This window comes from Sulfuricurvum sp., assembly GCF_028713855.1.
Taxonomy (GTDB): domain Bacteria; phylum Campylobacterota; class Campylobacteria; order Campylobacterales; family Sulfurimonadaceae; genus Sulfuricurvum.
Genome location: NZ_JAQTNN010000019.1, coordinates 1 through 51,267, shown reverse-complemented (window position 1 = coordinate 51,267; position 51,267 = coordinate 1). Strand labels below are relative to the sequence as shown.

General features: G+C 38.3%; 50 protein-coding genes and 2 pseudogenes. 31 read left to right on the top strand and 21 right to left on the bottom strand.

Annotated elements, in window-relative coordinates:
* The 9 genes from PHI47_RS13760 to PHI47_RS13720 form a co-directional block, all read left to right on the top strand.
* Window positions 1-302, top strand: a 302-nt coding sequence (locus PHI47_RS13760; protein ID WP_299938596.1) for an OST-HTH/LOTUS domain-containing protein, incomplete at its 5' end; no start/stop codon positions are given.
* Between the two features lie 274 nt (window positions 303-576).
* Entirely contained in the window at window positions 577-2,646 is a 2,070-nt protein-coding gene (locus tag PHI47_RS13755) for a DEAD/DEAH box helicase family protein (RefSeq protein ID WP_299938594.1), read from the top strand.
* A gap of 10 nt (window positions 2,647-2,656) precedes the next feature.
* On the top strand, window positions 2,657-2,788 hold the full coding sequence (locus tag PHI47_RS13750; protein ID WP_299938592.1) for a hypothetical protein: 132 nt from the start codon (window positions 2,657-2,659) through the stop codon (window positions 2,786-2,788).
* Window positions 2,785-4,857 carry an AAA family ATPase gene (locus PHI47_RS13745; protein WP_299938590.1) on the top strand — a complete coding sequence of 691 codons (2,073 nt, stop codon included), beginning with the start codon at window positions 2,785-2,787 and terminating at the stop codon, window positions 4,855-4,857. The genes PHI47_RS13750 and PHI47_RS13745 overlap by 4 nt, the downstream gene beginning before the upstream one ends.
* Window positions 4,854-5,327, top strand: a complete 474-nt coding sequence (locus PHI47_RS13740) for a hypothetical protein (protein ID WP_299938588.1) — start codon at window positions 4,854-4,856, stop codon at window positions 5,325-5,327. Before PHI47_RS13745 ends, PHI47_RS13740 begins: the two co-directional genes overlap by 4 nt.
* Window positions 5,318-5,932: a hypothetical protein gene (locus PHI47_RS13735; protein WP_299938586.1), complete on the top strand. Its 615-nt coding sequence runs from the start codon at window positions 5,318-5,320 to the stop codon at window positions 5,930-5,932. Before PHI47_RS13740 ends, PHI47_RS13735 begins: the two co-directional genes overlap by 10 nt.
* On the top strand, window positions 5,932-8,520 hold the full coding sequence (locus PHI47_RS13730; RefSeq protein ID WP_299938584.1) for a sigma factor-like helix-turn-helix DNA-binding protein: 2,589 nt from the start codon (window positions 5,932-5,934) through the stop codon (window positions 8,518-8,520). The genes PHI47_RS13735 and PHI47_RS13730 overlap by 1 nt, the downstream gene beginning before the upstream one ends.
* Before the next feature lie 124 nt (window positions 8,521-8,644).
* Window positions 8,645-9,187 (top strand): hypothetical protein, encoded by a 543-nt coding sequence (locus tag PHI47_RS13725; protein ID WP_299938582.1) that lies wholly within the window; start codon window positions 8,645-8,647, stop codon window positions 9,185-9,187.
* Complete coding sequence (locus tag PHI47_RS13720) at window positions 9,184-10,428, top strand: DGQHR domain-containing protein (protein ID WP_299938579.1); 1,245 nt, start codon at window positions 9,184-9,186, stop codon at window positions 10,426-10,428. Before PHI47_RS13725 ends, PHI47_RS13720 begins: the two co-directional genes overlap by 4 nt.
* Window positions 10,429-10,433: 5 nt before the next feature.
* Here the strand turns inward: PHI47_RS13720 and PHI47_RS13715 are convergent, their stop codons facing one another.
* The 3 genes from PHI47_RS13715 to dndC are packed head-to-tail and all read right to left on the bottom strand — an operon-like array spanning window position 10,434 to window position 14,207.
* Window positions 10,434-10,847: a DndE family protein gene (locus PHI47_RS13715; protein WP_299938577.1), complete on the bottom strand. Its 414-nt coding sequence runs from the start codon at window positions 10,845-10,847 to the stop codon at window positions 10,434-10,436.
* Entirely contained in the window at window positions 10,844-12,823 is a 1,980-nt protein-coding gene (locus PHI47_RS13710) for an AAA family ATPase (RefSeq protein WP_299938575.1), read from the bottom strand. Before PHI47_RS13710 ends, PHI47_RS13715 begins: the two co-directional genes overlap by 4 nt.
* Complete coding sequence (dndC, locus tag PHI47_RS13705; protein ID WP_299938573.1) at window positions 12,813-14,207, bottom strand: DNA phosphorothioation system sulfurtransferase DndC; 1,395 nt, start codon at window positions 14,205-14,207, stop codon at window positions 12,813-12,815. The genes PHI47_RS13710 and dndC overlap by 11 nt, the downstream gene beginning before the upstream one ends.
* 113 nt (window positions 14,208-14,320) lie before the next feature.
* Between dndC and PHI47_RS13700 the strand changes: the two genes are divergently transcribed.
* Window positions 14,321-14,563, top strand: a complete 243-nt coding sequence (locus PHI47_RS13700) for a helix-turn-helix transcriptional regulator (protein WP_299938571.1) — start codon at window positions 14,321-14,323, stop codon at window positions 14,561-14,563.
* Here the strand turns inward: PHI47_RS13700 and PHI47_RS13695 are convergent.
* From PHI47_RS13695 to PHI47_RS13680, 4 genes are all read right to left on the bottom strand, one after another.
* Window positions 14,558-15,121 (bottom strand): recombinase family protein, encoded by a 564-nt coding sequence (locus PHI47_RS13695; protein WP_299938569.1) that lies wholly within the window; start codon window positions 15,119-15,121, stop codon window positions 14,558-14,560. The genes PHI47_RS13700 and PHI47_RS13695 overlap by 6 nt on opposite strands.
* Before the next feature lie 219 nt (window positions 15,122-15,340).
* On the bottom strand, window positions 15,341-18,394 hold the full coding sequence (locus PHI47_RS13690; RefSeq protein WP_299938567.1) for an efflux RND transporter permease subunit: 3,054 nt from the start codon (window positions 18,392-18,394) through the stop codon (window positions 15,341-15,343).
* Window positions 18,391-19,503 carry an efflux RND transporter periplasmic adaptor subunit gene (locus tag PHI47_RS13685; protein ID WP_299938565.1) on the bottom strand — a complete coding sequence of 371 codons (1,113 nt, stop codon included), beginning with the start codon at window positions 19,501-19,503 and terminating at the stop codon, window positions 18,391-18,393. The genes PHI47_RS13690 and PHI47_RS13685 overlap by 4 nt, the downstream gene beginning before the upstream one ends.
* Window positions 19,500-20,957 carry an efflux transporter outer membrane subunit gene (locus PHI47_RS13680; RefSeq protein ID WP_299938563.1) on the bottom strand — a complete coding sequence of 486 codons (1,458 nt, stop codon included), beginning with the start codon at window positions 20,955-20,957 and terminating at the stop codon, window positions 19,500-19,502. The genes PHI47_RS13685 and PHI47_RS13680 overlap by 4 nt, the downstream gene beginning before the upstream one ends.
* A gap of 183 nt (window positions 20,958-21,140) precedes the next feature.
* Here PHI47_RS13680 and PHI47_RS13675 point away from each other — a divergent pair, with 183 nt between their 5' ends.
* From PHI47_RS13675 to PHI47_RS13660, 4 genes are all read left to right on the top strand, one after another.
* The gene (locus tag PHI47_RS13675) at window positions 21,141-21,662 is read left to right on the top strand and encodes a hypothetical protein (protein ID WP_299938561.1); all 522 of its coding nucleotides are present in this window, start codon (window positions 21,141-21,143) and stop codon (window positions 21,660-21,662) included.
* A gap of 10 nt (window positions 21,663-21,672) precedes the next feature.
* Window positions 21,673-22,116, top strand: coding sequence for an alpha/beta fold hydrolase (locus PHI47_RS13670; RefSeq protein ID WP_299938559.1), 444 nt, complete (start codon window positions 21,673-21,675; stop codon window positions 22,114-22,116).
* A 212-nt stretch (window positions 22,117-22,328) separates the two neighbouring features.
* On the top strand, window positions 22,329-22,520 hold the full coding sequence (locus PHI47_RS13665) for a hypothetical protein (protein WP_299938557.1): 192 nt from the start codon (window positions 22,329-22,331) through the stop codon (window positions 22,518-22,520).
* The gene (locus PHI47_RS13660) at window positions 22,520-23,089 is read left to right on the top strand and encodes a recombinase family protein (protein ID WP_299938555.1); all 570 of its coding nucleotides are present in this window, start codon (window positions 22,520-22,522) and stop codon (window positions 23,087-23,089) included. Before PHI47_RS13665 ends, PHI47_RS13660 begins: the two co-directional genes overlap by 1 nt.
* A gap of 58 nt (window positions 23,090-23,147) precedes the next feature.
* Here the strand turns inward: PHI47_RS13660 and PHI47_RS13655 are convergent, their stop codons facing one another.
* Genes PHI47_RS13655 through PHI47_RS13635 form a run of 5 tightly spaced genes read right to left on the bottom strand, consistent with a single transcriptional unit; the run spans window position 23,148 to window position 27,540 of the window.
* Window positions 23,148-24,389, bottom strand: a complete 1,242-nt coding sequence (locus tag PHI47_RS13655) for an OprD family outer membrane porin (RefSeq protein WP_299938552.1) — start codon at window positions 24,387-24,389, stop codon at window positions 23,148-23,150.
* 3 nt (window positions 24,390-24,392) lie between these two features.
* Window positions 24,393-24,785 (bottom strand): thioredoxin family protein, encoded by a 393-nt coding sequence (locus tag PHI47_RS13650; RefSeq protein WP_299938550.1) that lies wholly within the window; start codon window positions 24,783-24,785, stop codon window positions 24,393-24,395.
* Window positions 24,782-26,584: a protein-disulfide reductase DsbD gene (gene dsbD, locus PHI47_RS13645; protein WP_299938547.1), complete on the bottom strand. Its 1,803-nt coding sequence runs from the start codon at window positions 26,582-26,584 to the stop codon at window positions 24,782-24,784. Before dsbD ends, PHI47_RS13650 begins: the two co-directional genes overlap by 4 nt.
* An 18-nt stretch (window positions 26,585-26,602) precedes the next feature.
* The gene (locus PHI47_RS13640) at window positions 26,603-27,187 is read right to left on the bottom strand and encodes a class I SAM-dependent methyltransferase (protein WP_299938545.1); all 585 of its coding nucleotides are present in this window, start codon (window positions 27,185-27,187) and stop codon (window positions 26,603-26,605) included.
* Window positions 27,187-27,540, bottom strand: a complete 354-nt coding sequence (locus PHI47_RS13635) for a DsrE/DsrF/TusD sulfur relay family protein (protein ID WP_299938543.1) — start codon at window positions 27,538-27,540, stop codon at window positions 27,187-27,189. The genes PHI47_RS13640 and PHI47_RS13635 overlap by 1 nt, the downstream gene beginning before the upstream one ends.
* A 95-nt stretch (window positions 27,541-27,635) precedes the next feature.
* Between PHI47_RS13635 and PHI47_RS13630 the strand changes: the two genes are divergently transcribed.
* The 3 genes and pseudogenes from PHI47_RS13630 to PHI47_RS13620 all read left to right on the top strand — a co-directional run.
* Window positions 27,636-28,013 (top strand): helix-turn-helix transcriptional regulator, encoded by a 378-nt coding sequence (locus tag PHI47_RS13630; RefSeq protein WP_299938541.1) that lies wholly within the window; start codon window positions 27,636-27,638, stop codon window positions 28,011-28,013.
* 164 nt (window positions 28,014-28,177) lie between these two features.
* A complete protein-coding gene (locus tag PHI47_RS13625; RefSeq protein WP_299938539.1) occupies window positions 28,178-31,237 on the top strand; it encodes a Tn3 family transposase in 3,060 nt (1,019 codons plus the stop codon).
* Window positions 31,238-31,319: 82 nt separating this feature from the next.
* Window positions 31,320-31,874 (top strand): annotated as a pseudogene (locus PHI47_RS13620) (alpha/beta hydrolase); the annotation flags it as partial.
* Between the two features lie 60 nt (window positions 31,875-31,934).
* Here PHI47_RS13620 and PHI47_RS13615 read toward each other — a convergent pair.
* Window positions 31,935-32,531, bottom strand: coding sequence for a Crp/Fnr family transcriptional regulator (locus tag PHI47_RS13615; RefSeq protein ID WP_299938537.1), 597 nt, complete (start codon window positions 32,529-32,531; stop codon window positions 31,935-31,937).
* Complete coding sequence (locus tag PHI47_RS13610) at window positions 32,524-32,976, bottom strand: helix-turn-helix domain-containing protein (protein WP_299938535.1); 453 nt, start codon at window positions 32,974-32,976, stop codon at window positions 32,524-32,526. Before PHI47_RS13610 ends, PHI47_RS13615 begins: the two co-directional genes overlap by 8 nt.
* A 94-nt stretch (window positions 32,977-33,070) precedes the next feature.
* Here PHI47_RS13610 and PHI47_RS13605 point away from each other — a divergent pair, with 94 nt between their 5' ends.
* From PHI47_RS13605 to PHI47_RS13580, 6 genes are all read left to right on the top strand, one after another.
* Window positions 33,071-33,820: an SDR family NAD(P)-dependent oxidoreductase gene (locus tag PHI47_RS13605; protein WP_299938533.1), complete on the top strand. Its 750-nt coding sequence runs from the start codon at window positions 33,071-33,073 to the stop codon at window positions 33,818-33,820.
* 34 nt (window positions 33,821-33,854) lie between these two features.
* Window positions 33,855-35,069 (top strand): beta-ketoacyl-ACP synthase II, encoded by a 1,215-nt coding sequence (gene fabF / locus PHI47_RS13600; RefSeq protein ID WP_299938598.1) that lies wholly within the window; start codon window positions 33,855-33,857, stop codon window positions 35,067-35,069.
* Window positions 35,070-35,121: 52 nt separating this feature from the next.
* Window positions 35,122-35,631 (top strand): TetR/AcrR family transcriptional regulator, encoded by a 510-nt coding sequence (locus tag PHI47_RS13595; RefSeq protein ID WP_299938531.1) that lies wholly within the window; start codon window positions 35,122-35,124, stop codon window positions 35,629-35,631.
* Between the two features lie 14 nt (window positions 35,632-35,645).
* On the top strand, window positions 35,646-36,881 hold the full coding sequence (locus tag PHI47_RS13590) for a glutamate-5-semialdehyde dehydrogenase (RefSeq protein WP_299938529.1): 1,236 nt from the start codon (window positions 35,646-35,648) through the stop codon (window positions 36,879-36,881).
* 66 nt (window positions 36,882-36,947) lie between these two features.
* Window positions 36,948-37,322 carry a YbgC/FadM family acyl-CoA thioesterase gene (locus PHI47_RS13585; RefSeq protein WP_299938526.1) on the top strand — a complete coding sequence of 125 codons (375 nt, stop codon included), beginning with the start codon at window positions 36,948-36,950 and terminating at the stop codon, window positions 37,320-37,322.
* On the top strand, window positions 37,319-37,939 hold the full coding sequence (locus PHI47_RS13580; protein ID WP_299938523.1) for a TetR/AcrR family transcriptional regulator: 621 nt from the start codon (window positions 37,319-37,321) through the stop codon (window positions 37,937-37,939). Before PHI47_RS13585 ends, PHI47_RS13580 begins: the two co-directional genes overlap by 4 nt.
* A gap of 9 nt (window positions 37,940-37,948) precedes the next feature.
* On the opposite strand, the gene PHI47_RS13575 is transcribed toward PHI47_RS13580, so the two are convergent.
* A complete protein-coding gene (locus tag PHI47_RS13575) occupies window positions 37,949-38,860 on the bottom strand; it encodes an AraC family transcriptional regulator (RefSeq protein ID WP_299938521.1) in 912 nt (303 codons plus the stop codon).
* Window positions 38,861-38,991: 131 nt separating this feature from the next.
* Here PHI47_RS13575 and PHI47_RS13570 point away from each other — a divergent pair, with 131 nt between their 5' ends.
* From PHI47_RS13570 to PHI47_RS13550, 5 genes are all read left to right on the top strand, one after another.
* Window positions 38,992-40,143, top strand: a complete 1,152-nt coding sequence (locus tag PHI47_RS13570) for an MFS transporter (RefSeq protein WP_299938518.1) — start codon at window positions 38,992-38,994, stop codon at window positions 40,141-40,143.
* 128 nt (window positions 40,144-40,271) lie between these two features.
* A complete protein-coding gene (locus PHI47_RS13565; protein WP_299938516.1) occupies window positions 40,272-41,108 on the top strand; it encodes an SDR family oxidoreductase in 837 nt (278 codons plus the stop codon).
* Between the two features lie 48 nt (window positions 41,109-41,156).
* Entirely contained in the window at window positions 41,157-41,564 is a 408-nt protein-coding gene (locus PHI47_RS13560; protein WP_299938514.1) for a cupin domain-containing protein, read from the top strand.
* A gap of 144 nt (window positions 41,565-41,708) precedes the next feature.
* Window positions 41,709-42,770, top strand: a complete 1,062-nt coding sequence (locus tag PHI47_RS13555; protein ID WP_299938511.1) for an NAD(P)-dependent alcohol dehydrogenase — start codon at window positions 41,709-41,711, stop codon at window positions 42,768-42,770.
* Window positions 42,771-42,772: 2 nt separating this feature from the next.
* Complete coding sequence (locus PHI47_RS13550; protein WP_299938508.1) at window positions 42,773-43,237, top strand: nuclear transport factor 2 family protein; 465 nt, start codon at window positions 42,773-42,775, stop codon at window positions 43,235-43,237.
* Here the strand turns inward: PHI47_RS13550 and PHI47_RS13545 are convergent.
* Together PHI47_RS13545 and PHI47_RS13540 are read right to left on the bottom strand one after the other, a co-directional pair.
* A complete protein-coding gene (locus PHI47_RS13545) occupies window positions 43,234-44,130 on the bottom strand; it encodes an AraC family transcriptional regulator (RefSeq protein WP_299938505.1) in 897 nt (298 codons plus the stop codon). The genes PHI47_RS13550 and PHI47_RS13545 overlap by 4 nt on opposite strands.
* A gap of 65 nt (window positions 44,131-44,195) precedes the next feature.
* On the bottom strand, window positions 44,196-44,951 hold the full coding sequence (locus PHI47_RS13540) for an SDR family oxidoreductase (RefSeq protein WP_299938502.1): 756 nt from the start codon (window positions 44,949-44,951) through the stop codon (window positions 44,196-44,198).
* A 254-nt stretch (window positions 44,952-45,205) separates the two neighbouring features.
* Here PHI47_RS13540 and PHI47_RS13535 point away from each other — a divergent pair, with 254 nt between their 5' ends.
* Together PHI47_RS13535 and PHI47_RS13530 are read left to right on the top strand one after the other, a co-directional pair.
* Window positions 45,206-46,201, top strand: coding sequence for a hypothetical protein (locus tag PHI47_RS13535; RefSeq protein ID WP_299938498.1), 996 nt, complete (start codon window positions 45,206-45,208; stop codon window positions 46,199-46,201).
* On the top strand, window positions 46,188-46,949 hold the full coding sequence (locus tag PHI47_RS13530; protein WP_299938496.1) for a hypothetical protein: 762 nt from the start codon (window positions 46,188-46,190) through the stop codon (window positions 46,947-46,949). Before PHI47_RS13535 ends, PHI47_RS13530 begins: the two co-directional genes overlap by 14 nt.
* Before the next feature lie 66 nt (window positions 46,950-47,015).
* Here the strand turns inward: PHI47_RS13530 and PHI47_RS13525 are convergent, their stop codons facing one another.
* Window positions 47,016-48,170, bottom strand: coding sequence for a site-specific integrase (locus PHI47_RS13525; RefSeq protein WP_299938494.1), 1,155 nt, complete (start codon window positions 48,168-48,170; stop codon window positions 47,016-47,018).
* A 622-nt stretch (window positions 48,171-48,792) separates the two neighbouring features.
* On the opposite strand from PHI47_RS13525, the gene PHI47_RS13520 reads away from it, so the two are divergent.
* Complete coding sequence (locus PHI47_RS13520) at window positions 48,793-49,113, top strand: hypothetical protein (RefSeq protein ID WP_299938492.1); 321 nt, start codon at window positions 48,793-48,795, stop codon at window positions 49,111-49,113.
* Here the strand turns inward: PHI47_RS13520 and PHI47_RS13515 are convergent.
* From PHI47_RS13515 to PHI47_RS13505, 3 genes and pseudogenes are all read right to left on the bottom strand, one after another.
* A complete protein-coding gene (locus PHI47_RS13515) occupies window positions 49,110-49,490 on the bottom strand; it encodes a hypothetical protein (RefSeq protein WP_299938490.1) in 381 nt (126 codons plus the stop codon). The genes PHI47_RS13520 and PHI47_RS13515 overlap by 4 nt on opposite strands.
* Before the next feature lie 145 nt (window positions 49,491-49,635).
* Entirely contained in the window at window positions 49,636-50,697 is a 1,062-nt protein-coding gene (locus tag PHI47_RS13510) for a hypothetical protein (RefSeq protein WP_299938488.1), read from the bottom strand.
* Window positions 50,681-51,267, bottom strand: a pseudogene (locus tag PHI47_RS13505) (hypothetical protein); the annotation flags it as partial. The gene PHI47_RS13510 and the pseudogene PHI47_RS13505, both read right to left, overlap by 17 nt.

Here is a 51,267-nt window from a genome sequence, read left to right as displayed (position 1 = left end):
TCTGTACAGATTTCATTTGTATTGATGCACAATTTGGTAAAAAAACTCGAAAAGAATTACGGCAGGACACAAGGCTGGTCAATATGCTTCGTAACGCAGTGGATGAAGAAAAAAATGAAAATGCTCAAGCCAGTTTTTTTTCTGTTGAAGCTAATTTGAAAAGAAACGGGTTTTCCGCAACAACTTTTGGATATGAAAAATTGAGCGATTTGCTCAAAGAGATTGATATATTTGAAATTGATGTGAAGCAGGGGCTACACAAGGCTGTTCTTTGGGACAAAAGAGTACGGAATCATGGTTGAGTATGAGTAATAAATTTAATCAATAAACGGACACGACGGTGTCCAACCTCTCCTTTACACTGCCATCATCAAAACGTAAAGGATGACACGATGAAACCTATAACAGCTACATGCACTTCATGGATGAAGAGAACTCAAGAGACGATTAGTCAGTGGGTATTTTTTGCTTTCTAAAAGATACAATCGGGGTAATCTTATGTGTCAGAAATGACTATTAAGGTTCAAAAATATTTAAATTTGATACAATCTACTTGACTATGGATGAAGGTTACAAGTGCTCAGAAATTTATCATTAAATCTCAGTTACAACACTTCAGAGCATAATATTTCGAAAGATTTTTATGAGCCTGTTTTTGCAAATTCAATTGAATATAAACGCGGCGTTGGATATTTTACATCAGGTTGGCTCAGACACAATGCAAAAGGGTTAGCTCATTTAATTGAAAATGGTGGAAAAATCAAGTTTATCACAAGTCCAATTCTTGACAAAAATGATATTCAAGCATTAGAAGGAAAATATGATCGAACTAAAATTGATGATGCCATCATTAAAAATATTAATGAGATAGCAGAAAATCTTGAATATGAAACACGAAACCTTCTAGGTTGGTTAGTTGAAGATGGAATCATAGAATTTAAATTTGCAATTTTAAAAAATCATTTAGAAGGCGGTGAGTTTCATGATAAGTTTGGAGTTCTCATTGATGGGAATAATCATTTTATCTCATTTAATGGTTCCATGAATGATAGCATCAAGTCTAATTATAATTACGAATCTATTTCAGTTTTTAAATCTTGGGGAGATGAAACAAGTCGTTTTCAAGCAAATGATCATTTACAACGGTTCAACCGTTTATGGGCAGAAGAAGATACAAATATTTCAGTATTTAGCATCAATGAACTTATCAAAGAAAAGCTTTTAAAACTTAAAACTACTAATGAAAGACCATACTTAATTGCGAAAGCGCATAAAAATAACAATATGAATACTAAACCTACGATACCCAATCAAGTAGTATTAAGAGATTATCAGGAACAAGCCTACAAAAAATGGGAAGAAAATAATTTTCGCGGCATTTTATCTATGGCGACAGGAAGTGGAAAAACGATTACAGCTTTTAGTTCAATTGCAAAGCTATCTACAACAACACCGCATTTGGCAGCTGTTGTTATAGTCCCTTATCAACATCTACTTGAACAATGGGCAGACGAAGCAAAACAGTTTAATATTTCATTTCTCAAATGTTTTGAAAGCAGTCAAAAATGGTATATGTCTTTGTCTAATGAGATTACTAAGTTTAATTTTTTTCAAAAAGATTATCTTTTTATTATAGCTACGAATAGCACATATACAACAAAAAAATTTCAAACTCTTCTGAAAGAACTATCATCATTTCTTCTAATTGTTGATGAAGCACATAACTTTGGTGCAACAAATATTCGTCAATTGTATTTAGAAAATGCAAAGTTTCGGCTTGGTTTGTCTGCAACACCAGAACGTCATTTGGATGAAGAGGGGAGTGAAGCACTTAAAAAATATCTTGGAAAAATTATTTTTGAATATACTCTTGAAGATGCTATTAAATCCGGGAAGTTGACGCCATACAAATATTTTCCAGTTTTAGTACATTTAACGGAAAATGAAGAGATAGAGTATATAGAGTTATCGAAAAAAATTTCTGCAATTGCACAGTACCAAAATGAAGAAAATAACGCTTATTTAAACTCTTTACTTATAAAAAGAGCAAGAATAATCGCAAGTGCAGAAAATAAAGTAGAAGTGTTGAAGAGACTAATTAAAGAAGAAAATTTAGCTTATTCAGCATTTAATTTATTTTATTGTGCAGCAAAAATAGATGCAGAAGAAGATGGCGCACTTAGAATGGTTGACAAGGTAAAACAGGTATTAACAGATCTTGGAATGCAGGTGAAAAACTTCACATCTTTTGATGCAGCGTCTAAAGAAGAGCGTCATACGTTGATTGATGATTTGAAAGAACAAATTATTGATGGTTTGGTTGCTATAAGATGTCTTGATGAAGGTGTTGACATTCCTGCGGTAAGAAGAGCTTTTATTATGTCAAGCAGTTCTAATCCAAAGGAATTTATCCAACGTAGAGGTCGTGTTTTACGTAAATCAGAAGGTAAAAAATTTGCAGAAATTTATGATTTTATTGTCATTCCAAAAGATACAGGAAGTGATGAGTATAACCAATACAATAAAAAGTATTTTAAAAATGAGCTTATTCGATATCGAGAATTTGCTCGATTGGCAATGAATTATCCAGAATGTGAAATACCATTAGTACCGTTAATTAAAACATATAGTTTACAAGATATCTAAAGGAATAAAAATGGCAACAGTTGAAGAAATACAAAAATTTATTAAAGAAGTGTATTTGATAATCGAACAAAACAAGAATGAATCTGAAGCTACAAAGATCAAAGAAATTAAAAGATATGTGGAACGGAGTGTTCAATCATGATTTTAAAACGTTTAATTTTAAATGATTTTAGACAATTTGAAGGAAAGAACAATAAGCTTGACTTCTCGATCAGAGATAACAAGCATGTTACATTAATTTTTGCATCAAATGGGGTTGGAAAGACAACGATTCTCTCTGCGATAGTTTGGTGCTTATATGGTGGGAAATCAATAGAATATGGAGACCAAAAAGATGTTTTTTTAAATAAAAACACTTTTAAGAATTTGCCTGAAAATGGGGAAATTACTGTAGAAGTTATTTTGACATTTGAAGATAGAAATGAAGAATATACTGTCAAAAGGTCTGTGGTTGTCAAAAAAGTTAATGACCAGCAAGAGAATATTAAATTTAACGTACCTATGGTAACTATTGGAAATGTTCCACAAAATAATGGACAAGATAGAATTGATAATGTTTTGAGTGATGCAATGCATGGTTATTTTTTCTTTAAAGGTGAAGGTGTAGGAAAATATGCTGATAGCAAGAAACCTAAGCTTGTTCAAGAGGGTATCAAAAACATCATGAAAATTGATACCCGTGAAAAAGCTTTGGATCTTATTAAAACTACGCGCAAGCAATTTGAAAAAGAAGCTTCAGATTTACAAGAAACACTAGGGGATAGTAATGTTCCTGAAAGTCAAAAAAGAGATATCGAAGAGCGTATTGATAGTATTGAACTGCAAATAAATGAGTTAGATAAAAAAATAGAGGCTTACGAGATATTAATTAAAGAAAACCAAGAGAGTTTATCTAAGGTACATAGTACAAAAGCCTTAACACAGCAGGCTGATAATTGCAAGATTGACATAAAAAAAACAAAAGATGAAATCACTTTGTTGCATGATGAACAAAAAAGCATGATAACAAAATCTGCATATCTTGCATTGTCAGATGAAGTTTTAAGTGTGTCAAATAAATTATTGGATTCTAAACGTAAAGATGGGGAGTTGCCCATCATTGGTATTGGAAAAGAATATATAGAAAATTTATTAAAAAGTCATATGTGTATTTGTGGCACGAATTTTAATGATGGTGATGAACATCATCAAGCGCTATTAAAAATTATGAATAGTGCAACAGCGAAGTCAAATATAGAAGCTAGCGTTAGTGCTTTAGGGATTTTTATAGAGGCGCATAAAAATAGCAAATCTACTTTTACGTTGGAATTCAATAAAATATTATCAAAAATTACAGAAAAAGAGGCATTTCAAAATGCTAGAGAAGAACAACTTACTTCACTTGAAAAGAAAATTGAAGACGGCTTACCAGAAGAAGACAACCTCATGAAAAGAAGTAAAGAACTTCATTTTGAACGTGATGAGGCTAAAGCTAAACAGACACGACTTGAAGTTGAATTAGAATCTTTACGTAAAAATCTCAGTGATATTCAAAAATTAATTCAAACTGCAACAGTGCATAATCAAGAGTTGATTAAATTACGCAACAGAGTAATGTTTTGTGAACAAGCAATGGATATGCTATCTTCAGAAAACGCTATAGAAATAGAAAAAATACGGCAGGAGCTAACTGTACGCTTACAAAAGCGATTTGGCCTAATTCTTCATTCCAATAAGACTGCTGAATTAGATGAAAATTTTATTTTGAATATTCTTGAGAATGGCAAACCTACTCCAAAATCAGATGGTGAAGATAAATTAATAAGTCTGATTTTTATATCTACTTTGATAGAAATGGCTAAAGATCGTGAGATGTCAAAAGATTCCAGTGCTATTGATCCTGGAGCAGGAATTTATCCTATTGTTATCGATTCACCTTATGGTGAGTTTGATAGCGTCTATAAGAAGAATATTTCTGAAGCGGTTAAAACTCTTGCTCCACAGGTCATCATACTCTTGAATCAAGAACATTGGAATGAAGGTCAAACTCTTGGCCCAATATTTGAAGATTCATTGGCTCACCAGTATGCATTAATAGCACATAGACCAAAACTTGACATTTTAGATAGTGAAAGAAATGTTCTAAAAATCGGTAATGGACCAAAAATTGATCTTGAGGTTCAAGATGTTCGCGAATATACGTCTATTCAAAGAATTGAGGTAATTGAATGATAGATTTATTTGAATCAAAACGTTTGGCGCGCGCACAGGATAAAGATGAAGTCTTTAAGAGATTAGATGTAAAAAAAGATAGCCGATATGGGTTTTTTCAACAAATGACTGATATCTATATTTTTGCACTAGCATTGGGGCTAAAAAATAGAAAGCGTTCTAAAATCATCGGTCCAACTAGTGAATCGATTCATGTTAGTTATTTTACGGATGAACAAAAAAAGTTTTTTGATATGGCAGTTTTGTATAGTGAAGCAGGAAAGCTTGAATCATTGGATAAAGCTTCCGAAGATTGTGTCTCAGAAATGAGGAAAATTATTGAAGAATATACCAATGGTGGTTTACAAATTATTTTAGATCACATTCAAGTGCATCCTGAAGATGCTTTTAATATTGTGGTTCGTTTGATTGATAGAGAACTCAAAGATGGATTGCCAGAAGATATTGATGAGGATATCTCATGGGCATAGATACAGATGGTATTAAGGACTTGAAAAATAGATATAGCACTAAAGCTATCAACAATATAGAAACTCTTATTTTAGAAGCTGGGAAAATACTAAACTTCAATGTATATGAGGTCTTTACACAGTTAAATGATGTTTCAGGGATAGTTTTGAAAAATGTGGAAAATATTATAGATGGTTATTTGTTACTATCAAAAGGTAATAAACTAACTGAAGATGTCAAAAGCTTGATCAATGAAGAAAGTTTCATTGATCAAAATCCATCTGTTATATCTCATTTATCAAAAATTTATTTTCATGCAGACCATATTAAATTGGTAGACAATAATATTGTGGCTCAAACAGAAATATCTTTGCCTAAAGAAGAAAAAAACATCCCTGATATTAAAGCTGAAAAGGTTATTCCACAAGTTCTAAAAAAATTAAAATATAATAGATTTTTACCTAAAGATTTAGAAAGTATTCAACAAATTGGAAAGTTTTCTCAGTATCGAGATCTCTATGACCTGATCATACAAGCGATAGATAAACAGAATCTCATCCTGAAGTTAAGTGATGATGATTTGTTCATGAATTTTTCGCAATTAAAAGAATACTTGGACCAATAGTGGAACAAATCAAAACTTATATTGATTCTTTTACGGCAAAAATTTCTAAGTTTAAATCTTATAATTTTTATGATGTTGCAGTGGAGAACCATGCCTTATTTGATTCATATGATATTGATGAAAATAGGATTTTGTTTTTAACAAACATTGAATGTATATTACCATCTAAAACGACTAAAATTCAGTCAGATGAAATAGTTAATGCTGTAAAAAACCAAGATGATCAAATTGGTTTTTGGGATGAAAAATTTAAACAGGTGTTAGAAAAAATATCTTCGAATGCAAAGATTACGCTTACCTTACATTACTCTGGTCAATATTCTGATGAATACATAGCTAATTTGTTAAACATTCCTATAAGTGACTTTGAAAAATCACTTCGAAATGCTATAAGAGAATTTATCAAACATATACCAGCTGATATCATTGAATACTTGAATAGTTGCGTATCAAGAGACAAAATATACTTTTTAGAAGACTTATTAATACAAAACGACATGTTAAGAAATATTTTCAAAACTGCTTTGAGTGATAGGAAATCACCTTTAAAATTTAGTGTCGATGATCGGTTAAATGCATTGATACTAAGTAATAATTTTGCATATAAAAACTTTATTGCTTTAACCGACAAAATATATCATACGTCTACAAGCAAAAAACAAATAATTGAAAAATTAAGTCAACTTTTTTCAGCATTGATTGTGGATAAGATTATTGAAAAAACAATTGGTGATTTATCATCATTTGATAATGTCATTATGAATGTATTTAATGAATTTGAGCCAAGAGAAATTGCTATTATAAAGGATAGATTTGTTGTAGAAAAAACTCTACAAGAAATAGCAAATGAATATGGACTCACCAGAGAAAGAGTAAGACAAATTGAATCAGGCATAATAAGGAAAATGATTCGTTTTATCCCTCTTTACATCATACATGCTATTAATGATGATGTAAAAAGACTTCATATTCTTTCAGTCGAAAAGATTGGTATTACAGATCCTTTTTTGCGGGTATCATTTCTAAAAATTATTACGAATAAAGACTTTAGTGGTCATTTAATCTATGATATAGAATTAAATGCTTTGATAAGTGATAAAAAATATACATTCAATAATATGCGCACAGAAATTTTTAGTTTTTTAGAATCGATCGAAACTACTGTGTGTCAAAAAGATGAGATATTTAGTTATGTAAAATATTTGTATCCAATGTCTGATGTGAAAAAAATAGTAGACAAACTTTTGACTTCAGATGGTGTAGTTGAACTTGAAGATCAAAAGGTGTTTGTTCAAGGTTTGTATAAATCTAAGCGAGATAAAGTTGAATTTATCTATTCATTATATCCTAATGGGTTCGAGACAAATAAAAAAATTGATTTACTCAAACAAGAATTGTCTTATTATTTTGGTGATGTTTTTGAAGAAGATAGTGATAGGGCTTTGACTGGTTTTGCTTCATTATCTGAGAAAATTTTGTTATGGGAATGGGGTAAGCATCTTCATATAAAATACGCGGAAGATATATTAACTAATTTTGATTTTACTGATTTATTACGCTATATAGATCATGAATTACAAAATGTTTTAGCTGTAGATTTGGATGGCTACTATAATAAAAATAGTATGGCGCTACAATTATTTGGTATTCCTAGTAAGTACGCCCTCCATACACTCGTTAAGCTGAAATATCCTGATGAATATTCTTATCAAGATTCACCTAGAATCGCTTCACTTGGCACAGATAGACTTGAATTACGTCAGATTTTACATGATGTTATGTCAGAGCATAGGACTTATGATATTGATGAATTGACACAAAAGCTTAATACACCAAAAAATAGAATACAGCAATTGATAGAACATCTTGATGATGTAATTGCTGTAGATTTATTTACATATATTAAAATTGAACATATTGATATTGATGAAGTCCTTTTCAAGAAAATTGTGCAGTTCATTAATGAAAAAGTTCAAGAATTCAAATTCATCTATATCGGCTTGGTTATAGATAATTTCAGAGAGCATCTACATTCTATAGGAATGTTCAATAAAGAAACTATGATGCTGCAATTGCTAAATAAATATCGTGGCGATAAGCTTTTTAATGTTTCAAATACTCGTATCGTGAGCAAAGAATACCCTATTACAAGACATAGCTTGAACTTTCATTTTCTAATTGAACAACTTATGTTAGACAGAGAAAAAATTTCAAAAAATGAAGTATTCAATTATTTTGTAGATAGAGGACTGGATCCAAAGCTTGTAATGAATTATTACAATTATTCTAAATTTAGGTTAATTGTTCGAATAGATGATGAATTATTTGTTAAAATGAAAACGATTAATATAAATGATGAAATAATTCAGACTGCAACACATTTTGTAGAAAAACATATTCAGGGTGAATATCATCTATCTGATTTGGTAGAGTCTATGAATGCTGCTATTCCATTAGATACGATGATGTGGAATCGTTTTATCGTTTGTGATATTTTGGATAAAAATCTATTTCGCTTTTTTCCAAGTAGTGATAACCCAATTTATATTGAATTTAAACGAGATGTAGAAAATGATTCAGAAATTTAATTTAAGAAGGACTCATGGAACAGATACGAAAGCTTGAAAAACATTACAGTATTTATATGGGAATAAAAATATGACAAAGACGCGAGATTTAGCATTTTGGGAATTGCATAAGGAAAATATTTAAATGGAAGAGAGTGAATGGAAAACTGCTTTTGATGAATCTAGAAAAAGATTTAACAAAGCGTTTGGAAGTATAAAATTTACCGCTTATATTTTTGTTGGTGTCATGTTCCTTGGAGGGATGGGTATATGGATTCCCGCTGTAATCTCTAAGGATGTTACCTGGCTTGATGCAGGTAATCATTTTACATACAGTACAGCCTTGCTATTTATGTTAGCTGTTGAAGCATTAATCGCAATGCCACCGGACCGGAAGGATAGGCGAGAAGAAATGATATCGCTTGGTCTTATTGGTGGTACTATAATATTTATTATAATAATTATAGGTTATATATCTCATTTTGAGTATACAAACTTTTTTAGTGTATATGGAACACTTTTTTCAATAGTGTTATTTGTGATTGCTCATGCAAAAGATGATCAGTTTTTTAATAAAGGTCCTAAAGTCACGACAGTGACTGGACCTACAGGACCAAATGATGTTCAAACCAATGTAAACGATTTACCTGATGGTGAGACACCTACAAGCAATGAGGAAGAAAAATGAAATTTCCAATAAAAGTACCTGCAATAAGAGTAAAGCAACCATTAGGAGAGTTTTATATTACTTCTCTACCAGCTTCTTTAATTCTAAAAGTAAGCTATGTAGTTGAAGCACGAATTTTAAATGATGATGAAGATAATAAAAAAGCAAAGCATGAAGATACTTTTTTAGGAACAATTCTTGACAAACTATCTGGGACACAACGAGTAAAAAAAACCTCACGTCTTGAAGAAATTAGAAAATATTCAGAAACGGTTGATGCTGGATTCCCAAACTCTATTATATTGGGAGCAAATTATAATGTTGATGGCACATTAAATGAAGATACAAATAAGCAGTGGTTTATTGAAAAAGGTGAGAGTGAATGTTATACTTTAATCATACCAAGTGAAGATCGGTTGGCATCTATTATTGATGGTCAACATAGAGTGTTTGGATTAGAAAATTCAAAACTAAATGATATGCCTTTGGTCTGCTCTATTTTCCTAGATCTTCCAATTCCATATCATGCTCAAATATTTACAACTATCAATATGAATCAGCAAAAAGTTGATAAGAATTTAGCTTACAATTTATTTCAATTTGATATGGATGTTGGAAAATCATATGCTTGGTCTCCAGAAACATTAGCTGTGTATTTTGCAAGAATACTTACTCAAAATGAAGATTCTCCATTACACAATAAGCTACGGCTTGGTATTGCAGAGATGGAGAATGAAACCTCAATTTCAATGGCATCTGTTATTGATGGAATATTATCATTAATTACAACAAACCCGAAAAAAGATAGAATTGAATTACATACTAAAACATTAAAAGAAGGACGCAACCGTTTATTGCTAGCAGATTCAGCTGCTCCACTTAGACGGATGTATCTTGAAAATAAGGATAAAACGCTTTATAATCTAATATTGAATTATCTAAAAGCCGTAGATAAAATATTATGGGTACGAAATTATTCAATATTTAATAAAACATTAGGTATCCAAGCTTTATTTGATGTATTAAAAGAAGTCATTATTTTTAAAGGTATCAATTATCCATATACAGAAGAATTTTTTCTAGATTTACTCCAATATTCTGAAAGAATAAACTTTAATGATGATTTTTTTGGTATTCAAAGTAAGGTTAGAGCACGAGTTAAAAAATCTATGTTATTTGCTTGTCATTTGAAAAAAATTCATGAGCTAGATATTAAAGAAAATGAAATCGAAGCATATAAAAAGGTCTTAGCAATAGAATAATAAGGTTACTTATTATTCATAATAAACTCTTGACTCAGCCATTCAAACACATCACTATTATCACGAAGTGAAGAGGCTAAAATACTAAAGCCTCTTTCGCTGTGATATTCTAATGCTTTTTCAAATTCTTTATCGCTTTTTAACTGCTGATCGTTGGCATTTGCAACAATGACGCCTATGAGATCATGATAGTCTGCTTGATCTCCATGAAACTCATTTTTCCCTTTGCCGGTAATAACATCCCAGCTATAGATTTTCCCACTGGTGAAATCTATTTTTTCATCTAAGTTAATAGGCTCTTCTAAGGCTAAAGAAATTGAAATAGCAAAACGAATTGTCAGCCATTTAGGTTCGTTTTCAAAGCCCAATAATCTTGCAATACGTGGTAAGTTTTCTTCAGTATATATAGTCGTTCTCATTTGACTAACTCCTGATTTTTATGCTGTTTGGATAGGATGATATTTTCTATAGAAGCTTCTGTAATTGTTGTAGCAGAACCAGCGTTACTTAATATATAAACTTGCTCTATATGCTCTTTTAAGTGTTGAAAGCCTTCATGTCTGAGTTCACTTGGAGTCGGCAAGATTATGACCTGATTTGAAGCATTAGGGTAAAATTCATTGAGAATACGGGTTTGATTGTTTTCATCCAAACGACCTAATGGTGTATCGATTACCATAGGGATCTCTTCAGGGATGTATTCTGATATACCCCAGATGAGTGCTGTAGCAATGATTTGTTTTTGTCCTGAGGAACTTGATAAAATATCCATCGCTTTATTATCTTTATCGTAAATGTTGATGTTGAAGTCTTCGTCTAAACGGATGTGATCAGCTTCATAACCATCTTTTCTTAATTTAGAAAATTTTTCATTGATCGTTTTTTCTAAAGATAGACGCTTGTCTTTTTTAATTTTACTTTTCATTTGACGAGCAACATTGATAACTGCATTTAGGGTATTAATCTTTTTCTGAGTAAGCTCATGCTGATGTTCAACAATAGTTAGTCTATCATATTCACTTTTGAGTGTTTTATGTGTTTCAGTTAGCTCGTTGATTTGTATTTCTAACGCTTCACAGATGGCCTCTTGATGCCCGATATTTTTTAATAAATCTTTTTCTTTTATTCGATCCGATTCAGCATCTTTTAGTTCGTTTATTTGCTGTTCTTCTAATCCATGTAACTCTTTAGTTATTGCAATGATTGCAAGTCTGTTGTCTGACAAGGATTTTAAGAGCTTCGATAATTCTATTTTAGATAATGAGTCATATTGTTTTTCTATACGGTATGGATCGGCGAATAATACACTTTGATTCTCGCTGGTTGCAGAAAATACCTTATCAAAGGCTGCTGACACTTTAGTATCTTCAGAGTCAAGCAAGGCAAGTAAAGCAGATTTCTTTTGAGCTAAAAGGTCGGTATCAATTTGAATTTTGCCTCGATAGTTTTCATCAATATCATGTAAGACTTTTTGAGCAAGAGTTTTATTGAGTAGCAAAGGAAGTTGGACGAGTGTGGCTTGCTTCAAAAAATCAGTCAAAACTTTTTTATCTTCAAGTAATTTAGTATGTTTTTCTTTGGCATTGGCAATTGCATGAGTGAATTTACTTTTTAGTTTTCCTAATTTACTTTCTACTTGTTTTAGTGTGGTATTAAGCTCTCGCAAAACTGTTTTTTGCTCATATTTAAGTTTTTCTTTCTTATCTTCAATTTCTTGTGATAGTTCGGTCAGTTTTGTAAATTTGGCTTCCACTTCTTCTTGAAGATTACTATCTAATTCGTTCTTGGTAATCTTACGAATGATTGATTCTGAGTCCTTGATCATTTGATCATAGATATCAAGTTCAAGTACATCTTCGAGCATTTTGGTAAACTCTTCATGAGAAAAATCAGCAATGGTTTGCACCTTTTCTCCATCAAAAAAGAAGAACTGTGCCATTGTGGGTGAAAGCTTTGAATTAATGATATCTTGGGCCTCACTGTCTTGAGCAAAAATCGAACCTTCTTCATCACGTAGAAAAAGTGTTTCGGTATAGCTTTTTTCATCAAACTTGAAAACTCTTTCAACTGTAAACAAGTCACCTTCATCTATCTCGACTACCACTTTAGCCGTAGTATGACCGGCTGCTTTTGCATTTCGATTCAACATTCCACTAAAGTTTTTATGTTTGCTGCCTAGTACGAACTCTGATTTGGTTAAACTCTGTGCACCTATTTGCAAAAGATCTTTAGAAATGCCGTGCAAGGCAAGCTTGATTGAGTTTATAAAAGATGTTTTACCAAACCCATTTTCACCAATAATAAGGGTAATTGGCTGCTTGTCATTATTGAAATCAAAACTAATTTTTCCATGGTATGAAAATAAGTTTTCTATAGCAATGGACTTAAATCTCATTTAATTGTCCTTTTGCGAAACGTTCGATGATAGTCTCAAATTCTCCAAAGGCCTTAGCTCTGATACTATGGTGTCTGTATGAATGTTCACATTGCATGATATGATCGATTAATTCTTTATTGATATTGTGTTCATGACACAGACTGTCAATATACTCTTGTTCGTCTTGATTGAATGCTTTAACAGATTGATAAGGAACATTGCGACCATATGATTTTGCTAGTTTAATAGCGCTTTCAAAAAAATCACCATCATTCAGCCACTCTTCTTGAATCTGAATGATCTCTTCATCTTTGATTAGTGTTTTACCGGCAAGTTCAAGTTTGAGTTTTTGTTCTGTTTCTAAGAGTTTCTCTAGTAATTCTTTACGTGTTTGGAGTTTGAATGGGCCAATAGATTTTTGACCATTTCTGCGTCGTGGCTGACGTTTTCCGCTTTCAGGATCTCTATAGTCCTCAAGAAGATTACGAAAGTTATGTAATGGTTTCATCCACTGATCTTCAGGGTTCTTGAGCATATTGTCCATAGACTTGTCTTTAGTGACAACAGTACATACCCAACAACCAAAACGTGTTTTTCCACAAGTGGCCGCTTCAGGATTTAAAGCAACGTTACAATCACCTTCCCCTGAACCTTTGTCATAAAGAACCATCATGTCATCATGTTTGCCCCATGGGGCAGGGTACTTACTCAAAAAAGTCCATACTTCAGCATTTGTCCAATCTTTGATAGGTGAGTAGACAAAAGCATTAGGTATATCTGGATGCATAGAATAACCTCTAAAGTTATCATCTCGTCTTTCAATAGATGCTGCACGCGAAGCAGATTCATCGCTTCGCACACCAAGTAACATCAAAATTGATATATTTTGATCAGACAAACCTTTTAAAAAAGTAGTTGCTGGACGAATTTTCATTCTATCTGTACACCATCTAAAGGTTTGATTTGGGGAGGGGTAGCCTTTACCTAAAAGAAGTGTCCAAAAACTTTCGGTCACTTTAGGTGAAAGTTTTTCTACGTGAATATCTAAATTTTCTTTTTCGGCAAATTTTCGAATTTGATCGAGCTTATTACCTGCGTAATCTTCAATCAAAGGCATCTCAACACCAGTATCAGAAGAAACTACATACACCTTTTTGGTCTGTACGATACCTTCTTTTTTCATTTCAAGAAGCATGTCAACAACGAGATGTAAAACAGTTGTAGAATCTTTCCCTCCCGAAAATGTTACTACCCAAGGCCGGGTATCTGTAAGAAATTCTTCTTTTAGATGACGTTTGATAGTAGTAATTTTTTCAGTTAATTGATCCATAAAATTCACACCTTTATTATTGTTGTGATTATATCGATTTAACCAAAAATTCGCGAATTTATTCTCAATCATTTGAACTTTTCTTCATCCAATTATAATTCATTGTAGCTTCCTATCGGAAGTTGATTGTAAATCATAACTGTTATAAACTTAGAACAAAATAATTCCTATTGGAAGTTAAATACATGTCAGAAAGAAATCAATTATCAATTGAAGAATTACACATCAAAATTGGTGAGAATGTAAAAAAATATCGAGAATTGAAGCGAATGTCACAAATAGAATTATCACAAGCTATTGGACATAGTGCAACGACCATTATTTCACTTGGTGAAATTGGGAAAAGAAAACATTTTAATATTGAACAATTACATAAAATCTCAATCGCACTAGATATTGATGTGTGTAAATTTTTTGAGATTTCATAATTTTCTATTTAATGCATCAATCAAGGTTGACCGCTTCACTTCAAATGTTCGACACACTGCCGCTTTAGACATCCCATTATTCAATGCCTCCAAAATAGCAGCCATCTTCTCTTTCGAAATCGCTCGCGGTCGTCCACCAATTCGTCCTCTTTTTCGCGCCGCTGCTAATCCGGCATTAACACGTTCTTGGATGAGCGAACGTTCAAACTGAGCGAGTGCACCGAAAACATGAAAGAGTAATTCACCTGAGGGACTTGAGGTATCCATTCCTTCAGTTAGAGATTTGAATCCGACACCTTTGGATTTGAGTTGTGAAACGATTTCGATTAAGTGTGGTAGGGAACGTCCTAATCGATCCAGTTTCCAAACAACGAGAGTGTCACCCTCTTTAACATAATCTAAAGCTTTGGCCAAACCTACACGGTCATCTTTGGAACCAGAGGCTTTATCTTCAAATATATTTCTTGCATCTACGCCAGCACTCATCAATGCATCACGTTGTAAATCTGTACTTTGGCGATCACCATCAGTTGATACTCGCATATATCCTATTAGCATGTCGGAAAACCTCAATTTTTAGTATCCGGCTATTATATCATTCCGACAGTGTTTTTCGTAGGGAATATCACAACTTTTTGGGCTTTAAAAGTAGGGTAGGGGATAGTGTACGGAAAACACTTGTTTTCCATATTATTTTAAAATAATGATCTTTAGTATTAAGGGGTCATCCCATCATTATGGTCAGCATAAAGTGGAGTGACCCTAAGTTCAGATGCATTATACTGATGGATGCACCTTAAACCATGCCGCGTACAAAGCCGGAACAAATACAAGGGTGAGTGCTGTCGCAACAATGAGACCACCCATGATTGCTATCGCCATAGGTCCCCAAAATACGCTGTGGGTAAGTGGAATCATTGCGAGGATAGCAGCAGCGGCCGTTAGTACAACAGGACGGGCACGTCGTACGGTGGCTTCGATGATTGCGCTCCATGCAGGGACACCTCGTTCAATATCTTGCTCTATCTGATCGACCAAAATTAGGGAGTTACGCATAATCATCCCCCCTAGTGCAATCACTCCTAGCAGTGCCACGAAACCGAATGGGGCATTAAAGATGAGCAGTGCCGGAACTACTCCTATGAGTCCTAATGGGGCAGTCATAAAGACCATAAACATCAAAGAAAATCTCTGTAGTTGAATCATTAACAACAGCAGCATAACGGCAAACATTGCCGGAAAAATAGCAAAGAGTGCTTTGTTTGCCTTGTCACTCTCCTCAATAGCCCCGCCTGCTTCGATGCGGTAGCCTGATGGGAGGCTATCGATTAGCGGCTGGAGTGATGGCATGATTTTTGTTGTTGCATAAGGACCTTGGATACCATCGATGAGATCACTACGTACTGTCAGAGACATATCCCGATCACGGCGCCACAATACCGGCTCCTCAAATGTGGGCTCAATTTTAGCCACTTGTGAGAGTGGAATCACCGCACCTGTATGTGAGAAAAGCTGAATGTCCCCTAGCTGTTCGATGGATAAACGCTCTTGAGGTGTTGCACGTACCACGACATCAACGAGTTCTTCATTACGACGAATCTGAGTTACGGTTGCACCATTCGATACGGTTTGAACAATATTTTGAATATCCTCGTTACTGAGACCCAATAAGCGTGCTTTATCCTGATCAACCTGTACTTTTAGAGAACGGACTTGTTCATTCCAGTCCAGTTGTGTATCTTTTACCAGTGGGCTTTTTCGGACAATATCTCGAACTTGATAGGCGATTTCACGCACTTTTTGTGTATCTTGCCCCATTACTCTAAACTGTACAGGGAAACCTACCGGAGGACCAAATTCGAGCCGAAGGACACGTGCTCGTACATTCGGGAAAGCTTCGTTTTTTTCAAAGAGTTCCATAAGCCGCTTACGTACGTGTTCTCGCTGATCGAGACCACGTGTGTTAATCACAAACTGTGCGTATGAGGGACTTGGAAGTTCAGGAGAAATCGATAAGTAAAACTTAGGGGTTCCTGCTCCAGTATAGGCGCTAAATCCGGCTATCTCAGAATCACTTTTGAGTATTTTCTCCATCCGCAATACTTGTTTTTGTGTAGCTTCAAAAGAAGAACCTTCCCGCAATCGAAACTCTACCAATAGTTCGGATCGTGAAGCCGTAGGGAAAAACTGTTGTTGAACCAAAAGCATCCCTGCACCGGCGAGTCCAAATATCCCTAATGTGGCTCCCAGTACCCACCAACGTCGTACCACACTCCATTCGACAACACGGCGCAGCTTTGCATAGATGGGGCGATCATAAAGATTATCCGAATGGGATGACGCTTGGTAGGATGGTAGCAGTATCGTCCCTAGATAGGGGGTGAAGATAACCGCAACGAACCATGAAGCAATAAGTGCCACTCCAACAATCCAAAAGATTCCCCCCGCATATTCGCCGGCGATTGATTTGGCAAAACCGACCGGCATAAAACCTGCCACTGTAACCAATGTGCCGGTGAGCATAGGAAAAGCAGTAGAGCTGTAAGCTGCCGTAGCGGCGCTTAATCGGTCCCATCCTTCTTCGAGTTTGACCACCATCATCTCCACGGCTATGATTGCATCATCGACCAACAGTCCTAATGCGATGATCAGTGCACCCAATGAGATACGATCCAAACTCCAGCCATTTGCATACATGATGATGGCAACGAGCCCCAACACAAGCGGTACCGAAACCGCAACGACAATCCCTGTACGAAAACCAAGAAAGAGAAATGAAACGGCTAGAACGATGGCTAACGCCTCAAGAAAAGAGCGTTCAAACTCCCAAACTGATTCCTCGACAATATGGGGCTGATCCGAATATTTTTCAATATGCACCCCTAACGGTAATTGCTTTTGTATCGTCTCCATACGCTTATCCAGTGCCGAGCCTAAATCTAGGATATTACCATTGTGTTTCATCGTCACACCGATGGCTAAAACAGATTCGCCGTTACGACGTATAGTAAAACTCTGAGGGTCCTCAGAGCCCGTACGGACGGTAGCTACATCAGAGAGCTTCATCAGTTTGCCGCCGACTTGAATACTCACGTTGGCCACATCTTTAGCATTATGTAATGTACCGTCGATTCGAACCTCTACGCGATCATTGTCGGTATCGATTGAGCCTGAGGGTGTCACCATATTTTGATGCGTCAATGCATCGAAAATCACATTGGGGGTCACTCCTAACGCGGCAAGATGACGTGTAGAAACTTCAACAAAAACACGTTCTCCCTGTTTGCCCAAAATATCGACCTTGTTGACTCCTGCTACGCTCTGTAACTGACGTTTAATCTCTTCGGCAGTATCATGCATCTCTGGCATACGCAGCTCAGGCGCGCTAAGAGCATACAGGACGCTGTAGACATCATTGTATTCGTCATTATAGAATGGTCCGCGTACACCTGCTGGGAACTCGTGACGCACATCCGAAATTTTCTTTCGTGCCTGATACCATGATTCATCCAAATCTTTTTTACTAGTTCCCCCCTTCATCCACAAGGTTATTGCCCCATAACCTTGACGTGAATAGGAGCGTATATTGTCAATGTGCTCCAACTGTTGCATTTTACGCTCGATACGATTGATCACTTGGTCTTGAACCTCTTGAGCGGTAGCCCCTGGCCATGCCACCACGATTGTCATGACGGGTACATTAAAATTCGGATCTTCCGATCTACCTAGCTTGGTAAACGATACAATTCCGGCAATCAACGTAACAATAATGAGAAAAAGTACCATTTGAGCGTGCGTTACCGCCCATTCTGAGAGGTTAAAATTCTTCACAGGCTACCTTCACTCTCTTCAAGTTTTCGTTCTATTGGTCGTACTTTCATCGAAGCATCAAGTTTTTGTGCTCCAACGGTGACAATACGCATGTTATTACTCACTCCGACAACACGAACGCTATTTGTCCCATAGCTCAAGACGTTCACTTTTACAAAAACGACACCATCTCCTGTGGAATTTAACGCCCATACTCCCGGTTCTACAGATGTTTTAACAAGGGCATTTAACGGCACTGTTGTTCCAAATGTTGATTGTTTAGACAATCGGAGCTGTATCGTACTGCCTAGAGGGAAGTGTGCCATCTCAGAGGAAGAATTTGGCGCATAGCGTACATGATAAGTTCGTGTTTGTGAGGTAGCCAAGGGGGAAAGTTCTCGCAGATGGAGTGCTACTGAAGATGCGTTATTATCCCAAGAAAGAGCACTCGCTTTATATTGTCTCACTTGGTTCACCATCTCTTCAGGTACGTCAGCGACTACTTCACGCTCATCCTCTTTGGAAATCGATATGACAGGAGAGCCTTCGGAAACGACTTGACCAACTTCCATGCTAATGGCGGTGACAACACCGCTATAGGGTGCTCTTAGTATTGTATAGCTGTTTTTGTTTTGGGCAACTTGGAGTCCTCGACGTGCTTGTTCTTCACGTGCATTTGCCGCATCGGAGCGGCTTTTTTGGCGTTCTAAATCTGCGGAACCAATTGAACCATCACTCGCTAGCCGTTGGAATCTCTCAGCATCTGAAGCAGCTTGTCGTGCATCTACGCTGGCTGCTTTTAGCTGATCCGAAGCGGCATTGAGGGCTAATTGATAATCGGCATCGTCAAGCTGTGCCAAAGGCTGACCACTGGTGACACGATCACCGACATTCACAAGTCGCTTGATAATTTTTCCTCCGGTACGAAAACCAAAATCGGTTTCAACCCGTGCGTGAACACTCGCGCTCAACCATCTCTCTTCTACCCCATCCGTTTTAGCAATCGTTGTGACATAGACCGCTGTTGGAGATGGAGGAGCTTGCGTAGTTTTGTGTTCACAGCCGCTTTGCATAATGAGAATGAGAAGAAGGGAAATCGCTTGCACATTGATTTTTAGGGAGTTATTCATGGTAATACCTTCGTAGAGTTAGAGTCTGCATTTAATTCGTTCTGAGATGAGTTCCATCCCCCGCCCAAAGCTTTGTAAAGTTGTACATCCGCCAAGAGACGATGTGTCTCATTATCCATTAGGGCTATCTCGCTCGCCAACATTAAACGCTGAATATCGAGCAGAGCTAATTTGTCTATTTGCCCTTCACGGTACAACGACTTAACCTCTCGCATCGCACTGTGTCGATTTTGCACGACAGCGTTAAGCGATACTCCTCGCTTTTGTTCTTCAGATTGGACACTTAGACTATCTTCCACCTCTTTTACCGCAACAAGAACAGACTTTTGCCACGAGAGCAATGCTTCGTTTTCACGCGCACTTTGAACGTCTATACCCGCTTGAATACGTCCTGCATTAAAGATTGGCATGGCAAAAGCCATAGCAACATTGGAAAATGGGACTGGTGCCAAATCGAGTCCGTTGATGCGTAGGTCTTCACTCCCGATTAGGGCATTAACAAAGAGCTTAGGCCATGTTTGGGATTCTGCTTCTTTGGATCGTAAGGATTCGGCACTATAGAGAGCTTCGGCTGCCATGAGATCAGGTCTCCGCCGAAGCAAATCGCTGGGCTGACCTGTACCGATAATCAGAGATTGCGGCCAGACATACTCAGGATTAGCAGATACCGGAGCAACGGATGGATTTTCACCGAGCAAGAGGGCAATATGGGTTTGCGATACAGCAACCAATGTTTGTAATGGTGGTATCTGTGCATCGAGAGTACCGGCTTCTGCTTCAGCAAGGTTTAGCTCAAAACGGCTAGATTGTCCCTGCTCAAAACGTCGAGAGATCAGGTGGGCACTCTCATGTTGGGTTTTTACCAACTCTTCAAGAAGATGCAGTCGTTGCTCTGCACCGCGCAGGATAAAGTACTGACGTGCTATCTCACTCTCTATCAGCAACTGTGCGCCTCTTTGTGCTGCTTCTGTGGCTATAGCATCGTATTGTGCGGCATTAGCAGCAGCACGAACCCCACCGCTCACATCGATTTCCCACGCCAAGTTGATACCCGCTTGATAGGCTCTTACATCCGGCATCCCCTGTTTATAGGGTGAGGGAAGTCCACTATGAGACGTCGAAGCCGATGTTTGTAGATCTAATGTCGGCCAAAGACGTGAGTTTTGCGCATCATGTCCTGCACGCGCCGCTTTTATTCGGCTCATTGCGATTTTAACATCATGATTTGAATTGAGCCCTTTTTCGATGAGATCGCTCAAGGCAGGATCGTTAAATCTTCCCCACCACTCTCTATCCTCAGAGAGTGCCATGGCCGTAGGCATTTGGTGAAAGGTTGAAGAGAGGTTGGACTCAAGCTTAGGAGTTTTTGCTTCAGGCGTGGCACAACCTGATAACAACACTATTGTTGCAACAGATAGCCAAATCGTCCGATGCTTTAAAAATGCAATTTCCATAGTAAATATCCCTGACTAAAGATAGGGGAATTTTACGAAATAGCTAAGATGATGTCATTCACATAGGTTCATAATTTTATGTTTTAAGAGAAAATTTCAATTTTACTTGCATTATTATAGTAAAAATAATACACTTTCATTATGCAAGTAAAATTGTATACAAATTTCTATAAGGAAAATCAAATGGGTTTATTAAATACAGTAGATGAAAATACTGCCACAGGCGTGCTAAAAGAGGTTTATACTGAAATAAAATCGATGTTCGGTGAGGTACCGGACGGTCTTAAAATGTGGAGCTTTAATCCAGAAGCGCTGCAAAGTTATTGGAGTGATATCAAAAAAGGTTTTGCGAAAGATAGCGAAACTCAAAAATTCGAAACAATCTTGCGTTATATCATCGCCGAAGCAGAAGCGTGTGAAACGTGTATCGGTTTTAATGCCGGAATGCTTATTAATATGTTTGGAATGACACAAGATGAACTGCTCTTGATAACTAAAGAACCTACATTGGCACCTTTAAACGACAATCATAAAGCACTTTTGCTGTTTGCACTAAAAGTTGTACGACAATCAAAGGAGGTCAGTAGTGAAGATATTGAAAACTTAAAAGCACTCGGCATATCTGAAACAGAGATATTTGATATCGCTTATACAGTTACACATATGGTCATGTCAGACACGCTCTTAAACGCATTTAAATTTTAAGGAGAAAACTATGCGTGTAAATATAAAGTCGCATTTCAAAAATTTATTGCTAGTAGTTTTCGCTGTTTTATCGGTAAATCAAACTGCATTTGCGGGAAATATTGATGACACAAAAGAGAGCTTATCAGCGATTGGTCAAGTATCAGAAATACAAGTTGATGGCAACATAACGCTTCGCTACTTGAAATCAGGTCAAGGTGAGCCGCTTATCTTGTTACATACGATTCGAACACAGTTGGATTATTTCCAAGATGTAATTCCTACCATTGCGAAAAATCACACTGTCTATGCACTAGATTTACCGGGTCATGGATACTCATCGATTGATACCACGGCATCTTATGATGAACCTTATTTTCGTAAGGCTGTGATTTCATTCATAGAAAAAAAAGATTTAAAAAATGTAACTTTGGGTGCAAACCTACAAATAGGGTTTTTTCCCCATGCACTTTAAAGTTAGCTTAATCAACAAAAGCTCTTCCCTATGAAACTTTTTCCCTTTAACTCTTACAGTTCTTCTTATAAACGGTGGTTTTTAAGAACAGAGATCTTACGATTTACTTCTCGCCTAAAATTAGGGATTTAATTTTTCTCAAAAACTATTCTTGAATTTAATTCCAAATATACTATACTTTTCTTGAGTTATGAGAAATAAAAAGGATCAATATGACAGAACGAACTAAGCAACTTCTTGCAATGGCTGGTGATCACTCAGCAGCATCATCTGGCGAACAGCAATTGTTTGATATTTTAAAAGCACTCCGTTCTTTAAATCGAGATGAAATCCGTTACCGATTTGAATCCAAAGAGATTAGTGAACTCGTTGAGTTTGTATTATTTGAGGAAGCCCTCAACTGATGTTGATCGGATATGCTCGTGTATCAACTACGGATCAAAATCTCGCTTTACAAAAAGAGGCATTAGAAAAAGCAGGTTGCGAACGTATCTATGAAGATACTATCAGCGGAACTCGTGCTGAACGTCCTGGTCTTACTAAAGCATTGGAGATGCTGCGAAGTGGAGACACATTAGTTGTTTGGAAACTTGATCGTCTTGGGCGCAGTGTCAAAAACCTGATTACACTTGTCGGTGATCTGAATGCAAATGGAATTCATTTCAAAAGTCTTACCGATTCCATCGATACGGGTACACCATCCGGACGGTTTTTTTTTCATGTGATGGCATCTTTAGCTGAGATGGAACGTGAACTCATCATTGAGCGAACACGTGCGGGTCTTGAGGTAGCCAAAGCTCTTGGACGCAAAGGGGGACGAAAGCGAACTATGACCGACTCTAAAATTGCTTCCGCCAAGCGTTTACTTTCCAGCGGTGTACCTCCACGTGATGTGGCCAAAGATCTTGGTGTATCACTGGCAACACTCTATCGATGGATCCCAGCTTCGGATCATGAAGTCAATTTCGCTTAACGTACTATATATTCTGTTTTCTCAGGCGACCCCTATTATGACAAAAGTATTTTTTATCTTAAAACAGCCAATCGGCAATGATGCGGACGTTCGTCTCATCATACGCTTTAGCTTTATACAGTTCAGTACTGCCACTGTCGTAATTGATATAAGCTAAGCGGGTACGTAGCCGAAACTCTTTACGGGGCTGGTAGGTGGCATCGATATTATATTCGTCCGAATCGGGACGGGGATTTTGAGTGAGGGAAAGAGGATTGGATTGGATCGCGTCGTTTTGATCAATCTTCATGTATTTGGCAGAAATCTCGAATGTCGAAGCGGGGCGATATGTGAGAACTCCGCCGTATGCTTTTGCACCTGCGTTTTCACTCTCTCCATCGATTTGCAGATCGGTGTAGGTGATGAATCCTCCCCAACCCATTTTTTCGTATCGTCCCCCGCTTCCGAGTAAGCTTTGATCCCCGATACGGGTATAGAGGGCGCTTAGGCTCCATTCCCCTTTGCTCACGGTTCCGCGCAATCCCATCAGATAGGTATCGACTTCTCCTGCGGCATGCTCTCCGACACTCCGCTCATTCAAATATTGCAATGCACCTGATAAGATTGTACCATCGGAAGATTTCCAAACTTCGTTATTGATTAGCTGTAGATAAGGGGCATTCATCACATCTCGTACGTAGGTATCGTAGAGTTCGATTTTCCATGCAGGATCAGGTGAATAGGTCGCTCCGAGAACGGCAATATCACGGTCGATCCCGAGTGAATAGGTCGGAGAGACAAAGGTATCGGAACCTTTGTATTTCCATCCCGTGATATAAGCGGCTTTAAGGGTTGTATGCTCAATGGATCGATTTTCGATACTGAGCGCTTCAAAACTGTTGGGGAGCATCCGGTTGTAGTAGTCGTTGGCTAGCGGCAGATCAAGGCGTTGGCGCCCGTATTTGAATAACGTATCGTGAGCGCTATATTGGAGATAGGCTTCCCCGAGGGTGTTGATCGAACTTCCGTCAAGGTTGAGATTATGGGTTTGCCCCGATTCGGGCATATGGGTAAGTGAGGTGATCCCGTTACTCGAAAAAAAAGAAACGCCTCCGATAAGCCCCTCATAAGGGGCCGTTTTATAGCTCAAAATGCCTCCGACGGTGAGGGCGGTACGGTCGGTGCGAAGTTCTCTCTCCCCATCATACCAAAAAGCGCGGAGATCACCGCTCACTTTGCCTGCGGTGAAAATATCCTCAAAACTCTGTGCTGAGCTTGAAACTCCTAGGAACAGGAATAATAGAAGTGAGCGTTTAATCATCCGTTATTGACCCTGCTTTACTTCTTTGAGTTTTTGTAAAAATCCTTCAGGAGTAGCGCCTCCCATCATCATACGCCCGATTTGCTTTCCATCGGAAGTTAAGAAATAATAGGTAGGAGTACCGATCACTTGATAACCGTATTTGTCAGGATGAGCTTGTACATCGACCTCGATCGGGATAAAGAAATTACCCACATACTCCATAACATCGTCATTTTCATAGACCGTTTTTTTCATGTAGTTGCACATCTTGCAGGTTTTGCTTGAGAACATCAGCATCACGACTTTATGCTCTTTTTTGGCTTTTACCAATCCTTGCTCATACGAGGATGCCCAATCGAGTTCGGCAAAAAGGGAGCTTGTTAAAAACAAGACGGTTAATAGTATTTTTTTCATTTTATCTCCAATGTTTTGATATGGATTATAAAGGTTTCGGCATCTTTAAATCCGATTAAATCGGCACCTTTGATGGATTTTCCGCTCTCATCAAAAAAGATCATAGCCGGAGGACCGAAAAGATTGAACCGTTTTGAAAGCGCTTGCTCGGCTTCGCTGTTGGCGGTTACGTCGGCTCGGATTAAAACATACTCTTTAAGTGATTCTATCACACGCGGGTCTTTGAAGGTAACGTGATCAAGTTCTTTGCACGAAGTACACCAGTCTGCATAGAAATCAAGTATCACTTTTTTACCTTTGCTTTGTGCCAAAAGGGCATCCAGTTCTTTCGCTGAGTGGATAATCTTGAACTCCATATCAGTACTTTTAGTCGTTGCGGGAATGGATTGTACTTCATTGGCAAAAGTGAGCGGTGCCAATGGGTTTCCTGAGCCCTTAATCCCGCCGTAAAGCAATATCATACCATAGGCTAGAAGAATGACTCCAATCCCTTTTAAGAATGCACGTATCCCTTTGGGATGTGTTCCCAATGGTTCCAATGCTCCCAAATAAATCGATACGACAATCAATAATGCCGACAGCAACAGCATGGAAACAGCCGGAGGGAGAATACGGCTTAGCATCCAGATAGCAATAGCGAGCATCACGACACCGAAGATATGGGATACCGTGTCCATCCATCCGCCCGGTCGAGGCATGTATTTACCGGCACCCGTTCCGATTAAAAGTAAAGGGATACCCATTCCAAGACTTAGAACAAAAAGAGCAGCACCGCCGAGTATAGCATTACCGGTTTGCCCGATATAAACCAATGCTCCAGCGAGCGGAGGAGCAACACACGGTCCTACGATCAGTGCCGATAAAAAGCCCATAATTGCAACACCGAGATAGCCGCCTTTGGAGCTTGCTTCGTCGGAGGTTTTCGTAAGACGGGTTTGCCATGATGAGGGGAGACCGATTTTAAAGAACCCAAACATCGATACGGCTAAACCGACAAAAAGGAGTGCAAATGTCGAAATGACCCACGGGTTTTGCATCGCGATTTGAATGTTACCACCAAATAACCCTGCCAACACTCCGGCAATCGTATAGGCAACCGACATTGCAAGAACGTAAACCAAGGAGAGCATAAAACCTCGCGTAGCATTCATGTTTTTACCCTGTGCTACGATGATTGAAGAGAGGATCGGAATCATAGGGAAAATACACGGTGTTAGAGAAAGTAAAAGTCCAAAAGTAAAGAATGTTAGGAGGATGAGCGGTACATTTCCCTCGATAAAGGTTTGGGTAATTTGATCGGTTTCAGAGAGATTAATTGGACTTTTTTTGAGAACCGGAGCTACTTTTGCAGGTATAGCATGATCAGCTTTTAACACAAGCTTAGAGGTTTCGATATTAAAAGTAAACTTTGTATCAATCGGCTCATAACAAAGTCCTTGTTCAGAGCATCCCTGATAGCTCAGCTGCAATGTAATAGGAACGATTGTATCTATCGGCCGATCTTTGGCAAGTTTGATATCAATGATAGGTGATGTGGTAAACACCGTTTCACCCTCATGATCGACCCCCTCAGGCAAAGTGATATGATCGATGATGACCCCGCTGTCTTTTTCCAGAATAGTGGCTTTAATTTTAGATTTATAGAGATAAACACTCTCGCCCAAATCGATTGTGGCACTGACGGTACATTTCTTTTTCATGTATGCTGACGCTTTGAACGCCTCTTCGGGCATCAGAAATTTTGGTTCGGCAAAGACCAAGGTATTTAGTATGAGCAAAAATACAAAGATATATTTCATTCGTGAGTTCCTTTCTCTCTATGATTTAAAACATTGGATGAAAACAAAAGAGTCATCCATCATTTTGACTCCCGTAGAGGAGCAGTCGCTAAAACCTGCTTGCCGAGCTAACGTTTTAATTTCTTCAATGGAAAAAAAAGTTGCTTGTTTATAGAAACGGTTTGATTCCTTATTTTCTTCATATTGTCGTCCTACTGATGAGTTTTTATCTATAATACCGATAATTAACAACCCATTTTTGCAGATAACCCTAAAGGCTTCTTGTATTGCTTTAAGAGGATCATCGACAAAACAGATGACAGTTATCATTAATGCGAAATCAAACTCCTCATCTTCAAAAGGGAGATTTTCAGCTATCCCGTCAACAGGGTGTAATCCTTTAGAAAGTGCTTTTGCTCTCATTTGCTGTGACGGTTCTATGCCAATATCAATTCCTAACGGGAGAGCGAACTGTCCGCTTCCCATACCAATATCAAGACCATTTTTTGCATTCCCTACAAGCTGTTTAAGAGTTTGAACTTCATCTGCATAAATGTGCGGATTTTTTTCAAACCATTGTTCATACGCCTCCGTATATTGATCAAAACTCTGTGTATTAGCCATTAGAATGTAAGAACTTGTTTACTTTGAATCACCCATTCGGTGAGCTGATCCATAGTCGAGGAAATTTCGTCACTGAAATATGGAGTGTTTTTATAAAGTCCGCATCGTGCGTTGCACGTTCCGCAGGCGCGAACGTTCACACCACGTTCATACAACTTTTTGATCGTATCGTGCAGATCAAAATCGTATATCTCCGGTTTCACACAAATACTGCGCGCCAAATCGACGGCATCGTTCATTAAGAAAATATTGACCTCTTCGCCATTTTTATGAAGACTCTTTGCCAAACGAAGTGCATTGTAGGTAATGTCGCTGCCGTCATAGGGTTCATGATTTAAAAGCAAGGTAATCATAGCAATCTCCTTTAAAAGTATTACATTAGGATATTAGCTAAGTAACTAATTAGCTTGTATGGTATAATAATAAAATCAATCTGTCAAGGAATCTCATGCTCGATATGGAACAAAAGCTCAAGATTTTTAAAGCGCTCAGTAACGAGACCCGTTTTCTGATTTTTAAAAATGTTTTTACGGGGGGATATACTTGTTCACTGGATAAAAAGCAGCCCGGTGTTGAAGTCAATCCCATTGCTACCTGTGTCAGTACCATTGCAGAGCATTTTAATTTTTCCCTTCCGACCATTTCTGCCCACATCAAAGAGCTTAAAGAGGCAAAAATTATCACCGTGGAGAAAAAGGGGAATAAAGTGTACATCGAACCCAATATTCAAACGATTCGTGAAATGGCGGGATGCTTTACAACGCTGGTCAAAAATTTCGATGAAAACCGGGAACTGTTTTTCAATGATCCGGTTGCCATGCAATAAAATGTTAGAACATGGCATGGCTCATTGTAATATATTTACTCATCGCACTCTATATGTTCATTTTGTTCGTCACTTTAGAATTGAACTATGGTAACAAGTAATATCTACACTATTTAGCAGCGAGTCTTTTCTATCATTTTATGACGATCTCTATCGGAGAATAAATGACTTATCTAAAAATCCTCAATCATGCACAGAAAAAAGAGTTCGAAACCCCTCCGGTTCTTAACAATGAATCGAGACAAGAAGTTTTTTCATTACCGCTTCCAATTCAACGTCAGATGGTCGCCATTGACAAAGCTATCAATAAGGCAAGGTTCATAGCAATGTTTGGATATTTTAAAGTGACACGTTCATTTTATGAACCGAGTATGTTTTATGAAAACGATATCGATTATATTGCAAGACGCTATGATCTAAAGATTGACGATATCTCATCAGCAAAAAACACCATTGCCCTCTACAAAAAAATCATCCGGGAACATTTTGGCTATATGGCACCGGATGACAAGCTCAAGCAAAAATTGATCGATGAGTCCCAAAGACTTATAGTTGGGCTCTCTACACCTAAAGCAGTATTCTATGCGTTGGTCGAATCGGCTATTGCTTATCGATATGAAGTACCGTCTTACACTTTCCTTTCTAAAATCATCACCGAAGCGATGAATACGCATCGTGGAAATATCTTCAAGAGGCTGAAGTCGTACTCGGCGCATACGGCATTGCAATCCCTGGAACTTTTTTTACAAACCGATGAAACCCTGCCGGGGCGCTACACTATTGCACGATTTAAGAAGTTTTCTCATTCGCTCAAACCTTCGAAAATTAAAGAAGAAGTCCGTACCTATGAGACACTCCGCAATATACATACCTCACTAACCGATATTATCCGCGATATTGAACTAGAAGAAAATACTGCCCGCCACTATGCCCAATGGGTTGAGAAAAGCGATGTACATCAGATTCTACGAAAAGCAAAACACAAACAGCAGTTCGATCTGATTTGTTTCGTCGCACATCAGACAAGGATACGAAGCGATCAGCTCTGTGAGATACTGGTGCAATCGGTCCAAAGCGCCAAACTCTCCGCTTTGCGTGAACATCAAAATGCCTATTTCCTTCAGAGACAGTCACGTTCAAAAGCTTCTGTTGAAATCGCCGATCTGGTCAAAAACCGCCTGATCCCCAAACTCCACTCCATTAAAAAAATGCTGGTTTCTGATATCAGTTCAGATGAAAAAATTCGCCTTATCGGTGAACAAATCGAAGCGATGATTACCGATGAAGAGGAGAAAAAACCGTATCTGGATGCACATGATGAATTGGAAGATCATATTGGTTATCACACTATACTCGAAGAGCGTTCCCGTAAACTTCAGAACCGGGTTTCTGATATCATTAAAGCGTTGGAATTCGATGAGAAGGAATCCGATAAGTCGCTACTTAAAGCGATTGCCTTCTTTAAAACTACCGGAGGAAACGTTACAGCAAAGCTGCCAATGGAGTTTTTGGGCGAAGAGGAGAAAAACTCTCTACTTCAAAGCAGCACAGACGAGCCGTTTCGAATATCGCTCTACAAGATGTTTCTCTTCATCGCCATTGCAGAGGGAATCAAATCGGGATCACTCAATCTAAAAAACTCCTATCGCTACCGTGCGTTTAACGATTATCTGATTGATATGAGCGAATACACCCGTACGAAGGAACTCTTTCTCAAGCGCTATGGAATGGATAAGCTGAAATCTTCAATTGGGATACTTGATGATTTAAGTGGTGAGCTTGATGGAATTTATCGCAACGTCAACAATAATGTCATCAAGGGGATTAACAGCTTTTTCCATACTAAAGGTGATGGATCATTTATTGTACATACCCCTAAACTCGACAAGCGTGAAGAGGAGGATGGGCTGAATACCTATCTACCAAAAGAGAAATTTATCCCTCTTATTGATGTGCTGCGTCAAATAGACCGGTTGGCTATATTTGGAGTAAAATTTCATCACCATACGAGGACGCTGCACCATCGTTCCCCAAAATCTAATGCCCTCTACGCCTCCATCATAGGATATGGATGCAACATTAGCATCCCAAAAATGGCAAAGATATCCAAAGGGATATCGGTGCACGATATTGATCATATTCGCACATGGTACCTCTCGCCCGATATGCTTCAAGAAGCTAATGACGCCGTACTCGCGTTTACGGAAACACTTAATATTCCTAAACTCTTTCGTGCCAATCCAGACAAAAATCATACCGCCAGTGACGGTCAGAAATTTAATCTCAGCGTCGATTCACTCAATTCGGGGTATTCATTCAAATATTTCGGATTGGGGCGTGGTGTTAGCCGATACAGTTTTGTGGATGAATCGCACCGGCTTTTTTATACGACAGTGATCAATGCCAGCGAGCGCGAAGCAGCGTATGTCATTGATGGCTTAATGCATCAAGAAGTAATACAAAGCGATATCCATTCTACAGACACGTTCGGATACAGTGAGGTTATATTTGCCCTGACCCATCTCCTAGGATTTACATTTGCGCCACGGATCAAGAACTTCAAAGATCAGCAGCTTTATGCTTTTGAACCTAAAAAGCTTTACCGAGATAACGGTTATACGCTCCTGCCAGTTAAGCAGATCAACACCGCAATCATAGAAGAGCAGTGGGAGCAGATACTTCGGTTAGTGATTACAATCAAGGAACGGCGGGTCAGCGCATCACAACTGTTGAAACGGTTGACGTCATATTCGCGCAAACACAAACTCTATCAAGCACTCCGGGAGTTTGGTCGGATAATTAAGACAAGGTTCCTTCTCACCTACATCGATGATGTCTCACTCCGCCAACAGATTGAAAAGCAGCTCAATAAAGTGGAGAACGCGAACAAATTCTCAAAAGCGGTGTTCTTCGGAAACAGCGGGGAATTTTTCTATGCCACCAAAGAGGAACAGGATATCGCGAGCAATGCTCTTCGCCTGATCCAAAACTCGATCATTTGCTGGAACTATCTCTATTTCTCAAACCTACTTGCCAAAGAAAAAGATCTTGAGCAACAAAACAAAATTATCAATGCCCTTAAAAGCGGCTCGATTATCCACTGGCAGCACATTAACTTTTACGGGGAGTACGATTTTACAGAGAAACCAATTGAAGATGAATTCGATATAGAGGCGATAAAGGCGTTATCCGTGTCGACAACTATACCGGAAGTAGAAATTTGATTTATAGAGGCTCGTAGAATGACTTTAAGCTAATTTTAAAGCGCATAGGGAAAAAACCCTATTTGTAGGTTTACACCCAACTTTAGTTGGTGAATCGATTGGTGGGGTCTTGGCACTAAGTGTTGCTAGTACGCTTCCAGATCGAATCACTAAAGTCATCTCTTCAAATCCTTATGACTACGACACTCGCTATGCAGATGGAGTTCGTAGAGGTAATTTCTTTGCCAACTTTATGCTTGCTAATTACTCGGTTCCTGGATATGGTGCCATCATGGCAAAACTTGAAAATCGGTTGTTTTTAGGGATGGTGCTCAGCGGCGGTTTTGCGAATAAGAGTGGGATGCCGGATGATTTGCTGAGCAAGTTAAATACGGCAGGTTATCGCGAAAATTACCGTTACGTGGAACGCAATGTTTTTGAGAATTGGGAATCATGGGGAAAAGCTCGTAATTTTTATGCTGGCGTAAAGGCACCGGTGACGCTGGTCTATGGCGATCATGACTGGTCTACACTGCAAGAGCGTGAAAGAACGGCTAAAGAGCTTGGCGGTGTACATATCATCACTGTTGAGAATAGTGGGCATTTTGGTTTTGTTGATAATCCTCAAAAGCTGATCGACATTGTCTTGCAACATTAATATCACGACACTTGAAATATAAAACATGCACTTGAGCTTATAGGCTTGGGTGCGTATATGTCATTCACACAGATTTATCTTTTTCAACCTGCTTAAATGTTGGGGAGTTATTCCTAGATACGACGCGATATGATATTGCGGAACTTTATGCAAAAGATGTGGGGTCGTCTTTAAAAATCTGGCAAAGCGCTCTTCTGCATTTTCTACCAGTTGGGAAAAGAATTTTTCGTGTACCAAAGAGTATGCCGTATCACTCGACTTTCTCATAAACTCCGACCACTTATGATAGTGTGAACACAAAGTTTCTACATCTTCTTTTTTCATGATTGAAACCGTGCAATCGCTTAGCGCTTCAAAATGAAGTTTTGAGGGAGTTTGATTCAGATAGCTGTCATAATCAAGGACGAATAGATTGGTCATATGAGAGTTTTCATCATTAAAATAGATAAGCCACGTGGTGTCTTTACCGTTTTCGTCGATATAAAAGCCTCTTGCAGTACCCGATTCTATAAAATAGGTACTATCATGTATATGTTCACAATGATGGATCATTTCACCTTTTTTGAAATGCTTTTGAACCATTTTATGGTTAAGTAAATCCACTTCATCACTGCTCAAAGTGATATTTAGGTTCAGAAATTCAAGTAATTTATTCATTATCTTCACTAGTAAAGTACGGTTGATAACGCTCAGGAATCATCTCTTCTCCCGTTTTTCTATCGATCACTATAGGCTCTGCAATCTCTTTAGTTTTGTTACTAATGAAATAACTTTTTACCCCCTTAGGGGCTGAATGTTTATTTCCCCATTCGAACATCACGACGAGTAGGGGATAGAGATCAACCCCCCGCTGCGTTAAAACGTATTCAAACCGTTTATCGCTCTCTCCGTATTTTTGTTTCTCTAAAATACCGGATTCAACAAGATCATTTAATCGTCGAGTCAAGATGTTCGGGGCTATTCCCAGACTTTTAGTGAGTTCATCAAATCGTCTGAATCCTCTAAATACATCTCTGATAATCAGCATACTCCACCACTCACCTACATGCTCTAAACATTGTGCTATTGGGCATGGCATTTCATTATAGCTTTTACGTTTCATACTAATTCTCCATTTTACTTGCATTATTATAGCAAAAATAATATACTTTCATAATGCAAGTAAATTTGCACAGAACTTACTGAAGGAAATAAAGATGCAAATGAAGAACAACACTATCCTCATTACGGGCGGTACAAGCGGTATCGGCTATGAGTTCGCGCGTCAATTGTGCGAAGAAAACACAGTTATCATTACTGGTCGCGATCAGGAAAAACTTGATCTTGCGAAGAAAGAACTAAAAAATGTGCATACATTTCGATGCGACATCGCTAATCCGCAGGAGATAACAGCTTTGTATGCACAGGTTTCAAGAATGTTTCCGGAGCTGAATGTGCTGATCAACAATGCGGGTGTTATGAAAAAGATCGATTTGCAAGAAGAGAGTGATTTAACCAACCTCACACAAGAGATCGATACCAATCTTATCGGAACGATCCGTATGAGTACGCAGTTCTTGCCACTTTTGAAAAAACAAAAGAGTGCTGCAATCGTCAATGTTACCTCCGCGCTAGCTTTTGTCCCTTTGGCGAACTCTCCTGTGTACTGCGCAACCAAAGCCGCATTGCACTCGTTTACCGATTCGATGCGACTTCAACTCAAAAATACGGACGTGAAAGTTTTTGAAGTGGCTCCGCAATTTACGCAAACCCCGTTGATCGATGCTTATGAGAGTAGTAAACAAAATAATATAAATGTCATGCCCGTATCGAAGCTCGTCAAAATTGCGATCAAAAAAATTAAGTGCGGCATATCGGAAATAAAACCGGGACAAAGCGCTGCGCTTAAAATGATCAGTCGCCTTTCGCCGCGATTTGCTCTAAATATGATCAACAAGTCTGCGTAATAACAAATACACTGAATGGAGAAGTATTATGAAAATACACGAAGTTGTAGTTACCGGTTATGGCATGATCAATGGTGTTGGGAATAATGCGGAAGATGCCTTTAGTGCTCTTTTAGCCGGTAAAACTGGGGTAGATATTATTTCTCATTTTGATGCGAGCGATGAAAAAGTTCAAATAGCCTGTGAGGTAAAAAATTTCAATCCTGATGATGTAATGGATAAAAAAGAGCAGAAAAAAGCGGATCGCTTTATTCACCTCGGTCTTTGTGCGGTTGCAGAAGCAATGAAGCGTGCGAATATTGGGGATGATGATATTGATCGGAATCGATTTGGTGTTTGTGGCGCGACAGGTATTGGCGGACTCCCGAATATCGAAAAAAATGTCATTAGCAGTTTTCAAAAAGGTTCCAAAGGGGTTTCTCCATTTTTTGTCCCCTCGACTATCACCAACATGCTCAGTGGGTATGTCTCTATTTATCACGATCTAAGGGGACCGAATCTTTCCAGCACTACAGCGTGTACTGCCGGATTACATGCAATTACGGAAGCGGCTAAAACGATTATGCTCGGAGGTGCAGATGCAATGGTTGCTGTTGGAGCAGAAGCGTGTATTTGCCCTATCGGCGTACGTGGTTTTGCGAACATGAACGCATTATCGACGCGTAATGATGACCCCGCTCATGCATCACGTCCTTTTGATAAAGACAGAGATGGTTTTGTCCTCGGAGAGGGTGCTGGAGCACTGATTTTAGAGAGTCTTGAGTCCGCTCAAAAACGAGGGGCAAAAATATACGCGAAACTATTAGGGTTTGGGGAAAGCGCGGATGCTCATCATATTACAACCCCTTTGGCGAATCATGAAGGTGCTTCAAGAGCAATCAAAGCTGCACTCGATATGGCGGGCAATCCAACGATCGACTATATCAACGCACATGGAACCAGCACTTATTACAACGATTTATATGAGAGTAAAATGTTTGAGGGATTATTTGAATGTGTACCCCCCCTTAGCTCAATCAAGGGCTCAACCGGACACACATTGGGCGCGGCCGGAGCGATTGAAGCAGTAGTCTCTATCATGGCATTGAATGCGAATATTATGCCTCAAACAATCAATTTTGAAGAATCAAGTGAGGATATGCAGCTTGATTATATTCCCAACAAGGCAAGAGTAGCTGAGCTACACACTGTGTTAAGTGCTAACTATGGTTTCGGCGGAACAAATGGAGCTATTATCTTTGGAAAATAAGGAAATCATAAATTGTAAAATATCTACGCGGGACAAACTACTATTCTCCGCGTTGGAGTTATTTTACACACATGGTTATCACAGTACAACGATTGAATCTATTCTTCACTATGCATCCATTCATAAAGGTTCATTTTACCATTTTTTCAACAGTAAAAAAGCAATATTTCTAGCCATTATCAATGAGCTGATAGCCAAAAACATACAGACCAAATATGCTTCCATATATGATTCGAAGCGCCCGCTTATGACGCTTTTTGATATATTGACTCATTCTAACCATCAGGACTTTATCTATAGTTATCTTGTTTTTGAGACAAAAACCCTTGATCGCGATATTGTTAATGACTTGCAGAAAATAACCGCTGCTATAGAAGAATATTATCTTTTCGCATTCCAAAGTGAATATATGGATAACTCCGAACCTTCACGACTTGCAACAATGCTTTTGGCTACGGTAAAGGGTGCTACGTCTCAGTATCAACATACACAATTATATTTTGAAATCATTGAAACGATCAAATCATTACTTCTTAATCATGTACAAGAAAATAGACGATAAAGGAAAAATATCAGATGGAACACTATCTACAACAAGTCAAATCATCCAGTCGTATTCTCTTGAGCATAAGTTCTCAGGAACGAAACCGTATTTTACGGGAAATGGCAGAAGCTTTGCGTCTAAACGCAACAGATATCCTCAATGCCAATACTTCGGACATGAAGCGAGCTGACGAAGAAAATCTTCCATTGGCTCTTAAAGAGCGTTTGATGTTGGATAAAAAACGTATCGAAGCGATGGCGATAGCGGTGGAAGAGATTGCAGCACTTAAAGATCCCGTCGGTCGTATTATAGATGGGTGGGTTAGCGAAGCCGGATTAAAAATTGAAAAAGTCAGCGTACCTATCGGAGTAATCGGGATCATATACGAATCACGCCCAAATGTGACAACCGATGCTGCTGCGTTGTGTTTCAAAAGTTCCAATGGGTGTGTCCTAAAGGGAGGTAAAGAAGCTGAATCTTCTAATACAGTTATTATGCAAGTGCTACAAGAGGTTCTTGCTCGTAATTCACTTCCCAAAGAACTCATAGCTTTGTTGCCAGATTCAACACGAGAAGGTGTCGCAAAGTTCATTCAAATGGACCAATATATCGATTTAATCATTCCGCGTGGCGGTGAAACTTTGATACAGTTTGTAAGCAAAAATGCCACTATGCCGGTAATCAAACACGACAAGGGACAATGCCATTTGTATGTCGATAAAGACGCAAATATACTTGAAGCTATAACTATTGCGATCAATGCCAAAGTGCAACGTCCATCTGCGTGCAACTCTATTGAAACACTGCTGATTGACAAAGAGATAGCCAAGGAAGTATTACCGATATTTAAAAATAGGTTTGAAGAGAATCAAACGATATTAAAAGGGTGTCGGCTAACACGTGAGATTGTTTATGTAGCTGAAGCCACGGAGATCGATTTTAATACGGAATACTCAGACAATATTCTAAGTATTTGTATTGTAGATGGTGTCCATGGAGCAATCCATCATATAACCAAATTCGGTTCAGGTCATTCTGAATCCATTATTACTGAAAATATTACAACGGCTGAGATTTTTATGAATGAAATTGATGCTTCTTCCGTATATGTCAATGCATCTACCCGTTTTACCGATGGCGGGATGTTCGGATTCGGTGCAGAAGTAGGAATCAGTACCAGCAAACTGCACGCTCGCGGGCCAATGGGAATAGAAGGGTTAACGACTTACAAATATAAAGTTTATGGGAGAGGACAGATTCGACAGTGATTTTGTTTATAAAATTGCCACATATAAAGAAAAATGACTTAAAAGTAATAAATACGGAGTTTCAAGTTGAAAATAAGAGTCTATTATGAAGATACTGATGTTGGAGGGGTGGTTTATCACTCTAATTATCTTAAATTTTGCGATCGTGCACGAAACCAGCTTTTTTTTGATGCAGATCGTTCTTTAATTTTTGAAGAGGGTATTTTGGTTGTCAAACACATCGATGCAGACTATCTTAAAACTGCAAAGTTTGGAGATATATTGGAAGTTAATACGACCCTTTTAGAAATAAAAAACGCTTCATTTTGTTTATTGCAAAAGATTTTTAGGGGAGATGAAAAGATCTTTGAGATGAAGATTGATATTGTTTTTATCGACTTTGGTGGCAATATAGCGAAAATTCCTTTGCAAGAAAAAGCATTTTTATCGGGGTTATCATGAATATGAGTCAACTCACTAAAAATAAATCTACCTATCATCATGGTAATCTCAAAGAGTCGTTAGTGTCAACGGCATATGATATGGTTGACAAAAAGGGGATAAAAGCCCTCACTCTACGTGAACTCACAATGAGATTGGGGACATCCAGATCAGCCGTATATCGCCATTTCGATAATAAAGAAGCATTGATTTCTGCCGTAGTTAAGAAAGGGCATGAACAACTTGATTTAGTATTAAGTCCTATTTTTCAAGATAAAACTCAAAGTATTGCCAAACGCTTTGAAATGATGGGGAAAGTCTACCTCAATATCGCAGCAGAGCATCCAAATCTTTATCGGTTGCTGTTTATAGAGAGATACCCTCAACGACAAGAAACAACTAAGTATAAAGATACGAAGCATGTAATGGGCTTACGTTTTCTCATGGCACTTCTCATAGAAGCCCAAGAAAAAGGAGTTATTGCACGAGGAAATTTGATGATTCAACTAACAACCGTATGGGCATCTATGCATGGTTTCGCAACTTTTCTAATTAACGAGCATTCACTAATAAACAATAACCAAGAAGCGATTTATGAATATTTACAGGATGTACTACTCAAAGGATTAAAAGGTTGAAGAGAATATTCAATTTGAACAATCTCCCATCAAGCGTTTTATATCCGCTTTAGGCGGAAATCCGAACATACGAGAGTACTCCCGACTAAACTGCGATGGGCTTTCATACCCGACATCGAACGCGACCTGTGATGCATCAACATTCTGGGTCATAAGGATATGTCTTGCCTCTTTAAGGCGGAGAGTTTTTTGAAATTGCAGGGGGCTCATTGTCGTTATTTTTTTAAAATTATGATAGAGCGAGGATTCACTCATTGACACCGACTTTGCGAGGGACTCGATATCCAGTTTTTCGGCAAAATCATCTTTGAGTTTTGTGATGACTTGTACGATTCGTTGAGTTGCACTTCCATCTTTTAGATATTGGCGGAGAAAGTCCCCTCCCTCTTCATTGATGATCAAATAGAGTATTTCTTTGATAATTAACGGTGATATATGCGGTATATTTTTCGGTGTATCCATAAGTCTTGCTAGTCTTAGTATCGGTTCGAGCAACTGTTGGCTCATATCACCAATATGCAAGCCGTGGTTTGCTTTTGAGGAAGATTTAAAAGGTTGCTCATCGATCTCTTTCATAACATCAAAAATCTGTTCCATAGAAAAGGTGATTTTTAACGAAAGATAGGGGGCGTCTGTAGATGCTTCTGCAATTCTCACTCGTGCGGGCATATGAATGGATGCGAGAAGATAGGAATCAGGGTTATACATCAACATTTCATCCCCGAGACCTAACGCTTTTGCCCCTTGCACGATGACACACAATGAGGGTTCGTATACGGTTGTTAAAAATTCTGTCTCTTTGGTTGAATGATAAAAACTCAAAGCTGGAACTTCGGTTTCAAATAACCCTTCATTTCGACATTTTGTCTGAATACGTTCAATCAGTTCTTGACGGTATATGTCAAACAGTTTTGTGTTCATGATGACTCCTTTTCAAAAGATATTATATACCATTTGCAGAAATAGGCAATGAATATCTATCATTATTCTATCGATAAATTTTGGAAAGATTTATAATATTAGCTCAATTAAAAAATTATAATGGACAATAAATGAAAAATAATTTGAGAATATATCTCTTAACACTAATAAGTTTTTTTGTAGGAACATCGCAATTTGTAATCGCCGGGGTACTGGATAAAATTTCAGAGTCCATGAATATTTCTATCTCTGCGGCAGGCCAATTAATTACGGTCTATGCTATCGCAAGTGGAATCGGGACTCCTATTGTCGCAATGGTAATTGCAAAACACCATCAAAAGAAACAACTCCTAATCGCACTTTCTATTTTTCTTACAGGAGTTTTTTTAACCCCCATTGCTACAAATTTTGAATTTCTGATTCTTGCAAGAATGGTTACGGGTATAGGTGCCGGAGTATTCGTTGTCGTTTCCTATATCCTAGCCTCAAAACTTGCAAAAGAGGGACGACAAGGGAGCGCAATGTCAAATATTGCCTTGGGGTTTAGTCTCTCTTTGGTATTAGGTGTCCCTATCGGAAGATCGATAACCATAATGTATGATTGGCAGATGATATTTTGGACGATTTTGGCATTGGTACTGATTGGAACCGTTTTTATCATTTACCATATTCCCAATATTTTAGGACAAGAAAGGATACCTTTAAATAAGCAATTAAAACTTTTAAATAATCATAAAGTAGTTTTGGGTCTTAGTCTCTCATTTTTTATATTTATCGCTTTTTCAATCATAACTACCTATATCGCGCCGCTGCTTTTGTCAATAAAACCAATTAATGAACATACCTTTAGTTTGATCTTTTTACTCTTAGGTATCGCAAGTGTTATCGGTTCAAAATTGGGTGCATCGTTGGCTGATAGAATAGGAATAGCACCCATTATCTTTACTACATTAACAATCATTATCTTATCTTTTATTATGATGTATCTCTTTTCACATTCATTGCCAATGACAATAATTATGCTTCTCTTTTGGACAATGGCGATGTGGATGTTCGGTCCAACCCAAAGTTATAATTTATCGACTTTGGTGCCCAATGCTTCGACTATATTGGTAGGATTGAACAGCTCGATAATCCAGGTTGGATTTGCCGCTGGAGCAGCACTGGGTGGGATAGCTATCAGTTTGTTCTCTATTAAATCAATTATTCCCATTGGGATACTCAGTGTCTTAATCGGAATTTTAGTATTTGCACAGTTATTAAAAATAGAGCGAAACATATAGATATATTTGCAGAATTAGGCAATTAATATACAAAATCATTCTATCGCGATATTTCATTACGCTCTATAATTATTGTTCGAATGGTTTACCAAATATAGAATAAACAAACATCTAGCTAGGAGATAATTATGAAAAATGTCACAGTCTTAATAGGATCAGGCTCGATAGGTGTTGCAATCGCGCGCCGAGTGAGTTCAGGAAAACATATCCTCCTTGCCAACTTGAGCAAAGAGGTTGCGGATGCTGCTGCTGACGTTTTAACGAATGCAGGGTTTGAGGTCACCATTGAACTCGTAGATATTTCCTCACGCGACCAAGTTAAACGCCTTGCCAAGAAAGCCGCAGCACTCGGAAAGGTTACGGGGCTCATCCATGCAGCCGGAGTTTCACCTTCGCAAGCATCCATTGAGCAAATTTTAGCGGTTGATATGGTGGGTACGGCATACATACTGGAGGAGTTTGGGAATATCATCGCCTCTGGCGGTTCAGGTGTGGTTATCTCCTCTCAATCAGGGCATCGTCTGGGTGCTCTTAGCGATGAACAAAATAGACTTCTTGCAACTACACCAGCCGATCAACTTTTAGCACTTCCGATGCTTCAGCAGGGACAGGTGAAAGACACCTTACACGCGTATCAACTCTCAAAACGGGGGAACTCATTACGGGTGATGGCAGAAGCGGTTCGATGGGGCAAGCGCGGTGCTCGGATCAATACGATTAGTCCGGGGATCATTATCACACCACTTGCAGTTGACGAGCTAACCGGTCCACGTGGAGAAGGTTACCGCCGTATGATTGAGCTTTGCCCGATAGGCAGAGCCGGCACTTCGGACGAAGTTGCCAATCTCGCCGCACTTCTTATGGGCAGTGATGGTGCATTTATCACAGGGAGCGATTTCCTGATGGATGGGGGAGTTACGGCTTCGTATTTCTTTGGAGAGCTCGCTCCTAAAAGCTCTTGTTGATTAATTTAGAAGACGAAAGATGCGAAAATAACCCCCAAGGAGATAATTATGAGTACAAACGATTTAAGTAACAGTGTCATTTTCCCTATTGGTGAAAAATTTGAAAGTGATTATTTTAAAGGTACCGTATGGCTTAAAATGTTGACCCCTTTTGGCTCAGCATGTCCTATCGGAAACGTGACTTTCGAGCCTGGGTGTCGTAACAGATGGCATAAACATGCAGGCGGGCAGATACTTCTTGTGACGGGTGGCAGAGGCTATTATCAGCAATGGGGTGAGCCAGCAAAGGAACTTCATACAGGAGATGTTGTAGAGATTCCCGCTGATGCTAAACATTGGCATGGAGCGGCTAAAGATAGTTGGTTTGCACACCTAGCCATCGAAGTCGATCCTGATAAAGGTCCGGCAACGTGGCTGGAACATGTCACAGATGAAGAATATAATCAATTACAGTAATAGATAGGTTATGAAAATAGAATGAATACTACAGTGTGCTTATACATTATTTGCAGAAATAGGCAATAAATATAGAAGAATTGTCTATCACTCATTTAATCAAAGAGCATACAATTACTATAACTATTTAGAGGAGAAAATATTATGAACGTTTTAGGATACGCTGCACAATCAGCTACTACCGATTTATCACTCTATACATTTGAGCGTCGCGAACCACGCGTGGATGATGTACTCATCGAAGTTCTTTATTGTGGTGTGTGCCACTCTGATTTACATATGGCTCGTAATGATTGGGGATGGAGCTTTTATCCGTTGGTTCCCGGTCATGAAGTTATCGGACGTGTTTTGAGTGTCGGTTCATCAGTGACAAGATTTAAAGCGGGGGATCATGTCGGCGTAGGCTGTATGGTCGATTCGTGTCAACACTGTAAACCATGTGAACATGGGTTGGAACAGTATTGTGAAAATGGTCACACATTAACGTATGGCTCGTATGACCGACATGACGGGATGCCAACATATGGCGGGTATTCTGAAAAAATCGTCTCATCAGATAAATTCGTATTGAAAATTCCTGAGGGGCTTGACCTTGCGGGTGCTGCACCGTTGCTGTGTGCCGGTATCACTACCTATTCCCCTCTTCGTCACTGGAAAGTAGGCATTGGGAGCAAAGTAGCGGTTATAGGCTTGGGCGGTCTTGGTCACATGGCACTGAAACTGGCAAAGGCGATGGGAGCAGAAGTGACTTTATTCACCCGCTCACCGGGGAAAGAAGCAGATGCTCGCCGTCTTGGGGCTGATACTATCGTCATCTCAACCGATGAGGAGCAAATGGCATCGGTCAAAGGGCACTATGAACTCATCATCGATACCGTCCCCGATGTTCATGATATCAATCCATATCTCAATACGCTATCGCTGAACGGAACGCTTGTCCTTGTCGGATATGTGGGCGGATTAGAACCAATACTCAGCACAGTACCATTAATTTTAGGGCGTAAATCGGTTGCGGGATCGGTCATTGGTGGAATCGCTGAAACCCAAGAGATGCTCGATTTTTGCGGAGAGCATAACATCACCTCGGATATTGAGATGATCAATATTCAAGATATCAACGGAGCCTATGAGCGTATGCTCAAAAGCGACGTCAAGTACCGTTTTGTAATCGATAGTGCATCGCTTAAAACTGAACATAAAGGATAAACATGAACCCAACTTTAGAACAACGAATTCAACAACTAGAAGACAGAGCAGCACTCAAGCACCTTGTCGATAAATTTTCAAACCTAGCCGACGACAAAGATGTTGAGGCTCAGATGCTCCTCTTTACGGAAGATGCCACAGTAGATACTTACTTCGGCGATACACTGTTCGCGTCTATGCGCGGACGTGATGAGATTAATCATGTATTCTCTTCATTCTTATCAAACTTCGAAACCGTCTACCATATCAATGGACAGCAAACCGTCGAGATCAGTGGCGACAAAGCCACCTCTGATCACTATTGCATGGTTGTATTAGTATCAAGTATAGATGGTAAAAAGATGAAAAACACCAACGGTATCATCTATAAGGATGAATATGTACGTATCAATGGAGAGTGGCTAATCGCTAAACGTTTGGCTAAGTTTACATGGCGTGATGATAAAGAGCTAAACACCCCTAGCTAAATTAACGCCTGTTTGATCTTTTTAATATCTTGACTTGGTGGAAGCCCAAAATATTTTGCATATTCTCTGCTAAATTGTGACGCGCTTTCGTACCCCACTTCAAATGCAGCGGTTGAAGCATTTATTTGCTTTGCTATCATCAACCGACGCGCCTCCTGTAAACGATTCTGCTTTCGATACTGAATCGGACTCATTGAAGTAATATCTTTAAAATACTTGTGAAAAGATGAGACGCTCATCCCTGCAACATCAGCCAACTCTTGGATATGAATCGGTTCAAATAAATCATTTTGCATAAACCGAATCGCTTTAGAGATACGTCCAGCATTGCTTTGCGCAGAGGCAAATTGTCGTAATGCAGTAGCACTACCTTGTTGCAATACTCGATACAGAAGTTCTTTGTGGTATAAAGGAGCTAACATTTTTATATCTTTAGGTGAATTTATTAAAGAAAGTTGTCGATAAATGATTTCAAGCATCTCGGTGGTTATTGGTTCCATGCAAAGTCCTAAAGAGGCTTCACAATTGTCATTAATATTTAAATCATTATACTCTTCGATAATTTCATAAATTTGTTCTGTTGTGAACGTGATTTGTATCGATAAAAAAGGGTGTGAATTAGAAGCTTCAACGATCTGTCCTGTTACTGGAAGATGTACAGAAGAGATTAGATAAGATAGGGGGTCATACCGATAAGTATGGTCCCCTAATGTAAGAATTTTTGCACCTTGTACGATAACAAAGAATGATGGCTCATAAACCACATGCAGAACTTGAGAAACATCGGATGCCTTGAAAAATTGAATATAAGGTACAACGGTTTTATTTATACCTTCATCCATGGCCTCATTTTCAACAATACGAAGCAGTTTTTGGCTTAGTTCCGACATCATTGTTTGGTGTAATTTCCTCTATCTTTAGATAAATTCTATTATACACATAATGAATCGATTTGTCATTACAAACGCATTCCACCGGTTAACTCAATCCGTTGACCGTTCATCCATCGGCAATCATCTGATGCGATTGCTGCAACGGCTGCACCTATATCATCAGGTAATCCGGTGCGTCCCAGTGCGGTTTGGGATGCTACGTACGCATTAATGTCTTGATTATCTCTTAGCGCACCGCCGCCGAAATCGGTTTCAATCCCACCCGGAGCGATAGTATTGACCGTGATTTTTCGCTCACCTAGTTCGAGTGCGAGATAGCGTGTTATGACCTCTATAGCCCCTTTCATAGCTGCATATACCCCATACCCAGGCAAGCTAAACCGGGTAAGCCCTGAGGATAGATTCAATATCTCTCCACCATCAGCAATATACGGCAGCAACATTTGTGTTAAAAAGAAAGGTCCTTTGAGATGGATGTTCATTAACTCATCAAACTGCACTTCTGTAGTTTCGGCACATGCGGCATTAATACCAATACCGGCATTATTGACTAACAGATTGATTTTTGGAGATGTCCCCCAACGATCATTTAAAACTAGGAGCAATTTCTCTACAAAATTAGCCAATGTATCGGTCTGTGCAACATCGAGTTGCAATGAAACAGCCTTACAACCTAGTTGGGTGATTTCACGGACGACATTTTCCGCTTCAGTTTGTGAACTTTTATAGGTAAGGATAATGTCATACCCTTTTTTTGCGAGATTTAATGCGATACTTTTGCCTAAACCTCTACTACCACCTGTAACTAATGCTATTTTCATGTTATTTCTCCACTAATTTATTTAGAGGGAAATTGTATTATTTTAGAAGTATTAAGTGTTAGAATAATAATCTCTATTTCTTGCCTAATTATCTATATTGGCTGTTTGCTATTTTCAATATAATTTATCTTAGGTTAACCAAATTTAAACTCTAGTATCTATTTCAATTCATCTTATTAGCCTTTAATTTACATTAATTATTCAATATTTACATATTATTGCAAATAATGCCTATTTTATGCTAATATAAGTTTATGAAGTATAAAGATGCACTATTCCATTACATAGAAACTACAACTGGCTATGGCATACAAGAAAAAGAACTCACTATGAGTCTACCGTTATATATTCAAGCTGGATATGATCTATGGAGCTGTAGTCTTAGTGGTTTCGGAGTTGTATTTGCTCATGTTAAAGATACAACTACCGATATGCGAATTCACTATAATGCTGTACGTAAAATTGAGGAAAAGTGCCCCTGCTACGTCGTATTGGTTTTTGACTCTTTAGGAAGCAGAAATATCAATCGTTTAATTGAAAAACGCCAATCTTTCGTCATCATAGACAAATATGTTTATATGCCGTTTGCACTAATGCAAATGAAATCAGAAAAATTACTGCCAATACCGCGTAAAAATTTCCAGTCACTCACTCCCGATGCTGATATGATCCTAATCGGTTATTTGAATAAAAACATACAATCAGGCTTTATGATTTCACAAATTGCTTCCATGATTGACAGAGATATCCGTGCGACATCAGCTGCTTTGTCTATTTTGGAATCATTTGAATATGTGCGAATAGAAAAACAAGGACGTAGTAAACGCATTGTTTTCAATTCACATGAAGATGTCTATGATCGCTTGAAAGAAGAAGGAATATCACCAATCAAATATGTTTTTTATTCTGATTCTCCTATGCTCGATCACCCTATAATGAATAGTGGATATTCTGCATTATCAGTGTTTTCTACCTTAATGGATGAACGTATACCGACAAGAGCAATGAGTTCAAAAATTCGAATGCGCCACTTTTCCGAACTCAATGAATGTGAAAAAGAAAACGCTCGATTTCGTATAGAAGTGTGGGATCGTGATCCATCCATTTTTGCAGTAGACGACAACGTTAATCCTCTCTATGTTTTGCGAACTTTACGAAAAGAAAATGATGAACGTACTCAATACGCACTCGAACTACTCGAACAAGAGATTATGAAAAAATTTGAAGGTAACCAAGATGAAAGAAACTGATTACAGAGGGTTAAGTCATTTCCAGCAATATTGCAAAGATTTAGAGGATATGTACGTTGTTGTAGGGGGCTTTGCAACGGTTTTGCTACTTGATGAAGGTTTAGGTGATGGTCACGGTAAAGCTACTCATGATATTGATCTTGTATTATTAACCACATCATCGGTTGAGATGTCTCAAAGAATCAAACAATACGTCCAAGAGGGTAAATACGAAATACAAAAAGGTGACAAAGATCAGTATCACTATTACCGATTCGTTAAACCTGAGACAGAAGGATTTGCAAAAGAGATAGAACTTTTTGCTTCTAATGAAAACGATCTTCATTTGGATGAAAATCAACGGATTATCCCTATTGATCCGGAAGAGGGTCTCTATTCGTTATCAGCGATCATGCTGGACCCGGAATATTTTGAGATGATCAAAAACAATGTAAGCATGTCAGCAATTGCACCTTGTACCAATACCCAGGCTACTATTATGCTAAAAATGTCCGCATTTTACGATCTCAGAGCAAGAAACGATAACAAATGGAAGAAACATCGGCAAGACATTTTAAAATTATCCTTGCTCTTAACCGGCGATGAAAGGATTCAAATGACCGGTAAAATGATGGAACATTTTGAAAGTTTTATAACTCATTTAGAACAAGAAGTAGATCAAAAAATGATTAAAACCATTGTCAATGGAATGGTTACTATAGATAAAGGGCTTACGCTAGATGCTTTGAAAAAAGTGTTTATTTATTAATAGGGATGACCTGCGGAAACGAAGAGAATAGAACACACGCTAAACTCAAATATGACTTGTTAGCGGTCAAGATTTCGTTTTTGTACCCTCTATCTTTCTCTTCATCATCAACTCCGGGTTGTTCTTCACATAGGATGTAAACGTCGTATTTGTCGACGTGTGCCCCAGCTCCATTGCCACAATTGCCAAATCTTTCCCATCGGCGAGCTCTTTGGTTGCATAACCCCTGCGGATGATATGGCGTCCACTTTTATTAACTCCAATTGCTTTTAAAGCATAGGTGGTGAATTTCCACATATCGACATCGGGCATCTTCTTGTTTGTGTAAGTTCCATTGGCATACGTGCTTGAGAGGACATAGGAAGGGTCCGGCAGAACAGCTCTCATGTAATTAACGAACACTTCAATCTCTTCACGTCTCACCACCACTTCACGGTATTTATCCCCTTTTGTCGTATGATAAGCGATCGTATAAAACAGATGTGTAGTACCATGATCGTCTTTGTATTCGGACTCTTTGATATGTTCCATTCTTAGAGAGATCACTTCATCAGCACGTGCACCGTTTAGACAATAAAGCAATACGATCAAAGCATTGCGATAGGCATAACGCTGCGAACTCTTCGGAAAATGCTCTTTAAAAACATCCGGCCAGTGTTTCATAAAATCGATCAGCTCTTCGAGTTCGTTTTCGGTGACGAAATCGGTACTTCGTTTTTGGACCTTGATCTTGGTGAAGTATTTAAAGATAGGAGTGAAGTCATAGTTGCCTTTGTTGTTTTCACTGATAAAAAGGAGGAGTTGTTTGAGAACCGTCAAACGGTGTGAGATACTTTTCTCGTAACGATAGGCGATTGAGAGCTTCGCATCGTTTTTCCCCCGGTTGGCTTTACGATTGGAAACGACTTGGTTATACTCCTCCATCGAGATCTTTTTAGCTTCGAGATCTTTAGACGCAAGATGTTCTTGATACCACATCAGGTAGTTATTGACAAACTTTGCCGACAACCCTTCCAAATCCATAATAGAATCGTACTGATGAGCAAACTCTATAAGGGGTGTAAGTGCTTCACCATACGATTTACGGGTCTTATCACTTACCCCTTGAGCCACTTTCTCGGTGATGTAGCGATCTCGCCAAGCATCGAGATCACTAACGAGTCCTTTACCGGTACAGAGATCCCATTCGGCTAAATCATCTTGAAATTGTTTTGGTGACATATTCACTCCTGGTTGAACTTTGGTAGACTACAATGTTTCAACATTTTGGTTGAATCTTTTTCAACCGTTTAAAAAAAGCTGCTAAACCTACAAAGGGATTTTTTTCCCTATCCGTTTTAAACAAACCTGAAATTTGATCAACACAGAATTCGGAAAAAATAGCACGCTAAGAAAATCATTCTTACTTCATGGATAAGTCAGGTTTTATTAACTTATCTATACATATTGTCAAATAATTTATATATAGTGCACATATAAGACAATAATTAATTAAAAATAGACTATTAGTCTCTAAAATAATGGCTTATATCCATTAAATGACCTCTATACTTTGAGTAAACAATCAAATCTCATCTCTAAATCCATCGATATTCTCAAAGATTATACCAAAATTGCCTTTTACTTACAAGATAATATTGTATTATCTTAGTATTAATACCAAAACGAAGCCATATTGTGCATCAACATTGCAACCGATCGCTCTATATAGCTAAAGTGTATTATCTATGTGATATATTAATTTATAGTTTGCATAATGTCATTAATATTGACTATATACACATTTATAGCTATTATACTTCTATTATATAGCCATAAAGTCAAATTAGAAGGAAATAAATACATGAGTAGTGAAAAAATAGACCGTAGAGTCGTTTTATCAGCCAATAGTCTCGAAGAACTCTCTAAAATCGCCAATTCACTTGATTTAGACAAAGGGGTTAATGAGCGGGAACGTTTAGGAGCGGCAATTGAGAGTTTGCTCGAAATCAAACGTCTGTTTGATAAAGAATTTATAGAACTGGATCAAACATCCAAAGAGCGTATTCATACGATGATCGGATTTGGGGAATACGGATCGAAAGTGGAAGTAGTTACCTCATCAATCGAAAAGTTGTTTGCCGAACATCGGGAAAAAATAATCAAGAAGATTGAAGCGCTTTAACAAACCGGTGAGATGTATTTTTCTTTGAAGACTAATACATACCCGTTATGCAGATTGATCACCGTTCCATCATGTTCCGGAGTTGCTTCTTTGATACAGATGTAAGCCTTATTGATGACATATTGACGTGATTCGCGTTTTACAATATGGTCGATCAAATAGGTATCGCTTTCGTTTACCTCTACTTCATAATCGGGAAACATAGATTTGAAAATCCGCATCACTATTTTAGGAGAAAGTTCTCGTGACTGTGTACGATACAAATTTGGATTGTCCTGTGGATAATATCGTAGCTCACCGACTTTCATGTTGGGGATGACACCCTTTAAAATTTTATCCCCATCGACATACCCAATCTGTTTAATTGCATACCCCATTTTTATCTCCCTTCATGAATAAACCGTAAGTGTAAAACACATTGTTCATCCAGCCTCAAAAAATGGCATTGTGCAAGATTGTAAAAACTATTTTAATTCTATAACAATCTCATACCGTACATTTCACCCCTGTGTTCCATAAAAATCAATATTGGACACTGTAGCCATTTTTTATTCTTTTTTCCGAGCCAGTATTTCCTAAAGATAAATTCTTGTGTTTATCAGAATAAATCTTCACATCTACAAAAGAATTAACTCTCGCATCAAGCTCTTCTATGCTGCTGATAATGAAGCAAACTCTACAGTGATGAAATAGTTCTTCTATATCCATACTTACGCTTTTAAAAAGATCCTTTTGTTTTCCGTTAATGATTATTAATGGCTTATTCGAAGAATCGTATATTTTCAATTTTCGGACTATAGAAGATAAAACCATACCTAGATAGTTACACCGCATTGTATAGTGATCAATTTGAAAATGGTTTATTTTACCAGGTACCGTTTTGGGCACATTACTAAATTTCTTCAGTAAAGGAATATTCATTCTTTCTAACAATTTAGTAAAATACTTCACACCTAAATCATAATTTGACCATTTCAATACGACATCTGAATAATTCCTTTTGCTGGGATCCTCAAAAAGATACTGTTCCAATAGCAGTCTTGCATCCTGAGCCAGTTTATCGAAGTCAGAATCTGTAAAATAATCATCTGGATATTTTGATTTCAAACTGTCTAACTGATCAAGCTTTTTAAAAAATTTGTTACCTATCCTGGATTTTGGAGTATTAATAATATTGCCAAGAAGCTTAATAAGTTCATCTACATCAAAAGTGGTGCTGTCATCAGATTGGTAAACAGCCTCAAGCAGGTGTTTCAAATAAATTTGTCCGTCGACTTTTGTATCAAACAGTTCGGCATGAAGGCAATCGCAGATATCTTGGATATATCTGTCAAAGTGTATTTTCGAGATCTCTTTTTCTTTAAAAAACTCAAATAAATTGTATTGCTGGGGGACTCGATTCAATTCCTTTTTAAAATTCGGTTTGACCCCATAGCTCACCATATCAAAATAAAAAATCTCGTTGTGACGTGACTCTAACCCTTCCGTTAGCTCGTTAAAAATATCGATGTTATATCCCTGGTCATATCCATAAATCAAAAAACTGTTTTTACTGAGAATGGCTTGCTTAATTTCGTCTCTCATGTGCGATAACCTCTTCAATTAGTTCATAGTGGATGTAACTTCTCATTGTAACGTCCGGAGTTACGTGACCGATTTCGATCGAAAAATTCAAAAGCGCGTCATTGAAATTTTGGCCACTCATGATTCTTTGCATGAACCACCATGTGGCATAGGAATGCCTCAACGAATGAAGAGTGGCATACCTCTTCGTCACCTTAGAAATGATTTCATTCAGAATCTGCGCCTTTGAAAGCTTCATAACGCTATCAAATTTTGAGTGTCCGGCCAGGTCAAAATCTTTAAACAAATACATCTCGTTTTTCTTAAATTTCTCTTTCAAAAATGCATCAAATATTTTTGCGTGTTTCTCGTTGGAAATGACAAACCCTACCCGTCTGCTTGCGTTCGAGGTTTTAAAACTATTGGCTGTTTTACTGTCTAAATCTGTTTTTAGACCTTCAACATTGATGTCTACCGAATACACTGCATCTTTAATCCTACGGTCATAAAGATACAAAGGTTCTCGAATAATATCGGCATGCCTTCTGGTTCTAATCTCATTGAGGCGCATACCTGAGTAATAACCCAGTA

Bases quoted from the DNA above. Each gene is read 5' to 3' on its own strand.
- PHI47_RS13750 (WP_299938592.1), top strand. From the start codon at position 2,657: ATGGCAACAGTTGAAGAAATACAAAAATTTATTAAAGAAGTGTATTTG.
- PHI47_RS13745 (WP_299938590.1), top strand. From the start codon at position 2,785: ATGATTTTAAAACGTTTAATTTTAAATGATTTTAGACAATTTGAAGGA.
- PHI47_RS13740 (WP_299938588.1), top strand. From the start codon at position 4,854: ATGATAGATTTATTTGAATCAAAACGTTTGGCGCGCGCACAGGATAAA.
- PHI47_RS13735 (WP_299938586.1), top strand. From the start codon at position 5,318: ATGGGCATAGATACAGATGGTATTAAGGACTTGAAAAATAGATATAGC.
- PHI47_RS13725 (WP_299938582.1), top strand. From the start codon at position 8,645: ATGGAAGAGAGTGAATGGAAAACTGCTTTTGATGAATCTAGAAAAAGA.
- PHI47_RS13720 (WP_299938579.1), top strand. From the start codon at position 9,184: ATGAAATTTCCAATAAAAGTACCTGCAATAAGAGTAAAGCAACCATTA.
- PHI47_RS13715 (WP_299938577.1), bottom strand. From the start codon at position 10,847: ATGAGAACGACTATATATACTGAAGAAAACTTACCACGTATTGCAAGA.
- PHI47_RS13710 (WP_299938575.1), bottom strand. From the start codon at position 12,823: ATGAGATTTAAGTCCATTGCTATAGAAAACTTATTTTCATACCATGGA.
- dndC (WP_299938573.1), bottom strand. From the start codon at position 14,207: ATGATTGAGAATAAATTCGCGAATTTTTGGTTAAATCGATATAATCAC.
- PHI47_RS13700 (WP_299938571.1), top strand. From the start codon at position 14,321: ATGTCAGAAAGAAATCAATTATCAATTGAAGAATTACACATCAAAATT.
- PHI47_RS13695 (WP_299938569.1), bottom strand. From the start codon at position 15,121: ATGCTAATAGGATATATGCGAGTATCAACTGATGGTGATCGCCAAAGT.
- PHI47_RS13685 (WP_299938565.1), bottom strand. From the start codon at position 19,503: ATGAATAACTCCCTAAAAATCAATGTGCAAGCGATTTCCCTTCTTCTC.
- PHI47_RS13680 (WP_299938563.1), bottom strand. From the start codon at position 20,957: ATGGAAATTGCATTTTTAAAGCATCGGACGATTTGGCTATCTGTTGCA.
- PHI47_RS13675 (WP_299938561.1), top strand. From the start codon at position 21,141: ATGGGTTTATTAAATACAGTAGATGAAAATACTGCCACAGGCGTGCTA.
- PHI47_RS13670 (WP_299938559.1), top strand. From the start codon at position 21,673: ATGCGTGTAAATATAAAGTCGCATTTCAAAAATTTATTGCTAGTAGTT.
- PHI47_RS13665 (WP_299938557.1), top strand. From the start codon at position 22,329: ATGACAGAACGAACTAAGCAACTTCTTGCAATGGCTGGTGATCACTCA.
- PHI47_RS13660 (WP_299938555.1), top strand. From the start codon at position 22,520: ATGTTGATCGGATATGCTCGTGTATCAACTACGGATCAAAATCTCGCT.
- PHI47_RS13655 (WP_299938552.1), bottom strand. From the start codon at position 24,389: ATGATTAAACGCTCACTTCTATTATTCCTGTTCCTAGGAGTTTCAAGC.
- PHI47_RS13650 (WP_299938550.1), bottom strand. From the start codon at position 24,785: ATGAAAAAAATACTATTAACCGTCTTGTTTTTAACAAGCTCCCTTTTT.
- dsbD (WP_299938547.1), bottom strand. From the start codon at position 26,584: ATGAAATATATCTTTGTATTTTTGCTCATACTAAATACCTTGGTCTTT.
- PHI47_RS13640 (WP_299938545.1), bottom strand. From the start codon at position 27,187: ATGGCTAATACACAGAGTTTTGATCAATATACGGAGGCGTATGAACAA.
- PHI47_RS13635 (WP_299938543.1), bottom strand. From the start codon at position 27,540: ATGATTACCTTGCTTTTAAATCATGAACCCTATGACGGCAGCGACATT.
- PHI47_RS13630 (WP_299938541.1), top strand. From the start codon at position 27,636: ATGCTCGATATGGAACAAAAGCTCAAGATTTTTAAAGCGCTCAGTAAC.
- PHI47_RS13625 (WP_299938539.1), top strand. From the start codon at position 28,178: ATGACTTATCTAAAAATCCTCAATCATGCACAGAAAAAAGAGTTCGAA.
- PHI47_RS13615 (WP_299938537.1), bottom strand. From the start codon at position 32,531: ATGAATAAATTACTTGAATTTCTGAACCTAAATATCACTTTGAGCAGT.
- PHI47_RS13610 (WP_299938535.1), bottom strand. From the start codon at position 32,976: ATGAAACGTAAAAGCTATAATGAAATGCCATGCCCAATAGCACAATGT.
- PHI47_RS13605 (WP_299938533.1), top strand. From the start codon at position 33,071: ATGCAAATGAAGAACAACACTATCCTCATTACGGGCGGTACAAGCGGT.
- PHI47_RS13590 (WP_299938529.1), top strand. From the start codon at position 35,646: ATGGAACACTATCTACAACAAGTCAAATCATCCAGTCGTATTCTCTTG.
- PHI47_RS13580 (WP_299938523.1), top strand. From the start codon at position 37,319: ATGAATATGAGTCAACTCACTAAAAATAAATCTACCTATCATCATGGT.
- PHI47_RS13575 (WP_299938521.1), bottom strand. From the start codon at position 38,860: ATGAACACAAAACTGTTTGACATATACCGTCAAGAACTGATTGAACGT.
- PHI47_RS13570 (WP_299938518.1), top strand. From the start codon at position 38,992: ATGAAAAATAATTTGAGAATATATCTCTTAACACTAATAAGTTTTTTT.
- PHI47_RS13565 (WP_299938516.1), top strand. From the start codon at position 40,272: ATGAAAAATGTCACAGTCTTAATAGGATCAGGCTCGATAGGTGTTGCA.
- PHI47_RS13560 (WP_299938514.1), top strand. From the start codon at position 41,157: ATGAGTACAAACGATTTAAGTAACAGTGTCATTTTCCCTATTGGTGAA.
- PHI47_RS13555 (WP_299938511.1), top strand. From the start codon at position 41,709: ATGAACGTTTTAGGATACGCTGCACAATCAGCTACTACCGATTTATCA.
- PHI47_RS13550 (WP_299938508.1), top strand. From the start codon at position 42,773: ATGAACCCAACTTTAGAACAACGAATTCAACAACTAGAAGACAGAGCA.
- PHI47_RS13545 (WP_299938505.1), bottom strand. From the start codon at position 44,130: ATGATGTCGGAACTAAGCCAAAAACTGCTTCGTATTGTTGAAAATGAG.
- PHI47_RS13540 (WP_299938502.1), bottom strand. From the start codon at position 44,951: ATGAAAATAGCATTAGTTACAGGTGGTAGTAGAGGTTTAGGCAAAAGT.
- PHI47_RS13535 (WP_299938498.1), top strand. From the start codon at position 45,206: ATGAAGTATAAAGATGCACTATTCCATTACATAGAAACTACAACTGGC.
- PHI47_RS13530 (WP_299938496.1), top strand. From the start codon at position 46,188: ATGAAAGAAACTGATTACAGAGGGTTAAGTCATTTCCAGCAATATTGC.
- PHI47_RS13525 (WP_299938494.1), bottom strand. From the start codon at position 48,170: ATGTCACCAAAACAATTTCAAGATGATTTAGCCGAATGGGATCTCTGT.
- PHI47_RS13520 (WP_299938492.1), top strand. From the start codon at position 48,793: ATGAGTAGTGAAAAAATAGACCGTAGAGTCGTTTTATCAGCCAATAGT.
- PHI47_RS13515 (WP_299938490.1), bottom strand. From the start codon at position 49,490: ATGGGGTATGCAATTAAACAGATTGGGTATGTCGATGGGGATAAAATT.
- PHI47_RS13510 (WP_299938488.1), bottom strand. From the start codon at position 50,697: ATGAGAGACGAAATTAAGCAAGCCATTCTCAGTAAAAACAGTTTTTTG.